At 58.0% G+C, this 57,671-nt stretch carries 43 protein-coding genes and 19 pseudogenes (1 of these 62 cut by a window edge); 35 read left to right on the forward strand and 27 right to left on the reverse strand.

Annotation, left to right across the window (positions count from 1 at the left end):
* A pseudogene (locus tag BA011_RS29575) lies at nt 1-148 on the reverse strand (trans-sulfuration enzyme family protein); it reaches 1,077 nt to the left of the window's first position.
* A 46-nt stretch (nt 149-194) separates the two neighbouring features.
* Here BA011_RS29575 and BA011_RS29580 point away from each other — a divergent pair.
* The 5 genes and pseudogenes from BA011_RS29580 to BA011_RS46610 all read left to right on the forward strand — a co-directional run.
* A pseudogene (locus BA011_RS29580) lies at nt 195-947 on the forward strand (IS6 family transposase).
* 1 nt (nt 948) lies between these two features.
* A pseudogene (locus BA011_RS45375) lies at nt 949-1,235 on the forward strand (hypothetical protein).
* A gap of 1,082 nt (nt 1,236-2,317) precedes the next feature.
* On the forward strand, nt 2,318-3,382 hold the full coding sequence (locus BA011_RS29590) for an HlyD family secretion protein (protein ID WP_186806600.1): 1,065 nt from the start codon (nt 2,318-2,320) through the stop codon (nt 3,380-3,382).
* Between the two features lie 29 nt (nt 3,383-3,411).
* The gene (locus BA011_RS29595; RefSeq protein ID WP_065283426.1) at nt 3,412-5,592 is read left to right on the forward strand and encodes a peptidase domain-containing ABC transporter; all 2,181 of its coding nucleotides are present in this window, start codon (nt 3,412-3,414) and stop codon (nt 5,590-5,592) included.
* Between the two features lie 348 nt (nt 5,593-5,940).
* Nucleotides 5,941-6,033, forward strand: a pseudogene (locus BA011_RS46610) (transposase); the annotation flags it as partial.
* Nucleotides 6,034-6,182: 149 nt separating this feature from the next.
* Here BA011_RS46610 and BA011_RS29600 read toward each other — a convergent pair.
* Nucleotides 6,183-7,372 (reverse strand): IS3 family transposase gene (locus BA011_RS29600; protein WP_151343586.1). Its coding sequence is split into 2 segments (ribosomal slippage): nt 6,183-7,120 and nt 7,120-7,372, totalling 1,191 coding nucleotides; the frame shifts between segments, so codons are not numbered across the junction.
* Nucleotides 7,373-7,555: 183 nt separating this feature from the next.
* On the opposite strand from BA011_RS29600, the gene tnpB (BA011_RS29610) reads away from it, so the two are divergent.
* Nucleotides 7,556-7,801, forward strand: coding sequence for an IS66 family insertion sequence element accessory protein TnpB (tnpB, locus tag BA011_RS29610; RefSeq protein WP_151343621.1), 246 nt, complete (start codon nt 7,556-7,558; stop codon nt 7,799-7,801).
* A gap of 304 nt (nt 7,802-8,105) precedes the next feature.
* Here the strand turns inward: tnpB (BA011_RS29610) and istB are convergent, their stop codons facing one another.
* The 5 genes from istB to BA011_RS46615 form a co-directional block, all read right to left on the reverse strand.
* Nucleotides 8,106-8,882 (reverse strand): IS21-like element helper ATPase IstB, encoded by a 777-nt coding sequence (gene istB, locus BA011_RS29615; protein WP_065279981.1) that lies wholly within the window; start codon nt 8,880-8,882, stop codon nt 8,106-8,108.
* A gap of 16 nt (nt 8,883-8,898) precedes the next feature.
* Nucleotides 8,899-10,452, reverse strand: coding sequence for an IS21 family transposase (istA, locus tag BA011_RS29620; RefSeq protein WP_065279982.1), 1,554 nt, complete (start codon nt 10,450-10,452; stop codon nt 8,899-8,901).
* Nucleotides 10,453-10,588: 136 nt separating this feature from the next.
* Complete coding sequence (locus BA011_RS29625; RefSeq protein WP_237352723.1) at nt 10,589-12,523, reverse strand: recombinase family protein; 1,935 nt, start codon at nt 12,521-12,523, stop codon at nt 10,589-10,591.
* 292 nt (nt 12,524-12,815) lie between these two features.
* Nucleotides 12,816-13,277 (reverse strand): helix-turn-helix domain-containing protein, encoded by a 462-nt coding sequence (locus BA011_RS29630; protein WP_065283427.1) that lies wholly within the window; start codon nt 13,275-13,277, stop codon nt 12,816-12,818.
* Between the two features lie 179 nt (nt 13,278-13,456).
* Nucleotides 13,457-13,690 carry a DUF5372 family protein gene (locus BA011_RS46615; protein ID WP_167378988.1) on the reverse strand — a complete coding sequence of 78 codons (234 nt, stop codon included), beginning with the start codon at nt 13,688-13,690 and terminating at the stop codon, nt 13,457-13,459.
* A gap of 80 nt (nt 13,691-13,770) precedes the next feature.
* On the opposite strand from BA011_RS46615, the gene tnpB (BA011_RS46620) reads away from it, so the two are divergent.
* The 3 genes and pseudogenes from tnpB (BA011_RS46620) to tnpC (BA011_RS42570) all read left to right on the forward strand — a co-directional run.
* Nucleotides 13,771-13,896: an IS66 family insertion sequence element accessory protein TnpB gene (tnpB, locus tag BA011_RS46620; RefSeq protein ID WP_167379003.1), complete on the forward strand. Its 126-nt coding sequence runs from the start codon at nt 13,771-13,773 to the stop codon at nt 13,894-13,896.
* 357 nt (nt 13,897-14,253) lie between these two features.
* The gene (locus BA011_RS29635; protein WP_065283428.1) at nt 14,254-16,341 is read left to right on the forward strand and encodes a recombinase family protein; all 2,088 of its coding nucleotides are present in this window, start codon (nt 14,254-14,256) and stop codon (nt 16,339-16,341) included.
* Between the two features lie 135 nt (nt 16,342-16,476).
* Nucleotides 16,477-17,487: pseudogene (gene tnpC, locus BA011_RS42570) on the forward strand (IS66 family transposase); the annotation flags it as partial.
* A gap of 85 nt (nt 17,488-17,572) precedes the next feature.
* On the opposite strand, the gene BA011_RS29645 reads toward tnpC (BA011_RS42570), so the two are convergent.
* From BA011_RS29645 to BA011_RS29655, 3 genes are read right to left on the reverse strand one after another with little or no spacing between them, the layout of a single operon-like run.
* The gene (locus tag BA011_RS29645; RefSeq protein ID WP_065283430.1) at nt 17,573-18,589 is read right to left on the reverse strand and encodes a site-specific integrase; all 1,017 of its coding nucleotides are present in this window, start codon (nt 18,587-18,589) and stop codon (nt 17,573-17,575) included.
* Entirely contained in the window at nt 18,586-19,557 is a 972-nt protein-coding gene (locus tag BA011_RS29650; protein ID WP_081374275.1) for a tyrosine-type recombinase/integrase, read from the reverse strand. Before BA011_RS29650 ends, BA011_RS29645 begins: the two co-directional genes overlap by 4 nt.
* On the reverse strand, nt 19,554-20,798 hold the full coding sequence (locus BA011_RS29655; RefSeq protein ID WP_065283431.1) for a site-specific integrase: 1,245 nt from the start codon (nt 20,796-20,798) through the stop codon (nt 19,554-19,556). Before BA011_RS29655 ends, BA011_RS29650 begins: the two co-directional genes overlap by 4 nt.
* An 832-nt stretch (nt 20,799-21,630) precedes the next feature.
* Between BA011_RS29655 and BA011_RS42575 the strand changes: the two are divergent.
* A pseudogene (locus BA011_RS42575) lies at nt 21,631-21,972 on the forward strand (IS66 family transposase); the annotation flags it as partial.
* Between the two features lie 27 nt (nt 21,973-21,999).
* Here BA011_RS42575 and BA011_RS29660 read toward each other — a convergent pair.
* From BA011_RS29660 to BA011_RS44520, 3 genes are all read right to left on the reverse strand, one after another.
* Nucleotides 22,000-24,069, reverse strand: coding sequence for a recombinase family protein (locus BA011_RS29660; protein WP_065283432.1), 2,070 nt, complete (start codon nt 24,067-24,069; stop codon nt 22,000-22,002).
* Nucleotides 24,056-24,235: a hypothetical protein gene (locus BA011_RS29665; RefSeq protein ID WP_025393262.1), complete on the reverse strand. Its 180-nt coding sequence runs from the start codon at nt 24,233-24,235 to the stop codon at nt 24,056-24,058. Before BA011_RS29665 ends, BA011_RS29660 begins: the two co-directional genes overlap by 14 nt.
* 192 nt (nt 24,236-24,427) lie before the next feature.
* Nucleotides 24,428-24,646 carry a hypothetical protein gene (locus tag BA011_RS44520; RefSeq protein WP_167378999.1) on the reverse strand — a complete coding sequence of 73 codons (219 nt, stop codon included), beginning with the start codon at nt 24,644-24,646 and terminating at the stop codon, nt 24,428-24,430.
* On the opposite strand from BA011_RS44520, the pseudogene BA011_RS29670 reads away from it, so the two are divergent.
* From BA011_RS29670 to BA011_RS42590, 6 genes and pseudogenes are all read left to right on the forward strand, one after another.
* Nucleotides 24,542-24,772, forward strand: a pseudogene (locus BA011_RS29670) (transposase domain-containing protein); the annotation flags it as partial. The gene BA011_RS44520 and the pseudogene BA011_RS29670 sit on opposite strands and share 105 nt — an antisense overlap.
* Complete coding sequence (locus BA011_RS29675) at nt 24,772-25,077, forward strand: hypothetical protein (protein ID WP_065283434.1); 306 nt, start codon at nt 24,772-24,774, stop codon at nt 25,075-25,077. The pseudogene BA011_RS29670 and the gene BA011_RS29675, both read left to right, overlap by 1 nt.
* Before the next feature lie 46 nt (nt 25,078-25,123).
* A pseudogene (locus BA011_RS42585) lies at nt 25,124-25,291 on the forward strand (integrase); the annotation flags it as partial.
* Nucleotides 25,288-26,322, forward strand: a complete 1,035-nt coding sequence (locus BA011_RS29680) for a tyrosine-type recombinase/integrase (RefSeq protein WP_065283435.1) — start codon at nt 25,288-25,290, stop codon at nt 26,320-26,322. The pseudogene BA011_RS42585 and the gene BA011_RS29680, both read left to right, overlap by 4 nt.
* 25 nt (nt 26,323-26,347) lie before the next feature.
* Nucleotides 26,348-27,537 (forward strand): IS3 family transposase gene (locus BA011_RS29690; protein ID WP_151343586.1). Its coding sequence is split into 2 segments (ribosomal slippage): nt 26,348-26,600 and nt 26,600-27,537, totalling 1,191 coding nucleotides; the frame shifts between segments, so codons are not numbered across the junction.
* A 140-nt stretch (nt 27,538-27,677) separates the two neighbouring features.
* Nucleotides 27,678-27,797 (forward strand): annotated as a pseudogene (locus BA011_RS42590) (transposase domain-containing protein); the annotation flags it as partial.
* Between the two features lie 76 nt (nt 27,798-27,873).
* Here BA011_RS42590 and BA011_RS29695 read toward each other — a convergent pair.
* The 7 genes and pseudogenes from BA011_RS29695 to BA011_RS29720 form a co-directional block, all read right to left on the reverse strand.
* Nucleotides 27,874-28,569, reverse strand: a complete 696-nt coding sequence (locus tag BA011_RS29695; protein WP_065283436.1) for a response regulator transcription factor — start codon at nt 28,567-28,569, stop codon at nt 27,874-27,876.
* Between the two features lie 211 nt (nt 28,570-28,780).
* Nucleotides 28,781-29,251, reverse strand: a pseudogene (locus BA011_RS29700) (IS6 family transposase); the annotation flags it as partial.
* 284 nt (nt 29,252-29,535) lie between these two features.
* Nucleotides 29,536-30,577: pseudogene (locus tag BA011_RS29705) on the reverse strand (IS110 family transposase).
* Nucleotides 30,578-30,656: 79 nt separating this feature from the next.
* A pseudogene (locus BA011_RS42595) lies at nt 30,657-30,886 on the reverse strand (IS6 family transposase); the annotation flags it as partial.
* Between the two features lie 188 nt (nt 30,887-31,074).
* A pseudogene (locus BA011_RS29710) lies at nt 31,075-31,389 on the reverse strand (DDE-type integrase/transposase/recombinase); the annotation flags it as partial.
* Nucleotides 31,390-31,426: 37 nt separating this feature from the next.
* The gene (locus BA011_RS29715; RefSeq protein ID WP_065283437.1) at nt 31,427-32,629 is read right to left on the reverse strand and encodes an IS256 family transposase; all 1,203 of its coding nucleotides are present in this window, start codon (nt 32,627-32,629) and stop codon (nt 31,427-31,429) included.
* Between the two features lie 57 nt (nt 32,630-32,686).
* A pseudogene (locus BA011_RS29720) lies at nt 32,687-33,094 on the reverse strand (IS6 family transposase); the annotation flags it as partial.
* Nucleotides 33,095-33,099: 5 nt separating this feature from the next.
* Here BA011_RS29720 and BA011_RS29725 point away from each other — a divergent pair.
* From BA011_RS29725 to BA011_RS29745, 4 genes and pseudogenes are all read left to right on the forward strand, one after another.
* Nucleotides 33,100-33,540, forward strand: coding sequence for a hypothetical protein (locus tag BA011_RS29725; protein ID WP_065283438.1), 441 nt, complete (start codon nt 33,100-33,102; stop codon nt 33,538-33,540).
* Between the two features lie 37 nt (nt 33,541-33,577).
* Nucleotides 33,578-34,051, forward strand: a pseudogene (locus BA011_RS29730) (transposase); the annotation flags it as partial.
* Between the two features lie 196 nt (nt 34,052-34,247).
* Nucleotides 34,248-35,395 (forward strand): IS3 family transposase gene (locus BA011_RS29740; protein WP_130718853.1). Its coding sequence is split into 2 segments (ribosomal slippage): nt 34,248-34,497 and nt 34,497-35,395, totalling 1,149 coding nucleotides; the frame shifts between segments, so codons are not numbered across the junction.
* Between the two features lie 284 nt (nt 35,396-35,679).
* Entirely contained in the window at nt 35,680-37,143 is a 1,464-nt protein-coding gene (locus BA011_RS29745; RefSeq protein WP_065283439.1) for an efflux transporter outer membrane subunit, read from the forward strand.
* A gap of 115 nt (nt 37,144-37,258) precedes the next feature.
* On the opposite strand, the pseudogene BA011_RS29750 reads toward BA011_RS29745, so the two are convergent.
* Together BA011_RS29750 and BA011_RS29755 are read right to left on the reverse strand one after the other, a co-directional pair.
* A pseudogene (locus BA011_RS29750) lies at nt 37,259-37,546 on the reverse strand (transposase); the annotation flags it as partial.
* A 116-nt stretch (nt 37,547-37,662) separates the two neighbouring features.
* Nucleotides 37,663-38,199, reverse strand: a pseudogene (locus BA011_RS29755) (IS66 family transposase zinc-finger binding domain-containing protein); the annotation flags it as partial.
* 507 nt (nt 38,200-38,706) lie between these two features.
* Between BA011_RS29755 and BA011_RS29760 the strand changes: the two are divergent.
* Complete coding sequence (locus BA011_RS29760; RefSeq protein WP_065283441.1) at nt 38,707-40,794, forward strand: recombinase family protein; 2,088 nt, start codon at nt 38,707-38,709, stop codon at nt 40,792-40,794.
* Here BA011_RS29760 and tnpB (BA011_RS29765) read toward each other — a convergent pair.
* The 4 genes and pseudogenes from tnpB (BA011_RS29765) to tnpA (BA011_RS42610) form a co-directional block, all read right to left on the reverse strand.
* On the reverse strand, nt 40,782-41,087 hold the full coding sequence (gene tnpB / locus BA011_RS29765) for an IS66 family insertion sequence element accessory protein TnpB (RefSeq protein WP_065283442.1): 306 nt from the start codon (nt 41,085-41,087) through the stop codon (nt 40,782-40,784). The two genes, BA011_RS29760 and tnpB (BA011_RS29765), sit on opposite strands and share 13 nt — an antisense overlap.
* Nucleotides 41,068-41,208 (reverse strand): annotated as a pseudogene (locus BA011_RS45380) (IS66 family insertion sequence element accessory protein TnpB); the annotation flags it as partial. The pseudogene BA011_RS45380 and the gene tnpB (BA011_RS29765), both read right to left, overlap by 20 nt.
* A 37-nt stretch (nt 41,209-41,245) precedes the next feature.
* A protein-coding gene (locus BA011_RS29770; RefSeq protein ID WP_151343623.1) for an IS3 family transposase occupies nt 41,246-42,393 on the reverse strand; the annotation gives its coding sequence in 2 pieces (ribosomal slippage) (nt 41,246-42,183 and nt 42,183-42,393; 1,149 coding nt in all).
* A gap of 84 nt (nt 42,394-42,477) precedes the next feature.
* Nucleotides 42,478-42,732: pseudogene (gene tnpA / locus BA011_RS42610) on the reverse strand (IS66-like element accessory protein TnpA); the annotation flags it as partial.
* Nucleotides 42,733-43,218: 486 nt separating this feature from the next.
* Here tnpA (BA011_RS42610) and BA011_RS29780 point away from each other — a divergent pair.
* The 10 genes from BA011_RS29780 to BA011_RS29825 all read left to right on the forward strand — a co-directional run bounded on the left by BA011_RS29780 (nt 43,219) and on the right by BA011_RS29825 (nt 52,379).
* Nucleotides 43,219-44,211: a histidine decarboxylase, pyruvoyl type gene (locus tag BA011_RS29780; protein ID WP_065283445.1), complete on the forward strand. Its 993-nt coding sequence runs from the start codon at nt 43,219-43,221 to the stop codon at nt 44,209-44,211.
* A gap of 105 nt (nt 44,212-44,316) precedes the next feature.
* Entirely contained in the window at nt 44,317-44,544 is a 228-nt protein-coding gene (locus BA011_RS29785) for a hypothetical protein (RefSeq protein ID WP_065283446.1), read from the forward strand.
* 144 nt (nt 44,545-44,688) lie between these two features.
* Nucleotides 44,689-45,399, forward strand: coding sequence for a hypothetical protein (locus BA011_RS29790; RefSeq protein ID WP_151343624.1), 711 nt, complete (start codon nt 44,689-44,691; stop codon nt 45,397-45,399).
* Nucleotides 45,400-45,488: 89 nt separating this feature from the next.
* On the forward strand, nt 45,489-47,012 hold the full coding sequence (locus BA011_RS29795; RefSeq protein WP_065279116.1) for an ISNCY family transposase: 1,524 nt from the start codon (nt 45,489-45,491) through the stop codon (nt 47,010-47,012).
* A gap of 434 nt (nt 47,013-47,446) precedes the next feature.
* Nucleotides 47,447-48,478 (forward strand): hypothetical protein, encoded by a 1,032-nt coding sequence (locus tag BA011_RS29800; protein WP_065283448.1) that lies wholly within the window; start codon nt 47,447-47,449, stop codon nt 48,476-48,478.
* Nucleotides 48,475-49,473 (forward strand): NAD-dependent epimerase/dehydratase family protein, encoded by a 999-nt coding sequence (locus BA011_RS29805; RefSeq protein ID WP_072640927.1) that lies wholly within the window; start codon nt 48,475-48,477, stop codon nt 49,471-49,473. Before BA011_RS29800 ends, BA011_RS29805 begins: the two co-directional genes overlap by 4 nt.
* Complete coding sequence (locus BA011_RS29810; RefSeq protein ID WP_072640928.1) at nt 49,457-50,041, forward strand: NAD(P)H-dependent oxidoreductase; 585 nt, start codon at nt 49,457-49,459, stop codon at nt 50,039-50,041. The genes BA011_RS29805 and BA011_RS29810 overlap by 17 nt, the downstream gene beginning before the upstream one ends.
* Entirely contained in the window at nt 50,038-50,721 is a 684-nt protein-coding gene (locus BA011_RS29815) for a class I SAM-dependent methyltransferase (RefSeq protein ID WP_065283451.1), read from the forward strand. The genes BA011_RS29810 and BA011_RS29815 overlap by 4 nt, the downstream gene beginning before the upstream one ends.
* On the forward strand, nt 50,718-51,761 hold the full coding sequence (locus BA011_RS29820; protein WP_065283452.1) for a pyridoxal phosphate-dependent aminotransferase: 1,044 nt from the start codon (nt 50,718-50,720) through the stop codon (nt 51,759-51,761). Before BA011_RS29815 ends, BA011_RS29820 begins: the two co-directional genes overlap by 4 nt.
* 33 nt (nt 51,762-51,794) lie before the next feature.
* Entirely contained in the window at nt 51,795-52,379 is a 585-nt protein-coding gene (locus tag BA011_RS29825) for an NADPH-dependent FMN reductase (protein WP_065283453.1), read from the forward strand.
* Nucleotides 52,380-52,384: 5 nt separating this feature from the next.
* Here BA011_RS29825 and BA011_RS29830 read toward each other — a convergent pair whose 3' ends face one another.
* Nucleotides 52,385-52,915: a hypothetical protein gene (locus tag BA011_RS29830; RefSeq protein WP_065283454.1), complete on the reverse strand. Its 531-nt coding sequence runs from the start codon at nt 52,913-52,915 to the stop codon at nt 52,385-52,387.
* Between the two features lie 678 nt (nt 52,916-53,593).
* Here BA011_RS29830 and tnpA (BA011_RS29835) point away from each other — a divergent pair.
* The 4 genes from tnpA (BA011_RS29835) to BA011_RS44525 all read left to right on the forward strand — a co-directional run bounded on the left by tnpA (BA011_RS29835) (nt 53,594) and on the right by BA011_RS44525 (nt 57,402).
* Nucleotides 53,594-54,034 (forward strand): IS66-like element accessory protein TnpA, encoded by a 441-nt coding sequence (gene tnpA / locus BA011_RS29835; protein WP_065282368.1) that lies wholly within the window; start codon nt 53,594-53,596, stop codon nt 54,032-54,034.
* Nucleotides 54,018-54,371, forward strand: coding sequence for an IS66 family insertion sequence element accessory protein TnpB (gene tnpB / locus BA011_RS29840; RefSeq protein WP_018240906.1), 354 nt, complete (start codon nt 54,018-54,020; stop codon nt 54,369-54,371). Before tnpA (BA011_RS29835) ends, tnpB (BA011_RS29840) begins: the two co-directional genes overlap by 17 nt.
* A 41-nt stretch (nt 54,372-54,412) precedes the next feature.
* Nucleotides 54,413-56,020 (forward strand): IS66 family transposase, encoded by a 1,608-nt coding sequence (gene tnpC, locus BA011_RS29845; RefSeq protein WP_065279183.1) that lies wholly within the window; start codon nt 54,413-54,415, stop codon nt 56,018-56,020.
* A 230-nt stretch (nt 56,021-56,250) separates the two neighbouring features.
* Nucleotides 56,251-57,402, forward strand: coding sequence for a hypothetical protein (locus BA011_RS44525; protein WP_065283576.1), 1,152 nt, complete (start codon nt 56,251-56,253; stop codon nt 57,400-57,402).
* Nucleotides 57,403-57,671: the final 269 nt, after the last annotated feature.

Raw genomic sequence — 57,671 nt, forward strand, 5'->3', positions numbered from 1 at the left:
ATGTCAGGAAGACAGGTGGCTGCACTGCCCTTGAAAAGGCGGCCGGATCGAACGCGTGATGGATCGCACGGGTATCAAACCCAAGCCGCGCGCCGTGCGACAGGTCGGAGTGATCCTGGACATTGCCTTGTTCGCTGCTGCCGGTCATCGGTTCGCGATATCCTATTTGTTTCCGACCACACTGGCAGCAGGCGATGTCACGTTGTCTGCGGCTTAACGATTGTGGGATAACGGGTTGGGATGAACAGTCCGACCGTAAGCTACAAGAACCACCGCTTTCCACCGCAGATCATCACCCGTGCGGTGTGGCTGTATTTTCGGTTCCCTTTGAGCCTGCGGATGGTCGAGGAGATGCTGCTGGAGCGCGGTATCGTCGTCTCCCATGAGACGATCCGGAGATGGGGTCGCAAATTCGGGACGGCTTATGCCAGGCAGTTGTGCAGAAAGAGGCCTTCGCGAAAGGATATCTGGCATCTGGACGAGGTGGTGATTTTCCATCGGCGGCCGCAAACATTGGCTCTGGCGTGCCGTTGACCAGGACGGTTACGTTCTCGACGAGATCGTTCAAGCCCGCCGCGATACCCAAGCCGCCAGGCGATTGCTGGTCAGGCTGCTGAAGAAGCAAGGCCTGACGCCGAAGCGGATCGTCACCGATAAATTGCGCTCCTATGGTGCGGCAAGACGGGAGGTGATGCCCGCCGTCGAACATCGATCGCACAAGGGCCTGAACAATCGAGCCGAGAATTCTCACGTGCCGCTTCGAAAAAGGGAGCGGATGATGCAGGGATTTGGATCCGCCGGCGGCTTGCAACGGTTCATATCGATCTTTTCGGCACTCCGAAATCTCTTCGTCCCCCCCGCACCAGAAAAATTCAGCCCTCGCCATCCACATCCATCGGATCCGCGCAATGGCGCAGTGGAAAGCCGTGACCGGCGCAACCGCCTGACATCTCAGACAAGCGCCCTATTCCGACCTTGATCAAACAACGTGACATCTCCCCGGAGCTTCTTCAGGCAATCGTCTCTAACGATGATAACCTGAGCTACGGCAGCATCATCTCCGTGTACACCGGAGACGACGAATCCGTGACCGCACTGACAGACGACGGCATGGACGAATTGGAGCAGATGCTCAAAGACGCCGGCCGCTCACCCCAAGAATGGAACGACTCCTCGACAGCTTTGTTGACGACGAGCTGCTCGTCCCTCGCATCGAAGCAAAATCTCGGCGGTAGCAATCGGGCGGCTACTCTTGTTTTCACTGCGTTAAGTTTACGCTGCCTCCATGAACGCTCCATCCAGCCTCCACGGGACCTGAACCTACTCAGTACATACAGACGCCAATGATGACTTGTGCCGGCGAGACCAACGACGGGGACATCCTTGGGATCTTAATCGGTAAGATCGTTGCGTCTAACGATGAGCTGGCGCACCAGCGCGGAAGCAAAAAAGGCCGACAAGCAGCGGATTGCTGAAGGCGAGATTTATGCTCCGGCCGGCTAAACGACTGTTATTGACATCAGAGGAAGGAGGACAGCGGCGACCAAGCCGTATTTGTGCAAACACCAAAGAAGCGGAAGAGCAAACCCTCATCGGGAGAGACTGCCGTATGGTGATAGCATTACCGAAACAGAACCCTCGCATTGGGAGGGAGGCAATAGCTTCACGCTCCCAGGAGACATCGGTCTTGCAGCTTTAGTGACTATCGCAACAGCCCTATGGGCATTTGGAAAGTGGAAAACCATGACGACTGACATCTCATCTTATGGTGTGATTGAATTAACTCGCGCCGAAGCTTCTAAAACTTGCGGAGGAATTGCACCGCTCGTGGTTGCTGCCGCAGCAGGCTTCCTCGGAGGAGCTGTAGCATGTGCCGCGATAACCGGCATATCTTATGCAATCAATTGGCTCTTTCGGCACTAGAGCCGAAATTCGCGCTTGGAGCGATTTTGCCGGTGCCTCGAAGCCTTGATCTCGTTCGGCACCGGCTTGCTCCGCTGCTCAGCGGTTGTTGCGGGTCCTGACTGACCCGAAACAATCCGGCCGGAAAATGAGGTTTGAGGCATCAGTTGAAGGTGTAAAACGATGAAGACTGAAATGTCACACTATGAATGTTGTTTGCATTATCACGAAGCAAGCATCTGCACTTTCGTTGGATGATGGGATCGGTTCTGGCAAATATATCAAAACACTTCGATGTTTTTGAGCGGTGACCCTGCGCATGAACAATATCCAGCTTACTCCTGAAATGGCCTGCTACACTGCAGAGAGCATACTGTCGCGGCGATCAGGTCGTTCTTTCCTCATTTACAAGTTGATGGTGCTCTCGGTGGTTGCGGCATTGGTGTCGCTGCCACTCGTGAGCATAACTGTCTCTGTTCAAAGTCCCGGAAGAATCCGCCCTGTCATCGAGAAGACGCCCCTGGTCGCGCCGTTCTCCGGGCGCGTTTCTCGCATCCTAGCTGTTGAGAACGACCGGGTCGCCGAAGGGCAGGAAATCCTCGCCCTCGATGATGAGGTCGTTGGAGAAAGGCTCGTGGCTCTTAGAGCCGATATTCGCGCTAAGAGCGATCTTGCCAGTGACCTCAAAGCTCTGATCTCGTCCGGTACCACCATTGGCCCGGTCCGCCTCCTCACCGAAACAGTTAAGGCCGAACAGGCGCATTTTCTCAACCTTCTGCGTGAGAACGAATTTTCCCGTAGCAATGCGGCGGCGGAATTGGAGCGCGCTAAGCGACTCCTTTCGTTTGCTACGGCGCCCGCGAAGTCGGTAGACGAAAGGGCTTTCGCTCTCCAGAGCATTGAGGTTCAGCGCGAGATTCTCGTGAAGCGCAAATCCGCTGAATGGAGCCAGCAACTCTTCGACACGACCTTGCGCCTAAAAGAACTCGCCGCCGACTTACGTCAATCGGAGAAGGAACTGGATCTGACGCACATCCGGGCTCCGGTGTCAGGCGCCCTTGAGCAATTCTCCGGCCTCAGCCCGGGCAGCTACGTCCAAGCAGGGCAAACGGTCGGTTCGGTCTCGCCGAGCGGCGAACTGGTGGCAGATATCTACGTCTCCCCCAACGACATTGGCTTGGTGCGGCCGGGCCAGTCGGTGCGTCTTCAGGTAGATTCCTTCAACTATAATCAATGGGGCTTGATCGAAGCAACAGTGCTCGAAGTGGCGCAGGACTTCACACTCATTGACGGCAGGCCGATCTACAAGGTCCGTTGCACGCTGTCACGCAGCCATCTTGCGCTCAAGAATGGGGCTATCGGTTACCTCAAGAAAGGCATGACCATCCAGGCACGTTTTCTTGTGGCCAACCGCACGCTCCTGCAACTCCTCTACCACGGCATCGACGATTGGCTCAACCCGCTCAAGACGGCCCACTAATTCTTGATTTACCGAACAGAGAAAGCGTCATGCCTAAAAAAGTCAGTAAGTTCAAACAACGCGACAACACGGATTGCGGCGCTGCCTGCCTTGCTTCTGTCGCAGCGACCTATGGTTATAGGCTGCCTTTGTCGCGCATCCGGCAATATGCCTCTACCAACTGCTCCGGTACCACCGTGCTAGGTCTCAAGGAAGCGGCCGAGAAGCTAGGCTTCATCACCAAGGCGGTGAAGGGTGGCTTCGATTGCCTGTACAAGATCCCGATGCCCACTATCGCGCATGTGGTCGTCAAGGAAGTCCTGCACCACTTCGTCGTAATCCAATCGGTCGACGCAAGGTCGGTCACGGTCATGGACCCAGCCTATGGCGAAATTCGCAAGCTGTCGCACGAGGAGTTCAAGACGCAATGGACGGGTGTCCTGGTGCTCTTGGTTCCCGGCGACGGCTTCAAGCGCCGCGATGAGACCACGTCACCCCTGGTCCGTTTCGCCAGTCTGCTTGTGCCACATAGGGCAGTGATGGCGCAGTCCCTCGTCGGAGCGCTGGTGACGACGATCCTTGGCCTCTCGACAGCCATCTATGTCCAGAAGATCGTAGATCATGTGATCACCGGGGGCAACCGCAACCTGCTCAACCTGATGAGTGTCGCCATGCTGCTCATCCTGGTGTTGCAGGTCCTGATCAATCTCCTACGAAACCTGCTCGTCCTGCAAACCGGGCAGAAGATCGATGTCACGCTGATCCTCGGCTACTACAGTCACGTCCTAAACCTGCCCCAGAAGTTCTACGACAGCATGAGAATGGGCGACATCATTTCTCGGATGAACGATGCGGCGAAGATCAGGAGCTTTTTGAACGATGTATCGATCAACATGTTCGTCGATATAAACACGGCTCTGTTCGCATTGGGGCTGATCTTTGTCTATTCGTGGAAGATCGCCTTAGTCGTGGCGGCCTCCCTCCCTCTATACCTCTTGGTCTATTTGGCCACTAACCGGATGAATCGGAAGCACCAGCGCGCCATCATGGAAAATGCCGGTGAGCTGGAGGCACAGCTGGTCGAGTCGCTCGGAGCTGTCTCTACAATCAAAACCTCCGGCGTCGAAAAATTCGCCAACTTCAACATCGAAACCAGCTTCATCAAAACGCTGCACTCCGTCTATAAGTCTGCGCGGGTTTCAATCTTTGGAGATAGTGCCTCGACCTTCCTGTCGACCCTGTTTACCGTCGTGCTGATGTGGTTTGGGACGACACTCTCCCTCGATCAAGGCCTCACCCCCGGCGAGCTACTTTCATGCTATGCTTTGCTCGGCTACGTGACCGGGCCTATTGCCAGTCTTATCCACACTAATAGGGTAGTTCAGGACGCCTTTATCGCGGCGGATCGCTTGTTTGACATCTTCGACCTGGATCAGGAGACGAACGGCGGTGGTATTGATGCCACAAAGTCCCACCTTGGTGATATACGCATGGAAAACGTCACTTTCCGCCATGGATCTCAGCCGGAACTTTTCCGGAACTTTAATCTCACTTTCGGGCGGGGCGAGATGACGGCGGTGGTGGGGGAAAGCGGCTCGGGCAAGAGCACCATTGCGGCTCTGTTGCAAAATATGTATCCACTCGAGACTGGCCGTATCCGGATCGGCTCCTATGCCCTCCAGGATCTCTCGACCATTTCCCTGCGCAAAGTAATCGCAACGGTGCCGCAATCAATCGACGTTTTCTCAAGCTCGGTAATCGAGAATATCGCACTTGGCGAATTCGATCCGGACGTCGCGAAGATCCTACAAATATGCGATCAAGTAGGCTTACGAAAGCTAATCGAATGCTGGCCCAACGGCCTTCAGACCCGTCTCGGCGAGAACGGTGTACGCCTCTCCGGTGGCGAGAAGCAGCGCCTTGCCTTGGCTCGAGCTCTCTACCGGGATCCGGAGATCCTGATCCTCGATGAAGCGACCTCGTCTCTAGACTCAGTCGCTGAGAAATTCGTGCTACAGGTGGTTGAGGATGTGCGTCAGGCCGGCCTGACTGTCATCGTCATCGCTCACCGACTGAGCACTATTTGGAAGGCCAACAAGATCGTAGTCCTAGACAAGGGCAAGATCATTGAGGAGGGAAGCCACACGGAACTGTTGAGCGCTAATGGCGCTTATGCCGTTCTGTGCCGGGCGCAAATTGGAGCCATCTCAGAGCCTCAATCTCAGAATTGAGGGTATCCATCCGGCTAGGACCTGGGCTCGCTGCGAAAACGCACCCAGCATAGCACTGTTGCATGGATCAGACTTTGGACGAGGCAACCCTATCCACTGCATTTTTCATGCAACGCGCTCGAACTTGGGTATCCGTCCGCCGAAGGCCGTCTGCCCTGATTTGCTGATTGGCTTTAAGTCCATGCCTTATGTCATGCGCTACAGTGATTTCCCCCATTGAAGTTTTGTGAGCGTCCGGTGAACGGTTTTTGCTGATCGGGCAAATCAGGCGATGTTCTGGCATTAGAACCAGCATTAGTGCTGACATTAATACCAGATCAAAGAGGTTTCATGGCTCGAATTGAGATCATGTCCGGTACTGAGCGCAGACGGCGCTGGTCGGACGAGGCGAAACTGAGGATATTGGCGGAGGCGGATGAACCTGGCGCTCGCATTGGTGATGTGGCTCGCCGGCATGACATTCATCCTGGGCAGATCCGCTTGTGGCGGCAGTCATTCAGCTATGTTGACCGACCTGCGATGTTCCTTCCGGTTGAGATCACCGAGGAGGTGGGCGTAAGCCAGGCGTCTACTGACCTGCCACTGAAGTTTCATCCGGCTGCGATTAGAGCCTCGGCGGGTTTGAATACGCCAAATGGCGCGGTGGGAGCAACCGGCGGAAACGCGAAGCTTTCATCTTGCGCAGCGTTGGAGCCGGTTGCGGCGATGATCCCGGCGTAGCCTGCCGGGGTCTGGTATCCGAGCGACGAGTGTGGCCGGAAATGGTTATAGTCGTCAGCCCATTCAGCAATGGCGCTGCGGGCATGATCGAGGCCGAAGAAGAGGCTCTCGTTGAGCAACTCGTCGCGCATCCGGCCGTTGAAACTCTCGACATAGCCGTTCTGCATTGGCTTCCCCGGCGCGATATAGTGCCACTCGACCTTGTGATCCCTCGACCAGGCGAGGATGGCATTCGACGTTAGTTCGGTGCCGTTGTCGGAGACAATCATTCCGGGCTTGCCGCGTCGTTCGATCAGCGTCGTCAGTTCTCGGGCGACACGTCGACCAGAGATCGACGTGTCCGGGACCGCTGCCAGGCATTCGCGCGTCACGTCATCGACAATGTTGAGCACGCGGAAGCGTCTGCCGCAGGCGAACTGGTCATGCACGAAGTCCAGCGACCAGCGGGCATTGGCCTTCGCTTCAACCAGGATCGGCGCACGTGTGCCGACCGCACGCCGCCTGGCTTTCCGCTTGCGAACGGAAAGACCTTCCTCGCGATAGAGCCGGTAGATGCGATTGACCCCGGACGGCTCTCCGTCCCGCCGAAGCAGGACAAACAGCCGACGGTAGCCGAAACGACGCCGCTCATTGGCGAGGTCGCGCAGCTTCGTCCGCAGTTCAACCTCCGGCGGTCGGCTTGACCGGTAACGGATCATCTTGCGGTCGGCGGATATAATCTGGCAGGCCCGCCGCTCCGAAAGACCCATGACGGCCTTCAGATGCGTGACGGCGTCACGCTGGGCGGCAGGCCCTACCATTTTTTTGCAAGAAGCTCGCGGAGCGCGGCTGCATCAAGCATCTGCTCGGCCAGCAACTTCTTTAGCCTCGCATTCTCGTCCTCAAGCGCCTTCAGACGCTTCGCTTCGGAGACTTCCATGCCGCCGTATTTGGCTTTCCAATTATAAAACGTTGCTTCTGAAATCCCGTGCTTGCGGCAGAGATCGGCTGCCTTCGCACCCGCCTCCTGTTCCTTCAGCACCGCAATAATCTGCTCTTCCGTAAATCTCTGCTTCTTCATATGTCCGTCCTCAATGGTCCGGACTCTAATCCATTCTGGAGGAAATTCTCAGTGGCAGGTCACTACCACGCTACCGAGGCCAGCGGTTGTCGAGATCTTGCTCCGAAACGGTCGGTGCTTGAAGGTTCCGATTGACGTTGAACTGAAGCTGCTTATGTCGCTGGCGGCCTGTCTGGAGGCGGCATGATCGGGCCTTCGGGGAATGTGCGTGTCTATCTGGCCTGCGGGGTGACGGATATGCGGCGTGGCATTGATGGTCTATCGGCGCTGGTCGAGACGGCGATCAAGGAGGCACCGGGCTCCGGCGCGATCTTCGGCTTCCGCGGAAAACGGGCTGATCGGATCAAGCTTCTTTGGTGGGACGGTCAAGGGTTCTGCCTGTTCTACAACGATCAGCGTTCATACTACACCTCTTTCCTCGCCAGTTGATGTTCTTGGCTCAGTTTGCGTTTGTTGGCGCGCAGCAGTCCGATCTTGGAGTTGGTTCCAACGGCTGCATTGCTTTTGCGGCAAGTCTCCATCGGGGATTTCGTACAGGCTGTAGTGCCCGTTGTAGGCATGTCTGGCAATGAGGCCATACTTGGCCCATCTTGCGACGGTTTGCTCACTGATGTTGAGGTGCACTGCTGCGTATTTCGGAAGAACGGGACAGTCGTTTCACTAAATCGCGGACAGTGGTTTCACTAATTCCGGGACAGCATGGTGTGGTCGATTTTCGCCTGCCTGGTTGAAGTCATGAGCGATTGATTTCGCCGTTTTCAGCGCCGGTCAAGTGGGATGGTGTTTTTTGCCGTCGCATGCTGTCGCCTTCAAGGGCAATGCGGTGCGCATTGTGGATGATCCGATCGAGGATTGCGTCTGCGATGGTCGGTTCTCCGATCATGTCATGCCACTGGGCGACAGGAAGCTGCGCGGTGATGAGCGTTGATTTCCGGCGATAGCGTTCCTCGAAGATTTCCAGCAGGTCGAGGCGTTGTTGATCTGTGAGCGTGTGCGTTCCCCAGTCGTCGAGGATCAGCAACTGGACGCGGGCGAGTTTGTCGACCAGGCGTGGAAAGCGGCCGTCAAGCCTGGCAAGGCCCAGATCTTCGAACAGACGCGGCATACGCAGGTAGAGGATGGAATGATCGAGCCGGGCAGCCTGACGGCCGAAGGCGCAGGCGAGCCAGGTTTTTCCCGTGCCGGTCTGGCCGGTGATGATCATATTCTCATGTGCCTTCAACCACGCCCCTTGCGCAAGCGACAGAGTGTTGCGGCGGTCGAGACCACGATGAGCGGCAAAGTCGATGTTCTCGATGCAGGCGTCGGGAAAGCGGAGCTTTGAAGCTGCAAGCCGGTTGGTCAGGCGCTTGTCGGATCGCAGAGCCGTTTCCCGATCGAGCATCAGGCCGAGCCACTCGTCGCGGCTGAGATCGCTGCTGTTGTTCTGAGCGGCAAGTTCGCGATAGGCCGTTGCCATTCCGGCAAGGCCAAGGGCCTGCATCTGATCGAGGGTTGGATGTGTCAGCATGGGTCTTTCCTTTCCTTCACTGGTAATAGGAGCCGCCGCGGATGTTGGTGTGCGGCGGGGTGGGTTTTGCCGGGTCTGTCTGGGGTTTGGTTCGATCGAGACCGGATTTGAGAATGGCGGCGACAGAGGAATAGGTGATGGAGTTGATGACCAGCGCCCGCTCGCACGCCGCTTCCAGGCGATCCGTCTCGTAACGGCGGGCAAGGGACAGAATGCCGAAGGCCGAGCGATATCCTTGTTCGGGATGAGGACGATCGCGCATCATCCGCTCGACCAGAATGGCGGTGTTCACCCCGATCCTTGCCGCCTGGTTCAAAAGCGATGCCGGCGTCGTGTTGGCATAACGCTGGTGGGATTTGGGCATATGCTCGTTGACCGTCACATGCCCGGATCGCTGAGAACGCCTGATATGGCTGGCAATCCGCTTGTGATCGAGAAATACCTCGACCACCCGGTGGGTCAGACGCACATCAACCTGTCGGCCGATCAAGCGGTGCGGCACAGAGTAGAAGGTCTTGTCGACCTCGACATGGTAATCGGGATGGACCTTCGCCGATTTCCATTCCGCATAGTCGAACGGCGTTGCTGGCAGCGGCGCAAGCGCCTTTCTCTCTACCTCCTCGAACAGGTCTCGGCGCGACTTTCCGATGTGGCGCATCGGGCGGTTGTTCAAGTCGTCAAGCAGAACCGAGATCGCGGCATTCAGATCAGCCAGACTGAAGAAGCGTCGGTTTCTGAGGCGAGCCAATATCCAGCGCTCGACGATCAGCACTGCACCTTCGACCTTGGCTTTGTCACGCGGCTTGCGGCTTCTGGTCGGCAGGATGGTCGTATCGTAATGTTCGGCCATAGCAGCGAAGGTGGCGTTGAGCGTCGGCTCGAACCACAGCGCCTTGGCGACGCCTGCCTTCAGGTTGTCGCACACGATCGCCTTCGTGACGCCGCCGAAGAAGCTCAGCGCGCGTTCCTGGCCCTCGATCCAGTCCGGCAGTTTCTGGCTGAAGCTGGCACAGGCGAATGTCAACGACGAGGCGGGAAGCATCGCCACAAAGATTTGTGCCGAATGGATGACGCCGGTCGAAGGGTCGATGATGGGGATGGTGTGGCCGGCATAATCCGTCTGCATCACCGCGCCCGCCTCATGACGGTTGCGGAACGTCGCGTGAGCGCGGCGTTCGAAGACGGCAAAACGGTCGCAAAACCATGTGTAGCCGTAGCCGTCGGGATGGCTCGCCCTGTATTCCTGCCAGAGCAGCGTCAGCGTTACACCCTTGCGCTTCAGCTCGGCGGAAACGGACCGCCAATCCGGCTCGACCAAGTCCTGTGGCGGCCGGCCAACGCGCCGGAAAAGATGTCGCTCCAGCGCGGCATCATCGTCCAGGCCCGCAGGCAACGGCCAGACCGAAAGTCCGGTCTCCCTCGCTCGCAACAGATACGTCGCCACAGAGGTTTTGCTGATCTTCAGGCGTTCCGAAACGGCGCGAACCGAAAGGCCCTGCTCGTGCGTCAGTCGCAGTATCGATCGAATGTCTTTCACTGTCGTTCGTCTCGCTTGCTTCCGTCTTGGCATGGCCCCTCTCAACCGATGATGAGGAGGCAATCTGCCAGAACGGCGCTTGCGAAAATCGACCTTAAATCCACGTCCGAGACTGTCCCGGAATTAGCGGAATCGCTGTCCCGTATTTACTGAAATCGCTGTCCGCGAATTACCGGAATCGCTGTCCCGAAATTAGTGAAACACGCAGCACTGCCGCTTCCTGTCTCGTCAGCATTCCTCGCTGCCGCAGCCGATCATATCGTGATTGCAGCTTATATTCGTGGATGAGATAGGCGACTTTGAGAGGTGTAAAGCGGGCATCATGGCAGCCGCGACGTGCTGTTCCACCTGGGCGATGACCCTGCTCGTTCAGGATCTCGGCGATCTCTGGATAAATGTAATCATCGAGAAGCTTATCGATCAGTTCAACGATATTGGGCTTTGTCTTGATCTGCTGAGCGGAGGACTGTGGGTTCATGGTGGTGAGCGTCTGGATTTTGCCACCCTTGAAGCGAACGTGAAGCTTGGTGGTTCCTTCCGCCGGCAGCTTTAAGAGCGTGACGTCCTCGATGATGTGGGCCAGCAGTCGCTTGCGTTCGCGACTTGGGGTATCTGGATCTTTCCAGAGTTCGTTGAAGTCGGCCGTCATCGCGACCAACCGCTCGTGGACAGCTTTATCGAGAATGAATTGATCGTGCTCTCGGCCACGTTCGCGTTCTTCGCGAGCATTGGCCAGTATGCGTAGCTTCTCGTTCCATTCACCTTCGAGCGTGTCGGCGACGAGGCGGTTATTGGGATCGACCAGCATGAAGCGGCGCTGGGCGAGATCGGCTTCCGTTTGGGCGCGTTCGATCGCGCGACAGCGCAGCCGGTCTGCTTCTTCATGGCGAGCTTGGATCTCCTTGCGGACGTCGAGTGCCAGTTCGACGGCCGCTGGCGTCATCTGCTCGGCAATCAGCATGCCGATGGCTTCATCGACGGGTGGCCCGGCAATCGACTGACACATGGGCTCCCCACGATAGATATGGTCACGATTACAAATGTACCAGGCTTCCTGCCGGCCACGCCGGGCCGCATAGCGAACCCTAAGATGGTTGCCGCATTGCCCACACACTGCCCGGCCTTGCAGTAGCGCCGGGCCCTCCCTTGGGATTGACGCTCGTGCCGCTTCAAATCCACGGCCGTTCGCCTTGAGAATCTTCAGGTTCTCCTGGTGTCGCTCCCAACTGATATAACCGGGGTGGGCATCGGGCATGCAGGCCGGCCAGTCATCAATGTCGCGCGCACGCAAAGTCTTCTTGCCGTCGATGGTACGTCGAAACTGTCGTCGGCCATAGGTATAGGCGCCAGCGTAGCGCGGATTGTTCAGGACACGCATCGCCGTCGACGCGGTCAGCGGCCGAAACAGCGTGTCGCCGTTGTGTAGGCGCGACGGAAACAATAGGCCTTCATTGCGAAAGACCTTGACGGTCTGGGAGGCGGACTCGAGGCGAGAGAACATCTCAAAGAAATGAATGATCGTTTCTCTGACTTGCATGTCTGGATCAAGCGTCACATGACCGAAATGGTCATAGACCAGCCCGGTCGGCAGCAGGCAACGAAACTCGCCGCGCCGCACCTTATTGAGAATGCCGCCGCGTAGCCGGGCCTTGATCACATGCAGTTCGGCCTCACTCATCGTTCCCTTAAGGCCGAGCAGGAGCCGGTCGTTGAAACTTGCCGGATCATAGACGCCGTCTTCGTCCAGGATCAGTGTATCGGCAAGGGCGCAAATCTCTAGCAATCGCTGCCAGTCGGCATTGTTACGCGCGAGACGAGAGACCTCCAGGCCCATGACGATCCCGGCATGCCCCATGCCGACGTCGCTGACCAGGCGCTGGAACCCTTCACGCCAGGCGGCCGATGCACCGGACTCTCCTTGATCGTTGTCGATGACGATAATCTGCTCGTCGCGCCATCCGAGGGCGACAGCACGCCCCCGAAGCGCATATTGCCGCCTGGCGCTCTCGACGTTCTCAACGACTTGCCGCATGGAAGACTGGCGGATGTACAGATAGGCGCCGCGTTCGAGGTGATGAGGCTGGACTTTGAGATGTACATTCATCGTGATCTCCGATCGTTGATGCTCATGGCGATTGTCGCAAGGACGTGAACGACGGTGCTGTGTCCGCGGTGCAGCGGCCAAGCAATTGACGACGGGTAATTCTGCTCTCGCGGGGTGATTGCTGTTGAGGCTAACGCCTGAGCCCATCCCCACATGCCCCGGCGCAAAAAGAGCAGCAGGCCGCTACGGGCCATGAGCGGCAACGCTGCGCCGAGAGCAGCCTTGCGCAATACCTCGTACTGGGACGCGATGGTTGACGGCTGGATCGGGCATGCCGCCGTCGCGGCAATGTCTACCTGCCGCTTTTTTTTAGAACCCGCTCGATCGATCTGGGATGAAGCTCGATATCGAGTTCCTGGCGGAGCAGCTTGGCAAGTTCCCGGGCGCGGACGGGTTCGCCTGGGGCGAGATGCGCCTGCAGAAATGCCACGACCTTGTCGTCGATCTTGTGGGGACCGCGGGGCCCCGGCTTCGTCGGCACCAGTCCGGCAATGCCGGCCATATTGAAGTTCACCTTGGCCTGGTAGTAGGTCGGCCTGGAAACGCCGTACTCGTCGGAGGCCTCCGTCACCGACAGTTTGTCGATGGAGACGCGACGCAGCATCTCGTATTTGACCTGCACGGCGTCGTGTGGATCGAAGAACTCGCTGCCCCGAAACTTTGGATCGCGCACCTTCTCGGGGGTTGGGTTGAACGTGCCCTCTTCGATGAGGACATCCGTCTTTGTGCGCTTGCTGTCGTACTTCGCAGACATCAATGGCTCCGAGGGCGTGAAGCGACATTATCGTAAGTTTAATTATGACGCAATTTACCGCCTCGTCAAGGCAATCTCTATGGCTTATCACCGGCATTCCGTCATATATACAAGCGTAAATCCTCATGAATATCACCCTCTGCGGCATAATCTGTTTTACAGAAGCGGCATATTTATCTTTACATCCTGGCGCGTCGTCGCGTGCCCGACTTGCTTGAAAGGCGCTCCACCAGGGCGGTCAATTCCATTAAGTCGGCGACACGCAAGAGCGATCGTCCATTGCTCATGGCAACTTCAGGATCCGGGCTCACAAGATCAGTCCATTGCGGGGGAACCGACCAAACGGTGGCATCCTCGGTCTGCAGCAAAAGGCGTTCACCATGCCGATTGTAGCGCTTGCCGACACACGGCAACTGCCGTGGGAATAGAGGATGAAACGGATGCGTGACCCGTACTAACTGCGTATCTGCGTTGGTAGAGGCTGCATTCCTGTGTGAGGTACAAGAAGCTGGAGCGCGGATACTTTCCCTGGCCGACGGCGAAAGAGGGCGTGGCGCACCTGACGCAGGCGCAGCTTTCGATGCTCGTCGACGGCCTACAGAAATATCCCTGCTTGTGAGTCTGACGAATCATCACCGGACAAGATCGAGGTGCTGGATCCGAGCCATCCGTTATTTGGACGCTCCTTTAATGTAATCCGTGAGGTGGGACGTAGAGGCGGCAACTTCGCGCCTTCGTATGAGGTTGAACATCGTGGTGGATCGACCTTGCTGATACCCGTGTCAGCGACACAGGGATATGTCGAAGCCACGAATCAGATTAAACTTAGCGTTGAGGCAGTTCGGGATCTTATCGCGGTGGCGGAAACTCTCGAAGGTCATGATGATCGAACCGAAGAACCTGTGGGCGACGTTATCACCCGCGTTGCGGCGTCAGATTCTCGACGACGTCGCCGCAGTTCTGGCGGAGGTATGTCATGAAGTCCGAACTGGTCAAGCCCACCCATCTGGCACGCAGAGCGGTTGTTTACGTCCGTCAGTCGACACCGCATCAAGTCATAAGCAATCAAGAGAGCCTACGGCTACAGTACGCGCTCCGCGAGCGCGCTCGTGAACTTGGCTGGCATGAAGCCGATATTGACGTTATCGATGCCGATCTCGGCATCAGTGGGGCCTCTACGACCGGCAGGAACGGCTTTAAGGAACTCGTCGGACGGGTTGGTCTGAGTGAGATCGGTTTGATCCTGTCGATCGACGTGACCCGACTTGCTCGCAACTGTTCGGATTGGTATCCGCTGCTTGATATCTGCGGCCTGCGCGGCTGCCTCATTGCCGATCGCGATGGCGTCTATGATCCCGGCAGCGCCAATGGTCGTTTGCTTCTCGGTCTGAAGGGAACCATCTCAGAGCTTGAGCTGCATACAATCCGGAGCCGTTTGACCGCAGGTCTGCTTGCCAAGGCTGAGCGCGGCGAGCTTGCCCTCATGCTGCCGGTTGGTTTGGTGCGCGATGCGAGCGGGGTGGTCGTAAAAGATCCTGATCTAGGTGTTCAGGAACGGCTGGAGCTTGTGTTCCGGACATTCCTGAAGTTCCGGACCGTCGCCAAGGTCATGCGCGTCCTAAATGATCGGGACCTTCCCCTGCCGCGCCGCGACCGGTTTGGCGAACTACGCTGGGCGCGAGCAACGGTCTCGGCGGTGGCCCGGATCTTGAAGAATCCCGCCTACGCCGGTGCCTTCGTTTATGGACGGACCCGCTTTCGCGCCGCCGGGCGTGACGGCGGTTCAGAGGCGAAAACACCCAAGGATATTAAAGACTGGCGGATCATCGTGAAGGATCGCTACCCCCACTACATCGACTGGTCAACCTATGAGAAGATCCGCGATATTGTGCGAGACAACAGAGCCGAATACATGCGTGCCAAAACCAGGGGAGCTCCCCGTGATGGCGAATTGCTGTTGCACGGCATCGCCTGGTGCGGGCGATGTGGCTACAAGATGTACGTCCGCTATAAAGGTGGCGGAGAGTATGCTTGCAACCACCTGCATTCCCACTCTGGCCTGCCGGACTGCCAGCGTGTCCGTGCGGCTCAGATCGATGCAGCTGTGGCGGACGCTTTCCTGGCCGCGTTGGCGCCTGGGGAGCTTGACGCGCTAGCGCGGGCTCGGCAGGCACAACAGCAGGTCAACAAGGCCTTGCGCGCTGGCGCTGAACGGGAGCTTGAGCGCAAGCGCTACGCCGCGGCGCTGGCAGAACGCCAGTTCAATCGCGTTGACCCTGATAATCGTCTGGTCGCCTCCGAACTCGAGCGTCGATGGGAAGCAGCGTTGAGCGAACTTCGCGCTGCTGAAGATGCCGTTGCCCAACGAGCATCGACTGAACCCGCCAAGCGCACTGGGTTTAGCAAAGACCTCAACAACAAGGTCGTTGCGTTATTCGATAGCCTTCCCCAAATCTGGGCCAACGATGCGACGACCGACGCTCATCGCAAGGCACTATTGCGGTGCCTTGTCGAAAAAGTCGTCCTTGACCGCGGTGAGCGCGACGTTGCTTTGGCGAGGATCGTGTGGCGTGGCGGCGCCGTGACTGATCTCCACGTCAAAATGAAAGTCAATTCCGTCGCCAAGCTCACGCGCGGTGAAGAACTGCGCGCGCGTCTGCTGGAGCTCGCTCTGACGGGCGTGCCCGACGATCAAATCGCTGAAATACTGACGCGCGAAGGACACCATTCACCCAATTGCGAGGACAAGGTTTTGCCGATCACAGTGCAACGCCTCCGCCTTGCAGCGGGCATCAAGGCAAAGGCGCAGCGCAACAGATGGACACACGAACCTACTTTGCTCAGCGCCGTACAACTGGCCGCCAGGCTCGATATTCCTGTCAATTGGATTTACGTCCAAATCAGGCGGAAGCGCCTGCTCATCGACCAGCAGTCAACCGGAGCATATTTGTTCCAAAATTCCCCAGCGGTCGTCAACGCGGTTCGCGACCTTCGTAACCGCACCATTAATCACCTCGATCTGAGAATCATTCAGCCTCACCAGGAGGGGCATCAACATGCGTAGTCGAGTGAGGGGATCGATTGGCGACACCCGTCGTGGACTTCCGCTCCCGGTCGAACGGGATAAAAGCTATATTTTGCAGGGGCATCGGGGGTATATTGCTGGTGTGCTAGGGGCAAATCGGCTAGATTTGCGGGTATGGAAACAGCGCCGCTAGACAGTCAGGATGAGCTAACTGCTTTGCGCGCACTCGTCGCAGAACAGGCGGCGAAACTTGAGGAGCAAGAAGCCGAGGTCATCAAGCGCGACTCCATAATCGGGCTGTTGCGGGCACAACTGGAATTGCTCCGACACCGGCAGCATGGCGCGTCTTCGGAAAAGATCGACCGGAAGATAGAGCAATTCGAACTGATGCTGGAGGAGATTGAGGCCTGCCGTGCCGAGGCTGAAATGCGCTCCGGGAAAACTCCTCTGCCGGAGTTGGACGACGCGCCGGACAAGCCGAAGCGCAAACCATTGCCCGATGGTCTTCCCACCGAAGAACTGGTCTATGCGGCCCCCTGCAATTGCCCGACCTGTGGTGGCACGTCGTTCCTGAAGGCCGCCGACAGGGTGGTCCAGGTGTTGGAGCACGTGCCGGCGTCGGTCAAGATTGTCCGCCATGTCGAAAAGCGCATGATCTGCAGGGAGTGCGATACGACGGTGGCGGGCGAGATGCCAACCCTGCCGATCGAGCGCGGCAAACCCGGACCGGGACTGCTCGCCCATATCATGATCGCCAAATTCGACGATCACATCCCGCTCTACCGCCTGTCCGAGATGTACGATCGGTTGGGGATAGACATCTCCCGATCCGTAATGGCTGACTGGGTCGGCCGCGTATCGGGTCTGCTTGCGCCGCTCGTCTTTGCTATCAGGGCCCATATCGCCGCGCTTGACCGAATACATACGGACGATACCCCCGTCGATGTTCTCGACCCCGGACGGGGCAAGACAAAAACCGGCAGGGTCTGGGTCTACGTCTTCGACGGCAGTGGCTATCAAGCCGCCACTCCCGGTGCCATCGCTTATTACTATAGCCCTGACCGCAAGGGCATGCATCCGGCTGACCACCTCGCAAACTTCAGCGGCGTGATGCATGCCGATGGCTATGGGGGTTACAAGAAGCTCTACGGCAACCAGATCGTCGAGGCCGCCTGCATGGCGCATTATCAAGAGCATGGCTTTATCTGGGGTAGGACGATTTCGATGAGCTTGATCGGCCGAAAAAGGCTGAGTTCATCTCGGGATAAAATCAGAGGGACTGGAGGAAGGAAAGCAGATCCTGCTTTGGCTTCCAGGGCTTGGTTTGACTGGGTTCGATGCCTGCATGCTCCCAAAAGTTCTGGAGCGCGTCGCGTTTCATCTTCAGGTTCGTCGAAATATACCGGTTCGTGGTCACGATGCTTGCATGACCAAGATAATCGCGGATCACGGTCACGTCAGTCCCCGACTGTAATAGCGCAGCAGCACAACTGTGGCGAAAAACATGTGGCGTAATGTGGTGACGGGCCAGCCTGGGTCGATCCTGGGCGATTGCTGCGGCATGCTTGGCGAGAATATACGCGACGCCATCGCGGGTCAGCGGCTGATCGTGGCGGTTCATGAAAACATGCTGCTGGCCCGGGGCGTCCGACAGGTTTTGCAGGCGGCGCAACGCGTCGGCCGTCTCGCGCCACATCGGAACGAGCCGCTCCTTGCGGCCCTTACCGCGCAATCGAGCCTGACGCGGCGGCGTGAGTTGAAGATCATGCCACTGCAGACCGATCGCTTCGCTCACCCTGGCGCCGCAGTTATAGAGGAAAAGCAGAAGCGTATAATCACGCCAGCCAGCACGGGTCCGGCGGTCCGGGTGAGCGATGATGGCCCGCACGTCGGTCGCTTCTAGGTAGGTCGCGGGCTTCTGCCTCGCCCGCTTCGACGGCAGCGCCAGCACCTGCGTGTAGCGGAGTGCATTGTCGAGATCATTGCGCAAGAGGTGTTTGAAGAAGCTGCGAAGCGCGGCACGACGGCAGTTGCGCGTGGCGGTGGAGTTGGATCTTCCTCTCTCGAGATGATCGAGGAAGGCGGCGATGGTGTCAGCGTCGAGATCCTCCAGCACAAGCGCGGCAACCTCGCGGCCGCGGCACTGAGCAACGAACTGAAACAGCAGCTTGAGTGTGTCGCGATAGGCGCGCGTCGTATGCGGGCTCGCGCCACGCTGGCGCGGCAGATAGTTGGTGAAGAACGACTGCACGAGAGCGAATAGCATCTGGGATCCGATCTTGCTCATCGCGGCTGTCGCGCGCGTCGCACATGCTGTTCGAAGCGTGTGCTCGCCAGTTCCAGCAGTTGCGGTGTCGCCTTCAGATATACTTCGGTGCCAATGACGTTCTGGTGGCCGAGATAGGCCGAAAGCCAAGGGAGCTTGGCGTGAACGTCCGCCCCTTCGTCTGCCCAAGCCGTGAGTCGATGAACAGCGAAGGCATGCCGAAACTCATATGGTCGCGCTCCAACACGCCCCTGCGCGGGCTTGATATCGAGGCGGCGTAGGAGCTTTCGGATGGCATTGGATGCCGCCTTGGTATGGAGTGCCGCACCGTTGCGGCGAACGAACAGCGCCTCGGAATCCACATGAGCACGATCGAGAAGCAACTTGCGTCGATCGTCGACATAGAGCCGGAGCTCTGCGACAAGATCGTCGCGCATCGGGACGATCCGCGTGCGCCGCTTGCTATTGCGGATCAGCAAGGTTCCGCGATCAAGATCGACATCGTCCATGTTGAGGCGCACAGCCTCGCCGAGTCTGAGGCCGGTGCAATAAAGCACGAGGATCAGCCTGCGTAGCATCGACGCCCATATGAAGCGGCCTTGGTGCATTGACGCGGCGGCGAGAATGCGGCGGATCTCTTCGCGGCTGAAAATGTAAGGAAAGAAGGTCGACTCCTTCACCGGCGCAAAAGCGTGCTCGGGCACATAGCCGGTGGGGTCACGACGACGGCGATGCAGGCAAAGCTGGCGAATGACGCCGAACTCATTGCCGAGCGTGACGGCCTTGCGGTCGGGCAAACGCCCACACCAGCGGCTGATCGCATCAGCCAGCGGAATATCGTCATCACCGGCCCACTGCTCTCCGACGAAGCGAAGGAATCGCTCGATCTCGAACGCACCGCGTCGATAGGGATGGCCCATGGCGCGCTTGAACGCCAGGAAGCTCTCCGCGTCGGACTTCAGCTCGGACAAGGTCACGACGGTCATCATGTCGGCACCGGCAACGCGATCTCGCGCAGTGTCTCCGTGGCGATGCGCACATAGGCGGAAACCGACTCTGGATCCCGATGACCGAGCAACTCCGACACCACCTGGGGTCGCGCGCCAAGATCGATCTGGCGCGCTGCATGGGAGTGTCGCAAGACATGGCTGCCCAGAAATGGCGCATCGATCCCCGCGATCTTCGCATGCTTCACGACAATGTGGCGTATCGCGCTCGAACCGACGAATGCCTCCAGCGGCATCTTCAGCGGCACGAAGAGGTGGCGCGTCGGCGTATCAGCGGGCCGGCCATGGCGCAGGTAGTGCGCCAGCGCCTCGGCAACCGGCGGCAACAGCGGCAGCGTGAACGCGACTCCCGTCTTTGGGCGGCAGACCGACAGCGTGCCGGCATCCCAGTCGATGTCCTGAAACTGCAGGCGGATAATCTCGCCGGCGCCGAAGCCATAGACGCTCATCATCAGCAGGATCGCGTAGTCGCGAAGGCCCCTCGGGCTCGATCTGTCCACCGCCCTCAGGAGCCGCTGCACATCCTCCCAGGAAAGGGCGCGTCTGGGCCGCTCATAGCGTCGCTGCACGGGGGCGATCACGGCCTCGCTGATATCGACCGGGCTGCGACCGCTCCAATGCAGGAAACGGCAAAAGCAGCGTACTGTGCAGGCAATATCGCCCACATGCGATTGGGAATAGCGTGCGGCGCAGTCAACCAGAAACGCGTCAATGTCGACAAGCTGCATCGAATGCCAGTCTCTATTAGCCAGAACCAGGTGATCGGAAAGCTTGCCGAGGTGGTCCAGCTTTCTATGGACCGTCGCCTGAGGATTACCCCGATGCTGGGCGAGATAGGCGGCATATTGCGCAAGCAACGGCGTCGATGGCGACTTCACCTTCATCGAACGTGGCGGACGCCAGTCGGGAGGCGAGAGCCTCATAAGATGATAGACACGATTCAGCGCCTGCAGAGCGCTTCGGGAAAGGTGGAGAGAACGTGGATCGAGTCCCCGTCGCTTCGCATACCAGTCTATGAAGCGACCAACCTGTTCGAGGGTCAGTTCCTCCCGCTCGACCAGACCATGCAGAGCGCAAAAAGTGCGAAATTGTTGGATCCGATTCAGATAGACGGTCATTGTTCCGGCGCTCAACCGTCCCTCCACGCGCCAGATGCGGCGAATATCGTGGTGGGTGGGAGCGGCAGGGGCAGCTGCGTCGCTATGACCGATGAATATGGGCATCGCTTTACCTCGATCGGCATAGCGTAGCAGGCGATCGAGGTGGATCAGGCCCCGTATCGTGTTGGCGGGAACTGTTCAGGGTCACCATACCGCAATCCTCGATCGAGATGGCATCCAGCGCTGAGCAGCCTACATGATCATCGCCAGTTCTCCCCCACACCCGTTGAAAGCCGAGGGGCGCCGGGATGTCATGCAATATCTGCGGAGCAAGAGTGCGGCGCAGCTGCGTGAGTGGCGGTATCTCGCTTATCGGCAAGTCCTGCGGGGGCGCAATTGATCTGACAGCGGCAACGGATCTCCTTACCGCTGTGACGCGTCGGCGAAGCCATCGCACAGCGCCCGGCAGGCAAACATCCGGGCCACGCGCAGCGTCAGCGGCCGCTTCCATGCTTCTTGCCGACATAGCGGCAGCGGCGACGCGCTCTATCGCTGCAAGCGAACCGGGTAGGCGCGCGGCGAGAAAATCCGGCAACAGACTGAACGTCATGCGCCCCTGCGGGCAATAATAGCGGGCGACCCGAACACCCGGACTGGTAACGCGCCCATAACTCCCATGACGTCGAAACGAACAGCTGCCGTTCAAATGCAGCGGGCAGCGCGACAATAGTGCGCGTCGCCATTCCTGCGTGGCGACATAGTCTTCGATCGTCGACATGGTGCGTAGCGGTATCTGCAACGTCGCCCCCGCAAGCGGCGGCCCGTCAAATCCCAGTCGCAGCTTTTATCTGGAGCCCAGCGTGCCGAAATCTCCGGCCCACATGACATATAGAGTAGGATACCCCAGATAAAACCATGCTCTGGATAATGCGACTTATCTCGAGCTCGAGATAAGGCTCATTGGCGACGAGACTTCCACGACATCTGGACATCAAACAAGTCGGAGATTGCGCGAGAGGCTCTCGATCGCATCGGAGCGCTTTACGACATCGAGCGTGGCATCAACGGGCAGCCTCCTGAGATCCGTCTTGCTGCGCGTCAAAAGCAGAGCAAGCCTAAGGTCGATGCATTCCGCCACTGGGCTGAAGCTCAACTCACGCGCATTCCGGGCAAAAGCGATCTGGCGACAGCTTTCCGCTACGGATTGAGCCGATGGTCTTCGCTCTGTCTGTTCCTCGAAGAAGGCCGCGTCGCGATCGACAACAATGCCGCCGAGCGGGCACTACGTCCGATAGGCGGACCTGAGTCATTGTGCACTCCTTTTCTAAGTATCTGTAAACATTGGAAGCGTCTCCGTGTCAGCGATGCGACACGGGCGGCCCTTTCGGGCTATCGCGGCTTGGACCGTCGCAGAAGCCAGGTCGCTGACCCTGATTTGATACGGTGCACCGCGAACCACCTGTTCGGCGGACAACACCTTCATCTTTATCAGATGGCGTATTCGATGGTTAGTTACGCCTAATGCCACCGCAGCCTCGGTCATGGTCAGCCATTCGCCGTCTTTGTCGGCCGATTTGTACGCGTGGATCGCACGTACCCGCCTTACAGAAGCGACCCGATGCGCGGTCCAGGTTTTTCCTTGCCCTGTTGGCATGCCCATTCGATTAAGCGACGCGGCGATATGTTCATCGGACCAGCGACCAGCCATGCTGCGCATCACCGCCAGGGCATCCTCAGTGGTGGCACAACCGTGTTCACCGGTCTGAGGCTTGCGGACCTTGAGTTCCGAATGCTGGCCGCCCTTCCAATGGATCGTCAGCACCACGTCACGCACCGCATCGTCGACATCAACGACAATGTCGGCGATGAGTGTACGCAGCAGTTGCTGGCGCACGCGCATGGTCACATCGGGCGACTCCCAGGCAGCTAAGAGATTGTCGGCCAAGTTCGCGAAGGTGCCTGGATCGACCGCTATTGTCGAAGGCCTGTCGGCAGGCTTGCGCTCCTCCAGATCCCGCACGCGGCGTAATGCAGTTTCCCAATTCTTCTCAAGCTGCGCGGCGATGAGACGATTGTCGGGATCGCATGCCGCATAGCGACGCTCAGCCAGGCTGGCCTCGTAACGAGCCTGTTGTAGCTCCAGGTCGTGAATGTGCCGCTGGTCTTCTTGCCGCTCCCTGTGCATCCGCTCTGCTTCAAAGGTCGCTTCGATCGCTAACGGTTCTACCGCGCGCAACAACTCGCGCGCAACCGCCGCATCGACCTTCGGGCCACCGAACGTCATGCACCGGGGCAAGCCCATCATCAGATTCTGCTTGTCGCAGCGATAGACAGGACTGTGTGGATTGCCCGTATAAGCAACACTCAGCCGCCGCCCACACCGTCCGCAGGTTAGGAGTCCCGATAATAACGCTTTGCCGCCACGGCCCGATTTAGTCCCGCCCGAGCGGCCATAATTATTGAGCGCCAATTGCTGTTGGTTGCGCTCGTACTCGTCCCAACTGATGTAACCCTCGTGATGATCCCGGATCATCACCTCCCAGGTGCCGACAGGCTTACCATGCCCATAGCTGCGACGCGCTCGTCCATCAACGATGGCAGTCCGCTTCTCGCTCTTTCCATAGACGTAGACGCCGGCGTAGAAGGGGTTTTTGAGGATGCCGATTACATTGCGATAACGGACCGGCGTCCAGACGAAGTTGGTCATGCGCCTTTCATCCGACGGCCGCGGAAAGTGGATTTGATCTTTCGTCATCGACAGCAGCACCTGACGCGCGCTTCCAAGCTCGTGGAAGCGTGCGAATACAGATCGGATTACGTCTTGCAGACGCAGATCGGGGTCCAGTCCAAGCCCCGCCTCCCGATGCCAAATGTAGCCGAACGGAACGGAAAGTCGCAATTCGCCACGGCGCGCTTTCGATCTGGCGGCATCGAGCATGCGGGCTCTCAGCACGCCAAGTTCGAACTCGCTGATACTGCCCTTCATCCCCAGCAGCAGACGATCATTGGGCCGACATGGATTGTAGACACCATCGTGATCTATGACGCGGGCTTCAACCAGGCCACATAGTTCGAGCAGATGGTGCCAGTCCCGGCCGTTACGTGCGAGCCGTGAGGCGTCGAAGCATAAAACGGCACCAACTTTGCCGGCGCACAGCAGGGCGACGAGACGATCGAAGCCGGGGCGCGCGACCGTTCCGCTGGCAGAGCGTCCGAGGTCATCGTCGATGACCTCAACGTCGAGAAAGCCGCGCTGTCGTGCGACGTCAACAAGATCATACTGCCGTCGCTGGCTTTCCAGATTGGTCATCACCTGTGACTGAGTGGACTGCCGAACGTAAACGACGGCCTTGCGTTCAAGCAGCACTGTCGGAATCAGATCAGTGCTGGTCATCGTTGAGCTCCTCGACGGCCAGACCGGCCGCCTGCATCAGCAGGCAAGCCAGTGTTGATATTGCCTTCTTGCGATCCTTGTCGCTCAGTCCGTCGAGCGTGCGGGTTTTGAATATCAGGTCGAGCTGCCGGCCCGACGCCGGCACCAGCGTGTTGCGGGATCTCATCATCTTGCTCCTGAGTGATTCTATGTTCACCTCGGAAGAGTGCCGCCCTCGCACCGCCTGAGACCGGTCTGTTCAGTTCGATCAGCGCCGCAAGATCGACGCGTGCCGTTCCCATGGTCATGCCGCTGCACACCACAGGATCAATCATCCACCCCGAAATCGAGACCACCACACCTGAGGGCCCCAAAACCTTCAGAAACCGACCTGTCGCTCGTTCTTCGACGCGGCGAATGGAAACCTTTTTGCCGAAATACGGATGCCAGCGATAATGGACTTCGACTTCATCGCCGACATGGGCAGAATGAACGGGGGATGGGAATTGGAAGGAAAAATTGGCTCTTCGCCGGCTCGGATAAGGGCGGTGAGCGCATCGCCAACATCCTGACCATCATCGAAACGGTCAAATTGCACGGCCACAATCCGGAGGTCTATCTGACAGACGTCCTGACCCGGATCCAGGATCACCCCAAGGACCGACTTGAGGACCTATTGCCCTGGAACTGGACGCCAGCGAAAGACCGATGCGAGGTTGCGTGATGGCACGCTCGAGGTTCATCTACACGCTCAAGCAAGTCGCCGTCATGATCGGCGAGAACCTCGAACTGATCGAAGAGGTGACCGCCAACGCGGACAACCTCTCCGAGGGCGAACTGGTTTACGTCAGCGATGGCAGTGAAGATGGCACGAAGGGTCTGACCGAGAATGGTATCGACGAACTTCAAAATCTCCTAACCGACATAAGGACGTGGGATGGTGGTATCCACCAGTTCCTCGTCGACGAACAATGCGACCCCGAGATCATCGAGCGCGTCATGGCAGATGAAATGAAACGCGTCCTATAGCTTCGCTCCCTCAACCACGCGAAAATGAGTTCACCGGACGCTCACGATCAACTGGCATCGCGCGGGCGAAGATGTGGAACGCGAGCTGCCGGTTCTCTCGACCTTCCTCGGCCATGCCAATGTTCGCGACACCTATTGGTACCTGTCCGCCACGCCGGAACTGATGAACCATGCCGTACGGCGATTGGACAAGCGCTGGGAGGTACGGTCATGAGACGCACGAACGACCTGGCCGTGCTGATCGAGCGGTGGTTCACAGATCGGCTCATGAAGCATCGAGGTGTAAGTTCCAACACCATCGCCTCCTATCGCGACACCTTCAGGCTCCTGTTTGCGTTCGCACAGACGCGCCTTAGGAGATCCCCATCGCAGTTGACGCTGCGGGATTTGGACGCTCCCTTCATCGGCGCATTCCTGGAGGATCTTGAGACGAAGAGATCCGCCTCGGTGCGGACCCGGAATCTCCGCCTCACAGCCATCCGCTCTTTCTTCCGATATGCGGCATTTGAGGAGCCGGCACATAGCGCCCACATTCAGCGTGTGCTCGCGATCCCCAGCAAGCGATGTGACAAGCGGCAGCTTCAGTTTCTAACCAGGCCCGAGATTGAAGCGATCCTGGACTGTACGGATCGAAGCACGTGGCTGGGACGCCGCGATTACACTCTGCTATTGCTGGCCGCGCAAACGGGGCTGCGGGTCTCGGAGATCATCGCCCTTGACCGAGACTCGGTAATACTCGGCCAAGGTGCGCATGTGCAATGCGTTGGCAAGGGCCGCAAAGAGCGAAGTACGCCGCTCACAAAGGTTGCACAGCAAGCCCTTCGTTACTGGCTCAAGGAGCCCACAACGCGAGGCGCAACGGCTCTCTTCCCGAATATGCACGGTGGCAGGCTCAGCGCCGACGGCGTGCAGGCGCTGCTGAACAAATATGTCGCCAAAGCCCGCCATCATTGCGTCTCCCTTCGCTCAAAGCGGGTGTCGCCTCATGTCTTACGGCACTCCGCTGCCATGGAGTTGCTGCAGGCGGGCGTCGACTGCTCGGTCATTGCCCTGTGGTTGGGCCACGAAGCGATGGAAACGACGCTGACCTATCTTCATGCGCATCTCGAACTGAAGGAAACTGCACTCGCAAAGCTGAAGCCATACGAACGCGTCAAGGCCGAGCGATTTCGACCAAGCGACCGGCTTTTGGAATTCCTGAACGCCGCTGACCTGCCACTGAGAATTTCCTCCAGAATGGATTAGAGTCCGGACCATTGAGGACGGACATATGAAGAAGCAGAGATTTACGGAAGAGCAGATTATTGCGGTGCTGAAGGAACAGGAGGCGGGTGCGAAGGCAGCCGATCTCTGCCGCAAGCACGGGATTTCAGAAGCAACGTTTTATAATTGGAAAGCCAAATACGGCGGCATGGAAGTCTCCGAAGCGAAGCGTCTGAAGGCGCTTGAGGACGAGAATGCGAGGCTAAAGAAGTTGCTGGCCGAGCAGATGCTTGATGCAGCCGCGCTCCGCGAGCTTCTTGCAAAAAAATGGTAGGGCCTGCCGCCCAGCGTGACGCCGTCACGCATCTGAAGGCCGTCATGGGTCTTTCGGAGCGGCGGGCCTGCCAGATTATATCCGCCGACCGCAAGATGATCCGTTACCGGTCAAGCCGACCGCCGGAGGTTGAACTGCGGACGAAGCTGCGCGACCTCGCCAATGAGCGGCGTCGTTTCGGCTACCGTCGGCTGTTTGTCCTGCTTCGGCGGGACGGAGAGCCGTCCGGGGTCAATCGCATCTACCGGCTCTATCGCGAGGAAGGTCTTTCCGTTCGCAAGCGGAAAGCCAGGCGGCGTGCGGTCGGCACACGTGCGCCGATCCTGGTTGAAGCGAAGGCCAATGCCCGCTGGTCGCTGGACTTCGTGCATGACCAGTTCGCCTGCGGCAGACGCTTCCGCGTGCTCAACATTGTCGATGACGTGACGCGCGAATGCCTGGCAGCGGTCCCGGACACGTCGATCTCTGGTCGACGTGTCGCCCGAGAACTGACGACGCTGATCGAACGACGCGGCAAGCCCGGAATGATTGTCTCCGACAACGGCACCGAACTAACGTCGAATGCCATCCTCGCCTGGTCGAGGGATCACAAGGTCGAGTGGCACTATATCGCGCCGGGGAAGCCAATGCAGAACGGCTATGTCGAGAGTTTCAACGGCCGGATGCGCGACGAGTTGCTCAACGAGAGCCTCTTCTTCGGCCTCGATCATGCCCGCAGCGCCATTGCTGAATGGGCTGACGACTATAACCATTTCCGGCCACACTCGTCGCTCGGATACCAGACCCCGGCAGGCTACGCCGGGATCATCGCCGCAACCGGCTCCAACGCTGCGCAAGATGAAAGCTTCGCGTTTCCGCCGGTTGCTCCCACCGCGCCATTTGGCGTATTCAAACCCGCCGAGGCTCTAATCGCAGCCGGATGAAACTTCAGTGGCAGGTCACCCTCTGAGCATGAGGACTATGCCGAGTGCCAACCAACGGCGACCCGCCGAACTGGCTGGGAATGCGCGGTTTGCCGTAAATATTAGAAGAGACACTCGGCATAGTTCGCCGGTCGGCATAAACGGCAAAGATGAATGCAGTCGATCCGCAAGCTTGGTTGACCCAGACGCTTGAGCGCCTTGCGAATGGATGGCCCAGCAGTGAAATCGACGCGCTCATGCCATGGAACTACGCCGCCTGAACGGCCCCGGCTTGTCGCTTACGGTCTGCACGCTCAAAGCGCGAACAATCACCTTTTCCAGACTGTATGTTTGCGTCTAGCCATCGCTATTTTCCAACCTATATCCAACTCCCCGGACAGTGACCAGCATACAACTAGCGCCTGCGGCCTCTAGTTTGGATCTCAAATTGCACATATGAGAGTCAATGGTTCGATCGAGAGGCCCATCGCCTGGATAACATTTGTCAATCAGGTGACTACGTTCGAACACACGGCCGGGGGTACGGGCCAAACAATCGATCAGGCTGAACTCCTTTAGAGTCAGATTCAGGTCTTTTTGTCCGGTCGGTTGATCTACCGATGCCGTGTGTGCGGAGTAGTCGACTATCAGGTTTCCAACGCGGATTAGCTGATTGGCGGTTCGATCAACGCCTCTCTTTAGCACCGTGCTGACACGGGCTACCAGCACATCCGGATGGAACGGTTTGGTAACGTAATCATCCGATCCGACTCGAAAGCCCTGCAGTTCGTCAATAATTTCACGCCTTCCCGTCACAAGAATCACCCGCGTATTGCCGAGACGCCTGATTTCAGCCAGCACCTCATAGCCGTTCTGGTCGGGCAACGTGATGTCGAGAAGTACGAGATCGGGTTTCAGCTTCCGGTAGTGCTCGAGGCCAATTTTTGCATTGGGAGCATCCACTGTCCTAAAACCTTCTCTCCGAAGGTACCTGTGCATTAGATCGCGAGTTTCCGGCTCGTCTTCAATGATGAGGATCAAGTCATTGCTCATGGCTGTAACTCCTAACAGTTCTGGATTGCGAATAAGCATCGAGCCTGTCGCTCAACCGTAGGGCCGAATCGCTCAATCTCGGTACGTATTAGCTTACCTTATGGGACCGCACGTGGGCGTCAACCTTAGGAGAAAGTCGTCGAACACTGCTGACGGCATCGAAAACTTAACGGATGAAAGGCCAGCGAAAGACGCCATCCGCAGATATCTCTCATGCTCGGGCAATTTTCGCCCACAGGCTCATCGCCGCCGTGCGCAGTTCGCGATGGTGGCCGGAAGAGATGTCGTGGCGCGGGATTTGAAATAGGTTGGCGATCGGATCATGGATGGAGACGAAGCGTTGTAGATGTCGCTGTGACTTGAAGCGCTTCATGATCCGCTCTCGCCGCCGGACTGGCTGGTGAGAATTCTCCGCCCGATTATTCAACCCTTTGTGGGAGCGATGCTCTACACCCGGCATGATCTCTCGCTTTGCTGCGCCGTAGGACCCCAGCTTGTCGGTGATCATCGCACGCGGCGACCGTCCCTGACCCTTCAAGAGCTTGCGCATCAGGCGCTTGGCGGCCTTTGCATTGCGGCGGCTTTGTACGAGAACCTCCAAGACGAAACCGTCCTGATCAACTGCGCGCCACAGCCAATGCTTCTTGCCACGGATTGAAATAACGGCTTCATCGAGAAGCCATATGTGGACGGCCCCCTCCTTGCAAGAACTCTTTGATGAGTTGATCGGATCTCTTGCGTTCATATGTCCGGCCTTTTGTTGCGTTCACACATGAACGCTGGCCAAGATGGGTTCCGCGACGTGGGTTCCAAACACTTGATCGGCCTCGTTGGGCCACTGGCATCTACGGATGTGTACCGCGTCTCGGATCGATCGATCACACCATCTAATCGTTTCCTGCAAGTTCACGCATCAGCTCAGCACGGTAGCGTCTGTATCCTGCTCACCGTGACCGACTGATCTCTTCACGCCGCGCAGGCCAGAGCCGGGCGCGCAGCATTGCCCTTGTAAGCCTCGCCGGTCACCATCATTTTCCAGGCGATCCTGGCGATCTTGTTGGCCAACGCGACAGCCGCGAGTTTTGGGGCCTTGCGCTTGAGCAACTCGATGAGCCAGAGCGAAGCGTTCCTGCCTCTTCCCGCTCTCACCTGTCGAAGCAACGAGGTCGCACCCACGACCAATGTTTTGCGCAATGCCTCATCGCCGGCCCTCGTAATGATACCGAGCCTGACTTTGCCAGCAGTCGAATGATCCTTGGGCGTCAGGCCCATCCAGGCGGCAAACTGCCTTCCAGATCTGAACTGTTCCGGTGCCGGCGCTTTCATCACCAGCAAGACCGCGCCGATTGGTCCGACACCAGGGATCTTTGCAAGACGGCGACAACATTCATTGTTGCGATACCAAGCCATCAGTTTTGCCTCCACCTCTTTCAGGCGCTCACCCAACTGCGCAAATTCCTCAACGAGAGACGCGAACAGCTCACGCGCCACAGCCGGAATGCTTTCATCAATCATGATGCGTTCCAGAAGGAGCGGAAGATGAGACATGCCTTTGGCCGCGGTCAGCCCGAACTCAGCTGCATAGCCACGAATCGTATTGGCAAGCTGCGTCTGTGCGGCGACAGCGCGCTCGCGCATGCCCACCAGCATCAGCGCGGCTTGCTGATCCGCACTCTTTACCGGAACGAACCGCATCGTCGGGCGGCATCGCCTCGCATAGCGCTTCGGCATCGGCCGCATCATTCTTGCCGCGCTTGACGTAGGGCTTCGCCAGTTGTGGCGCGATCAGCTTTACCTCATGTCCGAACCCTGTCAGCAACCGCGCCCAGTGATGCGAAGCGGCACAGGCTTCGATCGCAATCGCGGTCGGTGGGCATGTCGCAAAGAAATCCACCATCTCCTTGCGGCGCATCTTCTTGCGCAGGATCGGCCGCTCGGCGGCGTTCACACCATGCAATTGAAAGACGTGCTTTGACGTATCCATGCCAATACGGATAATCTGATCCACGGACGGCTCCTTCGTTTGAGATCGTTAACAGCTCACTCTGGCACATTTCGATGCCGTTCGGGGGCCGTCCACCCCAACATTTGTCGCCAAGCCGACCGGATGATCGACGACGGATCTCGTTGGCAAAGTGCGGCCGAATTTCTCCGCCCACAGCCGGACGGTCTGGTGCGAGACAATGATCCCACGGGCAGCCAGCAAGTCCTCGACCATTCGCAGGCTCAGAGGGAAACGGAAATAGAGCCACACGGCGTGGGCAATAACTTCAGCGGGAAAGCGATGTCGACGATAGAGTGGATCACGGTCTGTCATCAACCTTCATCGCACATCGAATTCCACATTCCGTTAAGTTGACGATGCCCTTGTGGGTCCTCGAGAAATCAAGATTTTCTAAATCGTTGGCCATAGAAGTTAGAAAGTTGACATAGGGAATCATACGAGCGAAGGGCACTGTAAAGTTATCAGCGGATTGATGCAGCGATAGCTGGCCGGGACGGCTGTCAGGCTGCGGCGACACACGCGATTTTGTTCCAGATTTGCATGGCGGCGTTACGCAGGTCTCGATGTTGAGCCGATGACAGCGTATTGCGGGGAAAGTGGAACAGGTTGGCAATCGGATCATGGATGGAAACGAACCGCTGAAGCTGGCGTGCCGACTTGAAGCGTTTCATGGTCCTTTCGCGTCGTCGGATCGGCTGGTGCGAATTTTCCGCTCGATTATTGAGGCCTTTGTGCGACCGGTGTTCGACACCGGGCATGAGGTCGCGCCTGGCGGCATCATAGGACCGGAGCTTGTCGGTGATCATGACCCGTGGTGTCGGGACTGTCAGGAATTGTGCGGGGGCCGGTTCATTAGTTGAAGAACCGCTCGCCGAAGATGACGGCGAACTGTGTCTTTGCTTCGACCCATTCCCGCGGCGCGCGCTTCCATTGCTCTGCGGCGTTGTTGAGCACCAGATATAGCAGCTTCATGGCGGCTTCGTCACCAGGGAAATGCCCACGCGAGCGCACGGCCCGGCGAAGTTTCGAGTTCAAGGCCTCTATGGCGTTCGTGGTGTAAATGATGCGGCGGACACCTTCCGGGAAGGCGAAGAAGGGAACGACGTGTTCCCAATTGCGCCGCCAACTTTGAGAGATGGCAGGGTATTTCTGGCCCCAGTAGCCTTCCTCGAAGGCCTCCAGTGCCTTCAGGCCCGCCTCGGCATCTCTGGCACGGTAGATGGCTCTCAGCACCGGCATGACGGGCTTTCTATCCTTGTAGGAAACGAACTCCAAGGAATGCCGGATCAGGTGGACAATGCAAGTCTGCACGATCGTTTGGGGAAAGACGGCAGTGATGGCTTCGGGAAAGCCCTTCAGGCCATCGACCACAGCGATCAGGATGTCCTGGCAGCCACGGCTCTTCAGTTCGTTCATCACCCGCAGCCAGAACTTTGCCCCTTCCGTCTGCTCGATCCATAGCCCGAGGATTTCCTTGGTGCCGTCCGCAAGAATAGCGAGTGCGACATAGACGGCCTTGTTGCGAACGAAACCTTCGTCCCGGATTTTGACCCGGATGGCGTCGAAGAACACAAGGGGATAGCACAGCTCAAGCGGACGATTCTGCCACTCACCAACTGCCTCCAGAACGGTATCGGTCACCGCCGAGATCAGGTCTGGCGATACTTCGATGCCGTAGATTTCTTCGAGATGACCCTGGATCTCCCGCACCGTCATGCCGCGGGCGTACATGGAGATGATCTTGTCGTCGAAATCGGGAAAGCGGCGCTGGTATTTGGCGATCAGCTTCGGGTCGAACGTGCCGGCCCGGTCGCGCGGAATGGCCAGCGTCATTTTCGACGTTCCGGTCAAAACTGTCTTCCTCGAGGAGCCATTGCGCCGGTTGGCACAGGTCCCCTCGCTACGCTCAACATCGAGATGCTCGTCTAGCTCGGCATTGAGAATGCGCTCCGAAAGCGCCCTCTTCAGGTCATCCAGCAAGCCGTCCTTGCCGAAAACCTCGGACGGATCACGTCCCGCAAGAAGCTGGTCCAGAAGTTCTTTTTCGATAGCCATGTGATGATTCTCTCCTTTTCATCATCATGGCACCCCGCACAGAATTCCTGACAGTCCCCGTGGTGTCCGCCCTTGAGCCTTCAGCAACTTACGCATCAGACGCTTTGCCGCCTTGGCATTTCGGCGGCTTTGCACCAGTACTTCGAGGACGAAGCCGTCCTGATCGACCGCACGCCAGAGCCACTGCTTCTTGCCATTGATGGCCCCCACACATTCGTCGAGATGTCATTTGTCGCCCAGGCAGCCGGCTGACCGTCGCTTGATCTTCCGGGCGAAATGCCGTCCGAATTTCTCCGCCCAGCTTCGAATGGTCTGATGCGTGACGATGATGCCGCGGGCCGCCAGCATGTCCTCAACCATGCGCAGGCTGAGCGGAAAGCGAAAGTAGAGCCATACCGCGTGCGCAATGATCTCAGCGGGATAGCGGTGGCGACGATAAAGCGGATCACGAGCAACTTCTGACATGGCCCATGTACGCACATCTTCATCAGCCGTCGGTTAACTTTACGGTGCCAAGCGACGTGCTGTCCGGCATGGAACGGCTGGGCGGCGAGGAGCGCACCAACTATCCGCTGACCCTGTCGGTGGAGGATTCTGGCGAGGCGCTCGGCCTGACGGCGCAGGTGGTGGAGCCGATCTCTGCGGATCGGGTCTGCGGCTACATGCAGCAGGTGCTCGAGCAACTGGCCGAGGCGCTGGAGCATGCCCCCAATAGGCCGGTGCGCGACCTCGACATCCTGCCGGCCGCCGAGCGCACCTATCTGCTGGAGGATCTGAACCGGACGGCGGCGGATTATCCGTCGGAGCGGTGCATCCATGAGCTGTTCGAGCAACAGGTCCGGCGCGCACCCGAATGGGTCGAAGCAAAGACACAGTTCGCCGTCATCTTCGGCGAGCGGTTCTTCAACTAATGAACCGGCCCCCCGCACAGAATTCCTGACAGTCCCCATTGCACATAGTCTGACAGATCAGGAAACCGGCGATGCCTCGCAGCTGGAGCCGTTGCTGGATCAGATCGACGATGAGATCGACCAGTTCACTGCCGATGGAGCCTATGATGGCTATCCAACCTACGACGCAGTTCTCCGTCACAGCGCAGGCGCAAGGGTCGTCATTCCACCGCGCTCGAACGCGGTTGAACGGCCCAACGTCCAAGCATCCTGCCAGAGAGACGACCACATATCATCCATGCAGGCAGATGGCCGGCTGAAATGGCAGACGTCCACCGGCTATGGCAAACGGGCGCTGATCGAAACAGCGATGGGCAGATACAAGGGCATCATCGGGCCGCGTTTGCACGCTCGTTCATTCCGGTCGCAGCAGACAGAGGCTGCGATCGGGGTCACCATACTGAACCGAATGCTCGCCTGCGGACGCCCGAAATCCGTTCGTTGCGAGGCACCGACGGCAGCAACGAAATAAGTACGCATCAAAGACCGAATGATGACCCGTCGCTGAGCGGTGCACCAACGCCGTCCGATGGGAGGAGAGGATCATGAAGCGCTTTCCGTACACGACCCGATCGCCAACCTCTTTAACGTTCCCCGCCACGATATGGCCTGCTGCCGGTTTCATGGACACGAGGTTAAGGTGTTCCTCCTGAAACCGGAGAGCATGAATGCAAAGACGAATATTCAGCCGCGAGTACAAGCTTGAGGCGGTGAAGCTGGTCAGGGAGCGTGGGGTTGCCGTTGCGCAGGCTGCCCGTGATCTTGATGTCCACGAGAATGTGTTGCGCAAATGGGTTCGGGAATACGGCGACGATCCCAGCCAATCCTTTCCTGGAAAAGGGCAAATGAAGCCGGAGCAGCTTGAGATCGAGCGGCTCCGTCGTGAAGTCGCAAAGCTGAAGGCAGAGCGCGATATCCTAAAAAAGGCCGCAGCCTACTTTGCCAGGGACGCGATATGAAGTTCGCGTTCGTTGCAAAGCACCGCTCGATCTGGCCGGTGGCATGGCTCTGTGAAGCGCTGGGAGTTTCTCGTTCAGGTTTCCACGCCTGGTTCAATCGTTCTCCGAGCGAACATGCACGCCATGACGAGGTCCTGCTGGAAAGGATCAAGCAGAGTTTCCAGTCCAGCGACCGCACCTATGGTGCCCGACGGGTCTGGCACGATGTGCTGGAGGAAGGGTTATCCTGTGGCCTCCATCGTATTGAGCGGCTGATGCGCTTGAATGCGCTCAGGGCAAGACCGAGGCGGCGTGGCTTGCCAAAGGATGCCGGTGACCGTGCCGTCATCATGCCTAACGTGCTGGACCGCCAGTTCGTGGCAGACCGTCCGAACCAGAAATGGGTGGCTGACTTCACCTATATCTGGACCGCGGAAGGCTGGCTGTATGTCGCAGCCGTCATCGACCTGTTCTCACGCCGTGTCGTCGGCTGGTCGATGAATGCCAACATGACAGCCCAACTCGTCACAGATGCGCTGATCATGGCGATATGGCGTCGAGGAAAACCAGATGCTCTGCTGCATCACTCCGACCAGGGCAGCCAATATACCAGCGAGCAGTTCCAGCGCCTCATGGGAGATCACGGCATCACCTGCTCGATGAGCCGCTCTGGAAATGTCTGGGACAACGCTGCAATGGAGAGCTTCTTCTCCTCACTGAAAACGGAGAGAACGGCACGGAAGGTTTATCGCACGAGGAATGACGCCAGAGCCGATGTGTTCGATTACATCGAGCGCTTCTACAACCCGAAGCGTCGCCACTCGACACTGGGCTATCTCAGCCCCAATGACTTTGAAACAAAGGTGGGATTAGCTTAACCTCGTGTCCGATAAACCGGCAGCAGGCCAATATTCCATCCACCACCATCGACAATTGCGAGCAACTGCCATGCAAGCATGGCGCCAAATCGCGCGCCTTCACGCCGAATGAACCAAAGCCTCACTCCCAGATCTTGTCTTCGCAGCGTTAAGTTTACGGTGCCTCCATGAACGCTCCATCCAGCCTCCACGGGACCTGAACCTACTCAGTACATACAGACGCCAATGATGACTTGTGCCGACGAGACCACGGACACACGACAAAACCATCGAGGTTGATTGAAATGCATTCGCTCCGTCTAGCCGCTGCGGTGTTGCCGCTGCTTTTGTCATCTTGCATGCTCGGGCCCGACCATGCACCGCCGGAAACGCCTTTACCGGCGAAGTTCTCCGAGGGTGCAAAACAGAGCGCCGGCGATGTTGCGGTGTCGGCGTGGTGGAATTCCTTTTCAGATCGTACGATCAACCAGTACGTTGCCTCCGGCCTGGATGAGAACCTCAGTGTTCAGCAGGCGCTCGAAAGGATTAATGCCGCCGCCGCGGACGTCACCATCGCTGGCGCCGGGGGCCTTCCCAACCTCGATTTTGGGACATCACACAAGACAAGCGGCGAGATCGGCAAAGCGCGAGATGTCACGAGCACCCAGAATATCTCCAGCGGGCAACTATCGTTGACCTCGCTGCTGGACGTATTCGGCCAGTACCAGCGCAGCACCGAAAGCGCACTGGCTTCTCTTGATTCTGCGCATGCGGTTGTCGACGTCGCAAAGCTGGCTCTAATTAAAGATCTGGTTTCCTCCTACATCGACGCCCGGTACTACCAGCAGCGCGTCTCGATTTCCCGAGCGAACCTGAAGTCGCGCCAGGAGACCTACGATCTCACGAATTTTCAACTCGAAGCGGGAGCGGCTTCCCGGCTGGATGTCTTGCAGGCCGAAGGACTTGTCCAATCGACGATTGCCGAAATACCAAGTCTGGAACTGAATTTCCGCGTGTCGGCTCATCGCATTGCGACCCTCCTCGCCTTGCCATCGGAAACGGTGGTCAAGCAACTGCAGAAAAGCGAAGGGCAGCCGGTCTATCGCGGAGAGATCAATGCCGGCATTCCCGCCGATCTTATTCGCAATCGACCCGATATTCGCCAGGCTGAGCGGGATCTCGCCGCCGCGACTGCAAAGATCGGCGTGGCGGAAGCACAGCTTTATCCCGCGATAACGCTCTCCGGCTCGATCACCCCTTGCTATATCAATCAGCGTGGCCGTCACGGGGGTATCTCGAAATGGTCCTTCGGGCCGAGCCTTGACCTACCGATTCTGGACGGCGGCCGTTTGCGGGCAAACGTCGAGACTTCTAAATCGGACGCCGCAGCGGCCTACATAAGCTGGAAATCAACCGTCCTGACAGCTGTGCAGGAAGTCGAGGACGCTTTGACAGCCGTCCCACGCGACGTTCGCACAGTAAACTCACGTCGCAGGCAAGTAGAAACGATCGAAGAAACACTGAAGCTTTCGACGGCCTCGTACAAGGATGGCGCCTCGTCTCTCCTCGATGTTCTCGACGCGCAAAGGCAGGTGTCCAGCGCTCAGGCGAGCCTCGCCGCGGCGATCCAACAACTGGCCAAGGATCACGTGAGGTTGAATGTAGCAATCGGCGGTGGATTTGCGGCTCCCAAAGTCGCGTCGCCCAAGGTGGAGGCCTCGACGGTTGTCGCCGCAGATGCAAACGTCCAGTCCGCGCATACGCAATAGCCGAGCGCTGCGTTGAAGAGCATCTCGACCTCTGCCTCGCTGCCGGCATCAACCACGAAGGCATCTGTCAATCAGCATCCAAAATTGGGTCAGACGCACTTTCGATGACGTTTGATCATGATGGTCCGACAAGGCGGGCTTGAAGGAGATCGATTTTCGCCCGGCCGTACATCTGCCGCTTCACCATTTTCAGTTTGTTGATCTGGCCTTCAACCTGACCGCTTGACCATGGCTGTTTGATAGCATTGCGAATGGCATCGATGTCTTTGGAAACGCCGTTCCCAAAGGAGGCAATCAGGCTTGATTTGGCATCGCTGATCCAAGGGCTCAAGTCAGATATACTTCTCTTGCGGATCATCGTCTGGAACCGGTCAAGCAACGTTCGGCATTGTAAACTCAACGGATGAAAGGCAAGCGAAAGACGCCATCCGCAGATATCTCTCATGCTCGGGCAATTTTCGCCCACAGGCTCATCGCCGCCGTGCGCAGTTCGCGATGGTGGCTGCGCGGCGACAATCAAGGTGAGACACGTATTGCCTCAGGCGTGTTGATCCCGGTGCGGTCGCAATGGCGGCAAGCATACTTGAACCGCACATTCTGCAGGACTTTTGCCTTGACCTCGATATGGAGCTGCTCGGTAACGGCCTCGCCCATGCGATGCATTTGGCCATGGCAGCAAGGACAAGCCTTCTGATCGTCGGGAAGGTCATATTCTACACGCTCGCGCGGCAGGTCTTCCGGCAGAGGTCTGCGGCCGCGCTTCTTTCCCGTTGTACCTTCGACCGCCGGCAGGCCTGTGTCCGGAAGATCAACGACCCCGCCTTCGTCATTGTCGTCCTCGTCCGCGGACTCTTCGGCTTCGTTGAAGATGCGATCAATGTGCTTTTCGCTGCGTGGGGCAAAGCGATGAAGCCGTGCAAGTGCCAGCTCTTCTTCCAGCTTGACGACCCGTCGCGAGAGCGCTTCCTTCTCGGCTTTAAGCGCAGCGATTTCAGCAGCATTTGCCGCCAACTGCGCCATCAGTTCTGCAACGTTCGGTTCGCCGGTTCGGGTCATCCCAGTTTTGAATCTGAGCCGCGTCGCCGCGTCAACCGATCAATTCACCAACTTCAGCCAGCGATCTGATACTGCCGCACGGGATGGCGCACTATCGCATCAATATCGATCCCGTCGAGCGACGGCCTACAGAAATATCCCTGCTTGTGAGTCTGACGAATCATCACCGGACAAGATCGAGGTGCTGGATCCGAGCCATCCGTTATTTGGACGCTCCTTTAATGTAATCCGTGAGGTGGGACGTAGAGGCGGCAACTTCGCGCCGTCGTATGAGGTTGAACATCGTGGTGGATCGACCTTGCTGATACCCGTGTCAGCGACACAGGGATATGTCGAAGCCACGAATCAGATTAAACTTAGCGTTGAGGCAGTTCGGGATCTTATCGCGGTGGCGGAAACTCTCGAAGGTCATGATGATCGAACCGAAGAACCTGTGGGCGACGTTATCACCCGCGTTGCGGCGTCAGATTCTCGACGACGTCGCCGCAGTTCTGGCGGAGGTATGTCATGAAGTCCGAACTGGTCAAGCCCACCCATCTGGCACGCAGAGCGGTTGTTTACGTCCGTCAGTCGACACCGCATCAAGTCATAAGCAATCAAGAGAGCCTACGGCTACAGTACGCGCTCCGCGAGCGCGCTCGTGAACTTGGCTGGCATGAAGCCGATATTGACGTTATCGATGCCGATCTCGGCATCAGTGGGGCCTCTACGACCGGCAGGAACGGCTTTAAGGAACTCGTCGGACGGGTTGGTCTGAGTGAGATCGGTTTGATCCTGTCGATCGACGTGACCCGACTTGCTCGCAACTGTTCGGATTGGTATCCGCTGCTTGATATCTGCGGCCTGCGCGGCTGCCTCATTGCCGATCGCGATGGCGTCTATGATCCCGGCAGCGCCAATGGTCGTTTGCTTCTCGGTCTGAAGGGAACCATCTCAGAGCTTGAGCTGCATACAATCCGGAGCCGTTTGACCGCAGGTCTGCTTGCCAAGGCTGAGCGCGGCGAGCTTGCCCTCATGCTGCCGGTTGGTTTGGTGCGCGATGCGAGCGGGGTGGTCGTAAAAGATCCTGATCTAGGTGTTCAGGAACGGCTGGAGCTTGTGTTCCGGACATTCCTGAAGTTCCGGACCGTCGCCAAGGTCATGCGCGTCCTAAATGATCGGGACCTTCCCCTGCCGCGCCGCGACCGGTTTGGCGAACTACGCTGGGCGCGAGCAACGGTCTCGGCGGTGGCCCGGATCTTGAAGAATCCCGCCTACGCCGGTGCCTTCGTTTATGGACGGACCCGCTTTCGCGCCGCCGGGCGTGACGGCGGTTCAGAGGCGAAAACACCCAAGGATATTAAAGACTGGCGGATCATCGTGAAGGATCGCTACCCCCACTACATCGACTGGTCAACCTATGAGAAGATCCGCGATATTGTGCGAGACAACAGAGCCGAATACATGCGTGCCAAAACCAGGGGAGCTCCCCGTGATGGCGAATTGCTGTTGCACGGCATCGCCTGGTGCGGGCGATGTGGCTACAAGATGTACGTCCGCTATAAAGGTGGCGGAGAGTATGCTTGCAACCACCTGCATTCCCACTCTGGCCTGCCGGACTGCCAGCGTGTCCGTGCGGCTCAGATCGATGCAGCTGTGGCGGACGCTTTCCTGGCCGCGTTGGCGCCTGGGGAGCTTGACGCGCTAGCGCGGGCTCGGCAGGCACAACAGCAGGTCAACAAGGCCTTGCGCGCTGGCGCTGAACGGGAGCTTGAGCGCAAGCGCTACGCCGCGGCGCTGGCAGAACGCCAGTTCAATCGCGTTGACCCTGATAATCGTCTGGTCGCCTCCGAACTCGAGCGTCGATGGGAAGCAGCGTTGAGCGAACTTCGCGCTGCTGAAGATGCCGTTGCCCAACGAGCATCGACTGAACCCGCCAAGCGCAGTGGGTTTAGCAAAGACCTCAACAACAAGGTCGTTGCGTTATTCGATAGCCTTCCCCAAATCTGGGCCAACGATGCGACGACCGACGCTCATCGCAAGGCACTATTGCGGTGCCTTGTCGAAAAAGTCGTACTTGACCGCGGTGAGCGCGACGTTGCTTTGGCGAGGATCGTGTGGCGTGGCGGCGCCGTGACTGATCTCCACGTCAAAATGAAAGTCAATTCCGTCGCCAAGCTCACGCGCGGTGAAGAACTGCGCGCGCGTCTGCTGGAGCTCGCTCTGACGGGCGTGCCCGACGATCAAATCGCTGAAATACTGACGCGCGAAGGACACCATTCACCCAATTGCGAAGACAAGGTTTTGCCGATCACAGTGCAACGCCTCCGCCTTGCAGCGGGCATCAAGGCAAAGGCGCAGCGCAACAGATGGACACACGAACCTACTTTGCTCAGCGCCGTACAACTGGCCGCCAGGCTCGATATTCCTGTCAATTGGATTTACGTCCAAATCAGGCGGAAGCGCCTGCTCATCGACCAGCAGTCAACCGGAGCATATTTGTTCCAAAATTCCCCAGCGATCGTCAACGCGGTTCGCGACCTTCGTAACCGCACCATTAATCACCTCGATCTGAGAATCATTCAGCCTCACCAGGAGGGGCATCAAAATGCGTAGTCGAGAATCCAGTGCAGTTGCTCAGTCGTCAGCAAAACCACCGGCACCTCGCGGCGGGGCCATCTGAACTTGTCCTCAGTCAACCGCTTCAGGACCAACACAAAGCCCGACCGATCGAAGAACAGCAGCTTCATCCGGTCTCGACGGCGATTGCAGAAGGCAAATACCGCAGGAGCAAACGGGTCCAGCGCCATCGTCTCCTGGACCAGAACCGCAAGACTGTTGATGCCAGCCCGGAAGTCGATTGGTTCGCGATGCAGGTAGACCTTGAGATCAGCGCCCAGTCTGAACATGACCCAATGCTCCAATTATCGCCGTCAACGCGTCCAGATCGCCGCATTCCAGCGTCAACCTCACACCGTTCGGCAGTGACGCGCTCACCTTCGCTGGAGAGGACAGCGGCCGGTTCCTCTCTGCTTTCCGCAGCAGCTCTTGACCTGCCACTGAACTTTCATCCAGCGGCGGTTAGAGCCTCGGCGGCTTTGAATACGCCAAATGGCGCGGTGTGAGCAACCGGCGGAAACGCGAAGCTTTCATCTTGCGCAGCGTTGGAGCCGGTTGCGGCGATGGTCCCGGCATAGTCTGCCGGGGTCTGATATCCGAGCGATGAGTGCGGCCGGAAATGGTTATAATCCTCAGCCCATTCAGCGATGGCGCTGCGGGCATGATCGAGGCCGAAGAAGAGGCTCTCGTTGAGCAACTCGTCGCGCATGCGACCGTTGAAACTCTCGACATAGCCGTTCTGCATTGGCTTTCCCGGCGCGATGTAGTGCCACTCGACCTTGTGATCCTTCGACCAGGCAAGAATGGCATTCGAGGTGAATTCGGTGCCGTTGTCGGAGACAATCATGTCAGGCTTGCCGCGTCGTTCGATCAGCCTCGTCAGTTCCCGAGCAACACGGCGACCGGAGATCGACGTGTCGGGGATTGCCGCCAGGCATTCGCGCGTCACGTCATCGACAACGTTTAGCACCCGGAAGCGTCTACCGCAGGCAAACTGGTCATGCACGAAATCCAGCGACCAGCGGGCATTGGCCTTCGCTTCGACCAGGATCGGCGCACGCGTGCCGACAGCACGCCGACGGGCCTTTCGCTTGCGAACGGAAAGCCCTTCCTCGCGATAAAGACGGTATATGCGATTGACCCCGGACGGCTCTCCGTCTCGCCGAAGCAGGATGAATAGCCGCCGGTAGCCGAAACGTCGTCGCTCATTAGCGAGGTCACGCAGCTTCGCTCGCAGATCGACCTCCGGCGGTCGATTGGACCGATAACGGATCGTCTTGCGGTCGGCGGATACGATCTGGCAGGCCCGCCGTTCCGAAAGACCCATGACGGCCTTCAGATGCGTGACGGCTTCACGCTTGGCGGCAGGCCCTACCATTTTTTTGCAAGAAGCTCGCGGAGTGCGGCCGCATCCAGCATCTGCTCGGCCAGCAACTTCTTTAGCCTGGTATTCTCGTCCTCAAGCGCCTTCAGCCGCTTCGCCTCGGAGACTTCCATGCCGCCGTATTTGGCCTTCCAGTTATAAAACGTTGCTTCTGAAATCCCGTGCTTGCGGCAGAGGTCGGCCGCCTTCGCGCCAGCCTCCTGCTTCTTCATTCGTCCGTCCCTTAATAGGCCGGACTCTAATCCATTCTGGAGGAAATTCTCAGTGGCAGGTCACTCTTCACCAAAGTCAAACTTGCTGCTCGCCGCGGTGATCTGAACAGGAATAAACGCCGATGTTGAAGACGGCGGCAACGGAGGGGCCTGGGTGTGTTTCCTTATCCATTTCCAAACGAGGTTCGCGTTGACCCCGTGTTCGCGCGCAAGTTTCGATACCGATGCGCCAGGTTCAAGGCAGGCCGCAATAAGGCGGTCTTTTGATCCCGGATCGAACCGGCGTCGTCCATTCCGACCTACCAGCCGAACGGCAAGTTTTTGACCTTCTTCCATCACTTGGTGTCCACCTCTTTTAGGTGGACACCTCATGCCAAAACTCACTCAATCACAGAAGGTGCGGGGAAATTCGCGCTTACCTTAGGTCAGCAAAAAGCCAACCGCATCTCCAGTCAACGCCAACATGGGACAGCTTCAACCTTAATCTCGCGAGGCAAAATATCGTAGCGACGACGATGGCATAGATAGGACGGCGAATTTCCTGCAAAGGTGAGTAAATTTGCTCATTTACTGCGATAAGCCAGCGCTATAAATGAGTGATACAAGAAGATGATTTAAATAGACCCAAAACACACAACGCATACAATCCTTAAGGCAGACATATGTCTTGAGTGTTGCGGAATTTCCCTCTGAATACTTCGTTCCCCGGCGAGACCAACCTGAGCCCAAGCCGGTAGAGAATGCAATTTGCCGCGCGTTGATAGCCACATTTGAATCTCATCCGGCACGAAGCAGCGTCCTGGTGTCCCAGGGAGCATTTGGGACATGTCGTCCATCGCAAGATATGACGGTGAATATGATCCCGCCGTGGTCGTCAGCGGTGCGATCGGTCCCTATGCTGCCGTTTGTGGAGGGACAGTCGGAAACGGCGCGTCCGGAAACGGCTACGTGACGGGGTTGAAACTCGCTGTGGGAATTACGTCTGCGGCTGGGCTGGATGAGGGCAAATGTAGGATCGTGTCGGGGGACAGATGCCGCGTTGCCGGCACCTATATCGGTCAAACAAATTTTTTGATCGCGACCTCCTACACTGGACTCGATGGCGTTATCTGGGGCCTCGATGTCGTCGCCGAACCCGCCATAAACAATACTGTTCCACAGCCATTATTTTTGCAAAATCAGCCGGACGGCCCGCCAATTCCAGTCCTACCGATTGAACCGTTGCTGCAAGCCAGCCGTCAACTCCTCGGTACGCGTGAATCCCGAGATGGCCATGTGCAGGAACAGCGCTTTCCACCACTTCCAGGATTGCAGCTGGTCGCAGCCTACAAATCCGGGGCGGATTATGGGCCGGGTTGGATCTGGTCGGCATTAGCATTGGCGGTCCTGGTCGACCGGAGCACTGGCTCGAGTCTCTTCAACGAAGATGGGGGCATGTTTGGAGATGCACAAACCAAGGAAACCGACGTGCGGTCTTTCCTGCAGCAAACCTTGCATTGCGTCGGCAACAGCATCGTTGCGTGCGGCCAGAACCACAACGTGCGCTATGGCCGGATCTTCGCCGGGGCAAAGGCACTCTATGTCCCCGAGGGCTATTATGGCTGCGCGATCGCTTGTGGCCCGTACCTGACGTTGGCGCAGCGAGCAGTCCCCCCTGGATGGTCAGCGGCGCGTCTTGCCAAGGCAGACAGGCCGAAATGGGAGACAGCGCTTGGACTTGTTCCGTTGGCTCGCTCGCCGCCGGTTTATCTGCCACCAGGAGAGGTCATTCCTGGGGGAATAAGGATTACGTCGCTGGGGTGCGCGCCAGACGCCTGAGCATTTGCTGCAAAGCATTGTTTTGCGGCTAGCTCTGTCGGTCATGCAAACGGCCCATTCAATTCGCTTTCGCAGTGCAGTGAACCACCAACCTGGTTGTAAGTCATGACAGTCAAAATCCAACGCAAGGCAAAATTCGCAGTGATTTCAACAGCTCAGCTGCGCGCGATCAGCCCTCTTTCCGATGAGGATGTTGTCAGCGCACAGAGCCATGTCTCGAAGGAGATGATCGCAGCGCTCGAAGAAATGGTGAACGCCGCAAAGGCGGGCCGAATCAAGGGCGACGAAGTATTGGCCCTGGGCGCCGTCGCTTGGGCAGGCGCCTCGGTCTAGCGACTGGAATCGGGAAAGAAATCCATCAGGCACATTGCATCGGCAGCGCCGTCTATCCCACAAACGATCTGAAGCACTGTGAAAGAGTGGGCAGGTTCGGCGTCAGGCAGGAAAATGTGTCTGATTTTACTCTACGAGTGTGCGATGAAACGTTCCGAACTTCTTTTGCCACCTACGACGAAGCAGGATTCCCGTATTTGGCTGAACCAGCCTCAGGGTACGAACGACGATGCCGCGTTGCATGCTTTAGTCAGCCAATTGGGACTACATCAAAATTTGTCACCGAAAGTGCTTGTTTGTCGTAGCCCGGATGGGGATCTTTCCACTTATGCCGAAGCCATTCCTTTTCTGGAGGGTCTCTCCAAGGACCCAGCCATCGGTGTGTTTTCCGGCCAGTTGGGTCACCTGATCGATGCGATGCGCAAGGCGCGCGTTGAAGAAGCACGTCTCGATTCTGCTTCAGGTTTGGAAGGTGCAATAGAAAAAAATGGTGATGCGCTTGCGGCATTGCGGCGCATCAGCCGCGAAAGCATGGTCAGCAGCAATCTCATCGATCAGGCTGCGCGCTGCTTTCTCGCAGCACTTCGCACGGCACGTTACACACATGTGGTGATATCGAGCGCTGAAACCATTGATCGACCAAGCTTGAAGCTGCTTGCAAGAGCCTGCCTGCTCACCCCCGAAGATAGCGAACTGGCCTGGGTCTGGTTGGTGTCCCCATCAGATTGCCGGAAAATTCACGCTGGTTCGGAATTCGGGATGCTGCCCGTCTGCGCCCGTGAGACCTTCATGGAGGCCATAAAATCCGTCCTGCAGCCTTTGGAACTGGATGCTGTGCGGCGACGATCAGGATGAGACGCGCATTGCCTCGCCTGAACTGCTCCCTGAGAATGGGTTATTGCCTCATCTAAATTGCTCCCGACGAATCAACCTCGGGAGCTTTGATGAGGAAGGTAAGCATGGCGACACGTGTGGAATTGGTGGCGGCGATCAGTTGTCGCTATGTGTTAGGCGGGCGGGCCGAGAAGGCGAGGATGTTGGACGAGTTCGTGGCGCTCACGGGCTTTCATCGCAAGCATGCGATGCGACTGCTGCGAGGAGAACGCGAACCGGCGAAGGGTGGTCCTCGGCCAGGGCGCCGGGTTTACGGCGATGACGTGCGGGCGGCGCTCGTCGTTGTTTGGGAGGCGTCGGATCGAATTTGCGGCAAGCGACTACACCCCCTGTTGCCAACACTGATCGAAGCGATGGAACGTCATGGACATGGCGATATGAATAGCGAGACGCGCCGGCAACTCTTGACGATGAGCCCAGCGACGATTGATCGAGTCCTCAAGGAGATTAAAGCGAGCGCCACGGGTCCGCGGCGCCGGAAAGGATCAACGGCGATTCGGCGTAGTGTTCCCGTTCGAACGTTCTCGGATTGGGATGACCCCGCACCCGGCTTTGTCGAGGCTGATCTCGTTTCTCATTCCGGCCCGTACGCGAGAGGTGCCTTCTCGCAAACGCTGGTGTTGACCGATATAGCCACGGGCTGGACGGAATGCGCGCCGCTGCTGGTTCGCGAGCAAACGGTACTGATCACTGCGTTGACCGAACTGCGCAAGTTGCTGCCGTTCCCGCTGCTGGGCTTCGACACCGACAACGACAGTGTGTTCATGAACGAGAGCGTTCATGAGTATTGCTTGCGAGATAATATCGAACTCACCCGTTGCCGCCCCTACCGAAAGAACGACCAGGCATTTGTCGAGCAGAAGAATGGCGCGATCGTGCGCAAGATCGTTGGATACCGACGCTTCGAGGGGCTGCGAGCCACCCGGGAGCTGGCCAAGCTTTATTCCTCAATGCGGTTGTTCGTGAATTTCTTTCAGCCATCATTCAAGCTGAAAGAAAAGCACCGTGACGGAGCCAAGGTGATCAAGCGCTATCATCGTCCCGCCACGCCTTATCAGCGGCTGCTTGACGACGCACGCACGCCGGAGGATACATGCCTTCGGCTCAAGGCGATGTACCTGACGCTCGATCCGGTTCGGCTGCTCCGCGACATACGGCTGGCACAAGAGAGATTGGTCGAAATTGCTGACAAGCCTGATGGTCCGCCTGCCACCGACGGCGAGGCATTACCGCTCGAAGACTTTCTGTCTGGCTTACGGATTGCTTGGCGTGGTGGTGAAGTGAAACCGACTGCCCGCTCCAAGCCAGCGGCCAAGCGAGAGCGGCGGAGGCCCGATCCTCTACTCGCCGTCACTGCCGAACTCGAGGATTGGTTCGAGGCGGAGCCTTGGCGAACTTCGCGAGAGTTGCTTGAACGCTTGCAGGTCAAATACCCCGGCGTGTATCCCGACGGCCTCATTCGGACCGTGCAGCGTCGAATGAAGATCTGGCGCAGTACACAGGCCAATGCGCTGGTGTTCGGGCCATTCGCCGATGCCGCGCGGCAGACGCAAAACGTAGAGGTCGTGCAGTGAGGCTCTTACCGCCAGGTTGGCCTTCGACAACCCGCGGAAAACATGATGAACGCCCGCGAAGCCGCCCGCTCGCTACAGCGCTATTGAGGGCGCGCTCGCGAGCGGCTTCGCTACCTCCGTCACCTTGCACCAGGTGCGGGGACAAGATCGTAACAACCCGTGAGGCATTCGAGAACATCCGAGTGAGGCAACGGCATTATTCTCCGGGAACACTCTTGGGTGAGGCAATACGGCGTCTCATCCTGATCGTCGCGCTATAGGATGCTCCGCAAGGTCCCCACGAGGCTAACATTACTCCCAAAATCCACATTGCCCGACGCGGGGTTGGCGGGGCGACGGGCTGGCTTGCTAATCTCAACTACGATGCCTGTGCACATTGGGCTGCTGCCCGGGCTGATCCCGGCGTTGACGACTGCCGCCTCATTGCTCTGCTTATGGTCAATTTTGGTCTCTACGACGATGCCGTCGATATCCTACAGCGCGCTATTGCCATCTGCGATCAAGCGACGCTTCGTTGCCATCTCTGGTATGTGAGCGGACTCATCTGGTCAAAGCGCCTATATAATGTGGCGCGCTCGAATGCTTGTTTTGACATGGCCGATGCGGCGTTAGAGAGCGTTGCTGCAGAAGATGGTGGCGACCCTCATATGGAACGTGCATGGGTTCAGAACGGCCGTGCGATGAACGCAATCCTGGCCGCGCGACTGGCGCACAAGCCCATTTCGACTGCCTTCCCGATTGCCTTCAGCCATCTGACGCGGGCGTTTGATCTTGTCCGTGAAGGAGGTACTCGGGACCGAGTCTATTTGCGCTTCAATCTACTTGGCAACATGAGCAACCTGATGGAGATCGGTGGAAACTACGCAGTCGCACTGGACCTGCTGAACAGAACCTTTGACGAATCTTTAGCGCGTGGAGCCGAGAACGAACGGGAGTGGATCGCACAGCAGAGATGCATGCGTGCAGCGCTGATGGCGCGAGCAGGCGACGGCGCTGCGGCCATTCCAATCTTCGCAGAGGCGCGGGAACTGATGCAGCAGCTCGACCGGCCGATCAGCGCCGAAGCGCTCGGCCGGTCGCAGGCAAAAGCGCTCTATCAGAGCGGCGCCTGCGGCGAAGCGCGAGAGCTGTTTTCGGTCTGCCTGGGCGAAGCGCGCGCACTGCGCAGCCGGCTTGGAGTGCAGACACATGCCGTTGGACTTGCGGCTTGCGAGATTTCGCTCGGCCGGGAGAAAGCAGCTCTGTCGCTGCTCCATACGATCGGAGAAATGGAAGATGTCTGGGTCTTGCCCCCCACCACCCTTGAATCCGGAGATCTGAGTGGCCTACGGATCCAGGATGCATATTACGGGCTTTCGTTGAATATACCCGAAGTCGACCTCGAAGACATGGCACCGGCCAGTATCGCCGGAGCGTTGCGCGGACGGCAATCGGAAGTGGAAGCAGTCAGGGCGTTGAAGAAATGAGTGATCACTCCAAAGGGCCACAATCGCGGTGCGTTGTCATTGGCACCGGACAGATCGGCACCTTCGCGGTACGCAGTTTTACGCACGCAGGCTGGTCCGTCACCGCCGCTGATCTCGCCCCCAACACCAGCTATGTACGAAGGTTCGGGCGCACGGATTGCCCCATCCAAAGTGTGGACGTCACCGATGCGGCGATGGTTCGGGCTCTTTTCGATCATGTCGGCGCGTGTGATACCGTGGTCTTCGCCGCCGGCTTGACGGGACAGCGAACCCAGGCAGATCCCTCTCTGGCGACCGATATCCTCTTGAAAGGAACCGAATCCATAGCGACAGCAATGCGCGCAAAGGGTATTCCCAGGCTCGTCGGCGTTAGCAGTCTTGCCGTTTATGCTGCCGGTCAGACCTCTTTCGAGTCGCTGCGCGAAGTCGAAAAGCCGACCGGCCATGTCGGCGTCTATGGCTCCGTCATTCGACGCATGGAGGCCGCGATGATCGCGTTGGAGGGACTGTCGGTCGGTATCGCGAGGGCAGCCGGAGTTTACGGCCCCAACCGTTATGGACATGGCAGCCAGTCGTCTCAGTTGGTCGAACGGCTCCTTTACGGCGCCGCCTTGAAACAACCGATAAGCCTTCGGGGTCACTGGCAGGACCGTGACGATTTCATCTATGCGCGCGACCTGGGGGACGCCCTCGAAAAGCTTGCAAGACCCGGTTATCCCGAGGGTTGCGAAATCATCAATGTCGGGACCGGCATGACGACCTGCTTGAGAGAACTGATAGAAGCGGTTGAGCAGTCCATCGGACGGGTCAATGTCAATCTTATCGCTCCTGATCCGTCACGTGCCCCCTTGGCTCGGCCGCCTTTGGACACTGAGTGGATGCTCAAGCGCATCGGCCCCCCGAAATTTACGCTCAACGAAGCCCTGCGCGACTTCGCACGTGAGGTTGATCTCTTAACCGCACAGGAGGTGCGACCATATGCAAAGCAATCCTAACCTATTGGCGATTTGCGCATCGTTGAAACCGGCGCCGGGCCGAACGGAACCATCGGCTTGCCGGGAAATATTGAGAGCCGCGACCATCTATCTCTCCCGTGTCGTCCCCAATATCGAGAGCTTGGATTTACGCGATGCGACATTGCCCCGTTTCGAGGGCTTGGCCCCCGCACATCACTATGATCCGGCGGTCATGCAGGTTCACCAACGCATCCGCGCGGCGTCTGGATTGATCTTCTCCATTCCCGCTTATTGGGGCGGCGTCGGCGGTGCTTTCAAGACATTTGTCGAGCTCGTCTGCGGACCAAGCTACGAAAATGCATCATCCTCTCCCTTTCAAGGCAAACCGGCGGTTGCTCTGCTTGTCGGGTCCGACGCCTTCTCAACGCAAAGCGCAATCTCGCAGCTGGATAGTATCTTCGAGGCGATCGGCGCGCATCTGACCTCCGAGCTTGTCGTTGTGCCCAATCCGGCAGCGACGGGTGCGTCGGATGCGGCGATTCGTGCGCTAATCGGCGCATCCGCCCAGCTCGCGCAGCACATCATCAAAGTGAAAGAGGGTGCATGAACGCTCTAACGCAACGGGATGTCGGAGCCATCGTGGACGCGTCCTTTGCCATCCTCACATCATGCGGTATCTTGAAAAGGCCGGTCCCATCTTTTGAACCCAGCCTGTACGAGGCCGCGCAAGGACGGATCGAACCGCATTTCGAAGTGCCGCAAACAACGATAAGCCCCTTGATGCGGCGGTTCCTGTTTCACTTCGCCCGCGCGACACAACCACAATTCATATATGGCGCCGGCACCTACGTCGGCTTTGCGTTTGCGTGGCTCATCAGTGGTAGGCAGGTCGGCGACGGCGACTTCAATGCAAGGGGTGTCGACTGCGATAGTGCGGCAACCATCATTGCTCGGCGCAATATGACCTGGCTGGAGACGATTGGCGCCCTCGATCTTCGTGTCGCGGATGCACTGATCGATCTGGAAAGCAGCAGCGATTCGATTGACTTGCTATTCATCGATGTCGACGCAGTAGACACGCGCAAATCTCTGTATACGGATATACTCGAATGCGCGAAGCCTCATCTGAGGTCGGGAGCGCTGATCCTGGCTCATGATCCGCTCGTAGCGGCGTTCAGGAATGATTTTGAACGCTTCTTCGCCTACATTGAGAATCAGGATTGCTTTGGCCCCAACTGCATCCTGCCGCTCGACGACTGCGGCATCAGCGTGACGGTGGTGCGATGAAGGCGCTGCGCGACCTATCGCTTGGCACGCTGGATCCGTCTTACTGCCAAGCGGAAGAAGGCAGCAACAACGCTTATGCGCCGCGTCAAGGCGTGCCTGCTCTTGTGCAACTACTGGGCGCTCGTTTCGCAGTAGACGCCTCCGAAGTTCTCGTCACGGCCGGAGCATCGATGGGGCTGACCTGTGCTTTCCTAACCTGCCCTCCCGCACGGCCGATACTGCTCCCATCACCAGGCTTTCCGGCCTACGAAGCAACGCTGCGCCTTCTTGGAAGGTCCGTCATCACCTATAAACTCGACCACAACTGGGACGCGAATGTCTTGCGGATGATCGAACAGGAAATACCGGCGGCGATCCTCCTGAATTCTCCGGGCAATCCGTTAGGGAACGTCATCACGGACCAACAACGCCAGACGGTGTGTGACGTGGCGCAAGCTTGCTGTGTTACTCTCATCCTGGACGAAACCTATGCAGGTCTCGAATTTTCTGGGTCGGCATCGACAGGCCCCCTTCTGGGAGAGGCCACAGGCGTCATCCGCATCGGCAGCTTCTCGAAGCGCTTCGCACAACCGGGTCTGCGCATCGGGTATGTGATCGCGGGCGCGAAAACCTGCCGTCAGATGGCCGATATCAATTGGGTTCTCGCCATGTCGCCATGCGTTTCCTCGCAGCTGGCGGCGGCCGACCTGCTCATGGCTGAAGTCAAGAATCCGGGTCGGATCAAAAACACGGCCGGCCAGCTTGAAGCCTCCGCCGACCTGGCGATGGCAACCCTTGCCACCCATGGGATTGCCGCTTTGCGACCGAATGGTGGCCCTCTGCTCTGGATTGAATTTCCGGGCGCCCAAAGTACCGGCGCGCAATTGGTCGCCTATTGCATGGAGCATGCAAGCGTGATTGCTAGCCCCGGAGAGGCTTTCCGGCGCCAGGGGCCACCCGCCATTCGCTGCAGCTATGCGATCGCAAGATACGATATCCCTGCCGTCTTTGGTCGACTTGGTGCTGCACTTGCAAGATGGAAGAGCGAGAATAGCAATTGAACATATTTGCCGATCGTTGGTAGGGGGTGAACCATGACACATTCCCAAACCGTGCTCTTGTTGACGGGCAGCCTGCGACGGCCCTCCCACAGCTGCGGACTTTGTCATTCCGTGGCCGATGCTCTTGGGAATTTCGGCATGGCCGTCACAATATTCGACCAGCGTGAGGTGACATTGCCATTACATGATTCTGTTTGGCATAAGACGCCGGAGCAAAATCCCGATACTGGCGTACGAAAGCTCGTGCAACTGGCAGAGCAGGCAGATGCCTTCGTTCTTGCGAGCCCAATCTATCACAACGGCCCCAGCGGTGTTCTAAAGAACGCGCTCGATCATCTGGCGATCAAGCATTTTGCCTATAAGCCGGTTGGCTTAATCAGCCACGGCGGAAACAGAACGAGCCAGGCTGTCGATCAGATGCGCATATGGGTCCGAGGCTTGCTCGGACATGCGATTACGACGCAGATCTGCACGCAGAACGGCGATTTTGAAGCCGGTGGTACCGACGATCCCCGTATCTCAAATCCGGATATTTCCGCAAGGACTGAGAAATTCTGCCGCGAACTGAGTGTGATGGCCAAGACGCTTGCGATCGCGCGGTCAGCCTTGATCGTATGAGGAGATCAGGGAGACAGCGACCCTATCACCTGGCTTTCGCGGGCGTTGATCGCCGTGACGACCCCCGCAGAGATTTCGTCCCAGGTCAGCCAGCGCTTCCGTCCAGCCTCCCATTTCGCGCCGAGGGTAACGGTTATCAGACGCGCCCGCCCTCGCATTTCGAATGGTGGGTCCTGTCTCGTACCAATATCGTGCAAGGCTTGGCTGCCGCGCACCTGGACGATCAGGCGGGGTCGCTGAGACAGCGCAGGGAGGAGCCCGTGGGCGGCTTCCACGCCACTGCCGTGGATCCAGATGACTGCAAGCTGCACACTTTCAAACATGGAAGCTTCAACAATGGCGCTAACGAAGGGCAACGGATCACGCCAGTCGAGGTCAAGAGATTTAACATTGTTGCGGCTGCAGAGCGGCGAAGAAGACGCGTTACGTGCGACGAGGATGACGCTGACGGATCTCTCCGCCACCCATTCTGCAGCAGCCGTCAACATTCCGGTCGCCCCAATGAGCAAGCTGGCATCGAATTCGATCTTCTTCATGATTGGCCCCGCTCGTGGCTCATCCTAGTGAGCACGCCATCCAATATATGTGAGGTTGGGCAACAGGGTGAGTATCCAAGGTGCTGGGTCGACTGATTTTTTGGGGTCGCATGCTGAAGAAGGCCACACTGACATTATTAGCAAATGCTAGCATTCATCACTGAAAGTCAGGCCATTCAGATCTTCGCGTTGTTGACCGCCTCGATAGGACGAACCTCAGACTCGTCATTCATCGAACCAACTAGCTTCCGGCAACCGCCGCAATTGGTGCTCTTGAAGGGGTTTGAACCAACGACCAGCTTTTCAGAACTGGATATCAATGATAATTCCGCGCATATAAACGCGTCTCCGCAGATCATCTCGGTTACTCCATCGCGACTCATTCAGCAACGAATTCATGACCGGCAAGCACGCGACCGACGCAGCGCTTCCCTTCAAAACAGAGGAAAGCCGGTGTCACGCTTGAATCTCAGCCAAGCCTGAGCCTCCCGCGCCTTCGCGAGAACAGCTGCGTTGGCCCATCCGGGTTGAAGTCGTTGTCCCGTTCCGTAGCCGGCGGCGTGCTCAGCCAGATCGTTGTGGGTAAACACGTATCGGCTGTAAGCGCACAATTCCCCGCACCTGTTCACTGAACGGCGAATGAGGGAGTCTGTGTCCACAAGGGAGACTGTGGACACAATGACATTGGATAACTTGAAGGGCTCAGGGGGTCTTCGGGCAGTGAAGGTTCTTCCCAACGGGAAGCGGCGTTTCGATCCGGTCGAGAAAGACCGGCTGATCGACGCCGCAATGAAGCCCGGCGTATCGGTTGCCCGTCTGGCACTGGCGCACGGCGTCAACGCCAATCAGTTACGCAACTGGGTGAAGCTTCGCCGAGATCGGCAGGCCCAGGGTAGTTTGACGGCTGCTGCAGGGCAGGAAACGTCGGCCTTTGTTCCTGTGGTTGCAGCGTCGCCGATTGCGCGGCAGCCCGACATGCCGGCCCGGCCATCATCGGCAGGAATGCGGCTGATGGCGTCTTTGCCAAATGGTGTGCGGCTTGAGCTTGAGGATGTGGATGAGCGGGCTCTTTCGGCGATGATCGAAATTCTGGGGCGGTGCAATGTTCCGGCTGGCTGACGATCTTCGCGTCTATCTTCACCGGGACCCGATCGACTTTCGTGCGGGGATCAACAGCCTGGCGATCCTGGTCGAGCAGTCGATGGGCCTGAGCCCGTTCGAGCGTGCTGTCTTTGTCTTTTGCAACCGCCGGCGCACCCGGATGAAGCTCCTGTTCTTCGAGCGGTCAGGGTTCGTGCTTGTATTGAAAGCCTTGTCCGAAGACCGGTTTCGCTGGCCCCGCCGCGAGGCGCCGGTCGTGACGCTCGATACCGAACAGTTGCGCTGGCTGCTTGACGGCATCGATCTCGACGCGATGGTGCGCCATCCTGTTCGGCAATATGAGTTTGTCGGCTGAAGGCTGTTGACGGAGCGGGGCGGCTCAGATTCAAAGCTACGATGACACGAGCCGGCACCCCGACCGTTGCGGAACTGATGGCGCTTCTGGCGGCGAATGCTGCCGAGAACGTCGCGCTGCGGGCTGAGAGAGACGCCCTTGAGCAGCGTGTCTTCAAGCTCGAGGAAGAACTGGCGCTTGCACAACTGCATCGTTTTGCGCCGCGCAGCGAAAAGCATATGGATCGCGTCTTCAATGAAGCCGAGAACGCCGCTCTCGAGGCCGATGCTGATGAGGGCTTGGCCGACTGTGACGAGACCGACGCCACTGAGCTTCCCGACACGGGATTGCCAGAGGTGGAAAAGCCCGAAGGCCGCAAGCGCGGGCGTAAACCTCTTCCGGCAAATTTGCCCCGCCAACGCGTTGAATATGACCTTGCCGACGATCAGAAGACCTGTCCGTGCTGCCGCCATCCGTTGCATCGCATGGGCGAACTCGTCACCGAGCAGCTGCATATCGAGGTGAAGGCCACGGTGCTGCAGAATGCCCGGGCCAAGTATGCTTGCCGCAACTGCGAGCGCACCGATATCAGCACTCCCGTTATCATCGCGCCGATGCCCGCACAGCCCTTGCCGGGGAGCATTGCCACGGCCTCGACGCTGGCCTTTGCTCTTGTTCATAAATATGTCGACGGCACACCGCTCTATCGCCTGGCACAGGCCTTCGAGCGCGCTGGCGTCCCTGTCAGCCGTGGCGCTCTTGGCCATTGGGTGATCGGGTCCAGCGAAAAGCACCTCGTTCGCATCTACGATGCACTGAAGCAGCGGCTCTTGTCGCAGAACGTCATTCACGGTGACGAGACCACGGTGCAGGTGCTGAAGGAAAAGGACAGGAAAGCAACTGACGAGTCCTACATCTGGGCCTATCGCAGCGGGCAGGATAGTGTCGAACCGGTTGTGCTGCTCGAATATCAGCCCGGTCGTGGGCAGGTGCATCCGCAGACTTTCCTTGGTGACTATCGCGGCATCCTGATGAGCGACGGCTATCAGGGCTGGCGCACCCTGAAGGGCGCAACGCATGTCGGGTGTATGGCTCACGCCAGGCGACGCTTCGTCAACGCCTTCAAGGCCGGGAAGAAACAAAGCGGGCCGCCCGCGCAGGCATTGAAGTTCTTCGACCAGCTCTATCGGATTGAAAGGCAGGTGCGGGACGAAAAGCCGGATGACGGCGAAACGCAGGCCGATTGCATCCGGCGCTTGCGCCAGAAGCATAGCGTTCCAGTCCTTGATGCCCTGAAGGAGTGGCTCGACAGGATGGCCCCCAAGGTCGTGCCCGACACCAAGCTCGGCGATGCGATCTCCTATACGCGAAACCAGTGGCAATATCTGACCCGCTACACCGAAGACGGCAGGATGCCGATCGACAACAATTTATTGGAACGCGATATCAGAGTTTTTGCCACTGGAAGGAAGAGCTGGCTATTTTGCGACACTGTCGACGGGGCCAAGGCAAGCGCTGTCATCTACAGCCTTATGCTGACCTGTCGCGCCTGTGGCGTCGAGCCATTCACCTGGTTGCGACACGTCTTTACCGAATCGCCGCAGCGTCCGGACGGCGCCAATATCGACGATCTGCTCCCATTTAACTTCGCCAAATCCACTGCCGCATAAGCCGCTGCGGGCGTCACAATCCACTGCGTCAACGCGCAGCGAAATGAGCGCTTACTATCGGCTTGACCTACATCGCCATGCTTGGCATACAAAGCGTGGCCCTACACGCGGGCCGGTGTGCCCGCCACGCAAAGCTATGTCAGCGTTTCATTTCTGAAGTGTCACTTCATGCCAACAGGCATGGTCTGGCCATTAGCGGGCACATGGTCGGATCATTTCAGGATATGGATATGACCGAAGCAAAAAAACTTAGCAGCCTCAAGCTTCTTGCTAAACGATACGCGCGGGCCAACCGGATTACGCTACACCAAGCTCTTGACTTGGTTGCGGTGAAACTGGGTTTTGCCAATTGGACAAAGCTGATCTCCGTCAGCAAGAATGATTGGATGCCTAGTTCCGAACAGATGGCGAGCGTTGAAGCCTTAGTGGCACATGCTTTTCCGGCGGCAGATTTTCAGACCGGACATCCCGAAGCAATGACCCGCCGCTTCGCATTTCTGGAACAGGCCGAGCACGGCATGATTGGAGGTCATGCATACCGCCTTCAAGTGGCTTTCCACGACGTCATCATGGCCGGAGATGGGTGGAGTATCACGGTGCCGGAGAACCCTGGCGCGTCGCCAATCGTCCAGACATCTACCGAAAATGATGGGAAATGCCCTGTATTTAACCCGGAATTTCTTCAGAAGGCGCTTAGCCTGGTCAGAGATCGGGCGGTCCAGGTTCGTGGTGAAATTTCTACCGATTGGCCTCGACGGTCCACAAAACCTGACATCGAGGGGGTGGTACGCCACCCGCTGTGGGGCCGAGACTCGGGCGTGTGGTTCTGCTTACATTGTGACGGAAAGATTACCGGCACTCAGATCGCTCAAAATCTCTGGCATTGCCCTGGGTGTGGCGCATCTCCTATAGACATCTTCGACACGGCCTTCTGGTGTGAAGATGAGGGAAAATCTCTCTCGCCAGTGAAGACTGACGGCGCCGTGAACGGTGACAAGCCCGATTTCCGGGTTGTAGATGACAGACCCAAACTTGAGCTGAATGAGGGGAGGATCACTCTCCTCATCCGAAGTGCTTTGCTTGATGACGCCACGAACATCAGCGAGAAGCTCGGCGCGCTTCAAGCTCAAATCAGTGTCGATGACGAGAATGACGTGTGGATATCGCTAGACGACCACTTGTGGCCGCACGACAAAGAGCCGGTTCAGGCTTTGATTGTGGCGGCCCAGCTGGGTCTTGAGGTTGAACTTGAATCGATGTGGTCCTCGATACCGTTCGCCTGGCCGGGACTGGGCGAGCTGACCTCGAGCACGAGTGAGTATACGCAAATGATGCTAGATGCGTACGCTCAGTATGATCGCTCGCCCGGTAAGCAACCGTAGTCAGATTGCGACCAACCTTCTTGCGATGAGCAGGTCGGTTGGTCGCGTTCTCTTCTGACCGGTGATCGACGCTCGGTGCGGCTGGGGCGACCGTGAGAAATCCGGAGGCGATCATTGAGGAATCCACATGAGGAGAGCCGATACGAAGGAGCGCCTTGAACGAATTCGAACCCACGACCATGTAGATCCCAGCTACCACAGGTCGTTGAAAATCTTAGCCTTCAAAAGCGCGACCTCAAGTTAGCATTCACTTTTTCAGGTAACTTTTC

Source organism: Rhizobium leguminosarum, from assembly GCF_001679785.1.
GTDB lineage: Bacteria > Pseudomonadota > Alphaproteobacteria > Rhizobiales > Rhizobiaceae > Rhizobium > Rhizobium leguminosarum_R.

Bases quoted from the DNA above. Each gene is read 5' to 3' on its own strand.
- BA011_RS29665 (WP_025393262.1), bottom strand. From the start codon at position 24,235: ATGAGATCCCGCAACACGCTGGTGCCGGCGTCGGGCCGGCAGCTCGAC.
- BA011_RS29780 (WP_065283445.1), top strand. From the start codon at position 43,219: ATGTCGTCCATCGCAAGATATGACGGTGAATATGATCCCGCCGTGGTC.
- BA011_RS29795 (WP_065279116.1), top strand. From the start codon at position 45,489: ATGAGGAAGGTAAGCATGGCGACACGTGTGGAATTGGTGGCGGCGATC.
- BA011_RS29785 (WP_065283446.1), top strand. From the start codon at position 44,317: ATGACAGTCAAAATCCAACGCAAGGCAAAATTCGCAGTGATTTCAACA.
- BA011_RS29650 (WP_081374275.1), bottom strand. From the start codon at position 19,557: ATGATGACCGTCGTGACCTTGTCCGAGCTGAAGTCCGACGCGGAGAGC.
- BA011_RS29675 (WP_065283434.1), top strand. From the start codon at position 24,772: ATGGCACGCTCGAGGTTCATCTACACGCTCAAGCAAGTCGCCGTCATG.
- tnpC (WP_065279183.1), top strand. From the start codon at position 54,413: ATGACACGAGCCGGCACCCCGACCGTTGCGGAACTGATGGCGCTTCTG.
- BA011_RS29655 (WP_065283431.1), bottom strand. From the start codon at position 20,798: ATGCCCATATTCATCGGTCATAGCGACGCAGCTGCCCCTGCCGCTCCC.
- tnpB (WP_151343621.1), top strand. From the start codon at position 7,556: ATGATCGGGCCTTCGGGGAATGTGCGTGTCTATCTGGCCTGCGGGGTG.
- BA011_RS29595 (WP_065283426.1), top strand. From the start codon at position 3,412: ATGCCTAAAAAAGTCAGTAAGTTCAAACAACGCGACAACACGGATTGC.
- BA011_RS29660 (WP_065283432.1), bottom strand. From the start codon at position 24,069: ATGACCAGCACTGATCTGATTCCGACAGTGCTGCTTGAACGCAAGGCC.
- BA011_RS29715 (WP_065283437.1), bottom strand. From the start codon at position 32,629: ATGGCTATCGAAAAAGAACTTCTGGACCAGCTTCTTGCGGGACGTGAT.
- BA011_RS29830 (WP_065283454.1), bottom strand. From the start codon at position 52,915: ATGAAGAAGATCGAATTCGATGCCAGCTTGCTCATTGGGGCGACCGGA.
- tnpB (WP_018240906.1), top strand. From the start codon at position 54,018: ATGTTCCGGCTGGCTGACGATCTTCGCGTCTATCTTCACCGGGACCCG.
- BA011_RS29625 (WP_237352723.1), bottom strand. From the start codon at position 12,523: ATGAATGTACATCTCAAAGTCCAGCCTCATCACCTCGAACGCGGCGCC.
- BA011_RS29695 (WP_065283436.1), bottom strand. From the start codon at position 28,569: ATGAGCAATGACTTGATCCTCATCATTGAAGACGAGCCGGAAACTCGC.
- BA011_RS29800 (WP_065283448.1), top strand. From the start codon at position 47,447: ATGGTCAATTTTGGTCTCTACGACGATGCCGTCGATATCCTACAGCGC.
- BA011_RS29815 (WP_065283451.1), top strand. From the start codon at position 50,038: ATGAACGCTCTAACGCAACGGGATGTCGGAGCCATCGTGGACGCGTCC.
- istA (WP_065279982.1), bottom strand. From the start codon at position 10,452: ATGCCAAGACGGAAGCAAGCGAGACGAACGACAGTGAAAGACATTCGA.
- tnpA (WP_065282368.1), top strand. From the start codon at position 53,594: ATGACATTGGATAACTTGAAGGGCTCAGGGGGTCTTCGGGCAGTGAAG.
- BA011_RS29635 (WP_065283428.1), top strand. From the start codon at position 14,254: ATGAAGTCCGAACTGGTCAAGCCCACCCATCTGGCACGCAGAGCGGTT.
- BA011_RS29825 (WP_065283453.1), top strand. From the start codon at position 51,795: ATGACACATTCCCAAACCGTGCTCTTGTTGACGGGCAGCCTGCGACGG.
- BA011_RS29725 (WP_065283438.1), top strand. From the start codon at position 33,100: ATGTACGCACATCTTCATCAGCCGTCGGTTAACTTTACGGTGCCAAGC.
- BA011_RS29590 (WP_186806600.1), top strand. From the start codon at position 2,318: ATGGTGCTCTCGGTGGTTGCGGCATTGGTGTCGCTGCCACTCGTGAGC.
- BA011_RS29745 (WP_065283439.1), top strand. From the start codon at position 35,680: ATGCATTCGCTCCGTCTAGCCGCTGCGGTGTTGCCGCTGCTTTTGTCA.
- tnpB (WP_065283442.1), bottom strand. From the start codon at position 41,087: ATGTTCAGACTGGGCGCTGATCTCAAGGTCTACCTGCATCGCGAACCA.
- BA011_RS29680 (WP_065283435.1), top strand. From the start codon at position 25,288: ATGAGACGCACGAACGACCTGGCCGTGCTGATCGAGCGGTGGTTCACA.
- BA011_RS29810 (WP_072640928.1), top strand. From the start codon at position 49,457: ATGCAAAGCAATCCTAACCTATTGGCGATTTGCGCATCGTTGAAACCG.
- istB (WP_065279981.1), bottom strand. From the start codon at position 8,882: ATGCTGACACATCCAACCCTCGATCAGATGCAGGCCCTTGGCCTTGCC.
- BA011_RS29630 (WP_065283427.1), bottom strand. From the start codon at position 13,277: ATGTCTGCGAAGTACGACAGCAAGCGCACAAAGACGGATGTCCTCATC.
- BA011_RS29760 (WP_065283441.1), top strand. From the start codon at position 38,707: ATGAAGTCCGAACTGGTCAAGCCCACCCATCTGGCACGCAGAGCGGTT.
- BA011_RS29805 (WP_072640927.1), top strand. From the start codon at position 48,475: ATGAGTGATCACTCCAAAGGGCCACAATCGCGGTGCGTTGTCATTGGC.
- BA011_RS44525 (WP_065283576.1), top strand. From the start codon at position 56,251: ATGACCGAAGCAAAAAAACTTAGCAGCCTCAAGCTTCTTGCTAAACGA.
- BA011_RS29645 (WP_065283430.1), bottom strand. From the start codon at position 18,589: ATGAGCAAGATCGGATCCCAGATGCTATTCGCTCTCGTGCAGTCGTTC.
- BA011_RS29790 (WP_151343624.1), top strand. From the start codon at position 44,689: ATGAAACGTTCCGAACTTCTTTTGCCACCTACGACGAAGCAGGATTCC.
- BA011_RS29820 (WP_065283452.1), top strand. From the start codon at position 50,718: ATGAAGGCGCTGCGCGACCTATCGCTTGGCACGCTGGATCCGTCTTAC.